Annotated in this window: 54 protein-coding genes and 1 tRNA gene (2 of these 55 cut by a window edge); 26 read left to right on the top strand and 29 right to left on the bottom strand. The window is 63.8% G+C overall.

Annotated features, from left to right (window positions below; all coding sequences use genetic code 11):
* A protein-coding gene (locus ACR65W_RS15380; RefSeq protein WP_434500401.1) for a peptidoglycan-binding domain-containing protein crosses the window boundary here: on the top strand, positions 1 to 424 show its 3' portion. Its footprint begins 200 nt before the window's first position; the window shows 424 of its 624 coding nt (coding positions 201-624); its start codon lies beyond the left edge, outside the window; its stop codon occupies positions 422 to 424.
* Between the two features lie 47 nt (positions 425 to 471).
* Positions 472 to 813 carry a DUF1491 family protein gene (locus ACR65W_RS15375; protein ID WP_175092558.1) on the top strand — a complete coding sequence of 114 codons (342 nt, stop codon included), beginning with the start codon at positions 472 to 474 and terminating at the stop codon, positions 811 to 813.
* Positions 814 to 853: 40 nt separating this feature from the next.
* On the opposite strand, the gene ACR65W_RS15370 is transcribed toward ACR65W_RS15375, so the two are convergent.
* Positions 854 to 1930, bottom strand: coding sequence for a DUF2336 domain-containing protein (locus ACR65W_RS15370; RefSeq protein ID WP_434500400.1), 1077 nt, complete (start codon positions 1928 to 1930; stop codon positions 854 to 856).
* A gap of 137 nt (positions 1931 to 2067) precedes the next feature.
* On the opposite strand from ACR65W_RS15370, the gene ACR65W_RS15365 reads away from it, so the two are divergent.
* Positions 2068 to 2277 carry a hypothetical protein gene (locus ACR65W_RS15365; RefSeq protein WP_434500399.1) on the top strand — a complete coding sequence of 70 codons (210 nt, stop codon included), beginning with the start codon at positions 2068 to 2070 and terminating at the stop codon, positions 2275 to 2277.
* 2 nt (positions 2278 to 2279) lie between these two features.
* Here ACR65W_RS15365 and ACR65W_RS15360 read toward each other — a convergent pair whose 3' ends face one another.
* The 4 genes from ACR65W_RS15360 to ACR65W_RS15345 form a co-directional block, all read right to left on the bottom strand.
* Positions 2280 to 2804, bottom strand: a complete 525-nt coding sequence (locus tag ACR65W_RS15360) for a CAP domain-containing protein (RefSeq protein WP_434500398.1) — start codon at positions 2802 to 2804, stop codon at positions 2280 to 2282.
* Positions 2805 to 2843: 39 nt separating this feature from the next.
* Positions 2844 to 5522, bottom strand: a complete 2679-nt coding sequence (locus ACR65W_RS15355; RefSeq protein ID WP_434500397.1) for a DUF3772 domain-containing protein — start codon at positions 5520 to 5522, stop codon at positions 2844 to 2846.
* A gap of 52 nt (positions 5523 to 5574) precedes the next feature.
* Positions 5575 to 6639 (bottom strand): lysine-2,3-aminomutase-like protein, encoded by a 1065-nt coding sequence (locus ACR65W_RS15350; RefSeq protein ID WP_434500409.1) that lies wholly within the window; start codon positions 6637 to 6639, stop codon positions 5575 to 5577.
* Between the two features lie 200 nt (positions 6640 to 6839).
* A complete protein-coding gene (locus ACR65W_RS15345; RefSeq protein WP_434500396.1) occupies positions 6840 to 8078 on the bottom strand; it encodes an argininosuccinate synthase in 1239 nt (412 codons plus the stop codon).
* Positions 8079 to 8182: 104 nt separating this feature from the next.
* Here ACR65W_RS15345 and ACR65W_RS15340 point away from each other — a divergent pair, with 104 nt between their 5' ends.
* Genes ACR65W_RS15340 through ACR65W_RS15325 form a run of 4 tightly spaced genes read left to right on the top strand, consistent with a single transcriptional unit; the run spans position 8183 to position 10538 of the window.
* Positions 8183 to 8668 carry a hypothetical protein gene (locus tag ACR65W_RS15340; protein WP_434500395.1) on the top strand — a complete coding sequence of 162 codons (486 nt, stop codon included), beginning with the start codon at positions 8183 to 8185 and terminating at the stop codon, positions 8666 to 8668.
* Between the two features lie 39 nt (positions 8669 to 8707).
* The gene (locus tag ACR65W_RS15335; protein WP_434500394.1) at positions 8708 to 9139 is read left to right on the top strand and encodes a transcriptional repressor; all 432 of its coding nucleotides are present in this window, start codon (positions 8708 to 8710) and stop codon (positions 9137 to 9139) included.
* Between the two features lie 2 nt (positions 9140 to 9141).
* A complete protein-coding gene (locus ACR65W_RS15330; protein ID WP_434500393.1) occupies positions 9142 to 9930 on the top strand; it encodes a TPM domain-containing protein in 789 nt (262 codons plus the stop codon).
* Complete coding sequence (locus ACR65W_RS15325; protein WP_434500392.1) at positions 9930 to 10538, top strand: TPM domain-containing protein; 609 nt, start codon at positions 9930 to 9932, stop codon at positions 10536 to 10538. Before ACR65W_RS15330 ends, ACR65W_RS15325 begins: the two co-directional genes overlap by 1 nt.
* Positions 10539 to 10581: 43 nt before the next feature.
* On the opposite strand, the gene purD is transcribed toward ACR65W_RS15325, so the two are convergent.
* Positions 10582 to 11865 carry a phosphoribosylamine--glycine ligase gene (gene purD / locus ACR65W_RS15320; protein WP_434500391.1) on the bottom strand — a complete coding sequence of 428 codons (1284 nt, stop codon included), beginning with the start codon at positions 11863 to 11865 and terminating at the stop codon, positions 10582 to 10584.
* A gap of 140 nt (positions 11866 to 12005) precedes the next feature.
* Between purD and ACR65W_RS15315 the strand changes: the two genes are divergently transcribed.
* Positions 12006 to 12689 carry a hypothetical protein gene (locus ACR65W_RS15315; protein WP_434500390.1) on the top strand — a complete coding sequence of 228 codons (684 nt, stop codon included), beginning with the start codon at positions 12006 to 12008 and terminating at the stop codon, positions 12687 to 12689.
* A 131-nt stretch (positions 12690 to 12820) separates the two neighbouring features.
* A complete protein-coding gene (gene ettA, locus ACR65W_RS15310; protein WP_434500389.1) occupies positions 12821 to 14473 on the top strand; it encodes an energy-dependent translational throttle protein EttA in 1653 nt (550 codons plus the stop codon).
* Positions 14474 to 14505: 32 nt separating this feature from the next.
* Here ettA and ACR65W_RS15305 read toward each other — a convergent pair whose 3' ends face one another.
* From ACR65W_RS15305 to ACR65W_RS15290, 4 genes are all read right to left on the bottom strand, one after another.
* Positions 14506 to 14763 (bottom strand): hypothetical protein, encoded by a 258-nt coding sequence (locus ACR65W_RS15305; protein ID WP_434500388.1) that lies wholly within the window; start codon positions 14761 to 14763, stop codon positions 14506 to 14508.
* 395 nt (positions 14764 to 15158) lie between these two features.
* Positions 15159 to 15584 (bottom strand): type II toxin-antitoxin system VapC family toxin, encoded by a 426-nt coding sequence (locus tag ACR65W_RS15300; protein ID WP_434500387.1) that lies wholly within the window; start codon positions 15582 to 15584, stop codon positions 15159 to 15161.
* On the bottom strand, positions 15581 to 15835 hold the full coding sequence (locus tag ACR65W_RS15295; protein WP_434500386.1) for a type II toxin-antitoxin system Phd/YefM family antitoxin: 255 nt from the start codon (positions 15833 to 15835) through the stop codon (positions 15581 to 15583). The genes ACR65W_RS15300 and ACR65W_RS15295 overlap by 4 nt, the downstream gene beginning before the upstream one ends.
* A 136-nt stretch (positions 15836 to 15971) precedes the next feature.
* Complete coding sequence (locus tag ACR65W_RS15290) at positions 15972 to 16301, bottom strand: DUF3175 domain-containing protein (protein WP_434500385.1); 330 nt, start codon at positions 16299 to 16301, stop codon at positions 15972 to 15974.
* Positions 16302 to 16458: 157 nt separating this feature from the next.
* On the opposite strand from ACR65W_RS15290, the gene ACR65W_RS15285 reads away from it, so the two are divergent.
* Positions 16459 to 16956 carry a transglycosylase SLT domain-containing protein gene (locus tag ACR65W_RS15285; protein ID WP_434500384.1) on the top strand — a complete coding sequence of 166 codons (498 nt, stop codon included), beginning with the start codon at positions 16459 to 16461 and terminating at the stop codon, positions 16954 to 16956.
* Positions 16957 to 16968: 12 nt separating this feature from the next.
* Here ACR65W_RS15285 and lptA read toward each other — a convergent pair whose 3' ends face one another.
* The 3 genes from lptA to ACR65W_RS15270 all read right to left on the bottom strand — a co-directional run bounded on the left by lptA (position 16969) and on the right by ACR65W_RS15270 (position 18881).
* Complete coding sequence (gene lptA / locus ACR65W_RS15280) at positions 16969 to 17499, bottom strand: lipopolysaccharide transport periplasmic protein LptA (protein ID WP_196401840.1); 531 nt, start codon at positions 17497 to 17499, stop codon at positions 16969 to 16971.
* Complete coding sequence (gene lptC, locus ACR65W_RS15275) at positions 17500 to 18204, bottom strand: LPS export ABC transporter periplasmic protein LptC (protein WP_434500383.1); 705 nt, start codon at positions 18202 to 18204, stop codon at positions 17500 to 17502.
* A 62-nt stretch (positions 18205 to 18266) separates the two neighbouring features.
* A complete protein-coding gene (locus ACR65W_RS15270; protein ID WP_434500382.1) occupies positions 18267 to 18881 on the bottom strand; it encodes a ribonuclease D in 615 nt (204 codons plus the stop codon).
* A 163-nt stretch (positions 18882 to 19044) separates the two neighbouring features.
* Here ACR65W_RS15270 and ACR65W_RS15265 point away from each other — a divergent pair, with 163 nt between their 5' ends.
* Positions 19045 to 19245: a hypothetical protein gene (locus ACR65W_RS15265; RefSeq protein ID WP_434500381.1), complete on the top strand. Its 201-nt coding sequence runs from the start codon at positions 19045 to 19047 to the stop codon at positions 19243 to 19245.
* A gap of 155 nt (positions 19246 to 19400) precedes the next feature.
* Entirely contained in the window at positions 19401 to 20564 is a 1164-nt protein-coding gene (locus ACR65W_RS15260; protein WP_434500380.1) for an AI-2E family transporter, read from the top strand.
* Here ACR65W_RS15260 and ACR65W_RS15255 read toward each other — a convergent pair.
* The 3 genes from ACR65W_RS15255 to ACR65W_RS15245 all read right to left on the bottom strand — a co-directional run bounded on the left by ACR65W_RS15255 (position 20532) and on the right by ACR65W_RS15245 (position 25819).
* A complete protein-coding gene (locus tag ACR65W_RS15255; RefSeq protein WP_434500379.1) occupies positions 20532 to 21707 on the bottom strand; it encodes a lytic murein transglycosylase in 1176 nt (391 codons plus the stop codon). The two genes, ACR65W_RS15260 and ACR65W_RS15255, sit on opposite strands and share 33 nt — an antisense overlap.
* A gap of 64 nt (positions 21708 to 21771) precedes the next feature.
* Positions 21772 to 22068: a hypothetical protein gene (locus tag ACR65W_RS15250; RefSeq protein WP_434502785.1), complete on the bottom strand. Its 297-nt coding sequence runs from the start codon at positions 22066 to 22068 to the stop codon at positions 21772 to 21774.
* Positions 22069 to 22183: 115 nt separating this feature from the next.
* A complete protein-coding gene (locus tag ACR65W_RS15245) occupies positions 22184 to 25819 on the bottom strand; it encodes a peptidoglycan-binding protein (RefSeq protein ID WP_434500377.1) in 3636 nt (1211 codons plus the stop codon).
* Between the two features lie 289 nt (positions 25820 to 26108).
* Here ACR65W_RS15245 and ACR65W_RS15240 point away from each other — a divergent pair, with 289 nt between their 5' ends.
* The 8 genes from ACR65W_RS15240 to ACR65W_RS15205 all read left to right on the top strand — a co-directional run bounded on the left by ACR65W_RS15240 (position 26109) and on the right by ACR65W_RS15205 (position 35350).
* Complete coding sequence (locus ACR65W_RS15240; protein WP_434500376.1) at positions 26109 to 27902, top strand: acyl-CoA dehydrogenase C-terminal domain-containing protein; 1794 nt, start codon at positions 26109 to 26111, stop codon at positions 27900 to 27902.
* An 81-nt stretch (positions 27903 to 27983) separates the two neighbouring features.
* Positions 27984 to 29192, top strand: coding sequence for an acetyl-CoA C-acetyltransferase (locus ACR65W_RS15235; protein WP_434500375.1), 1209 nt, complete (start codon positions 27984 to 27986; stop codon positions 29190 to 29192).
* A 23-nt stretch (positions 29193 to 29215) separates the two neighbouring features.
* On the top strand, positions 29216 to 29641 hold the full coding sequence (locus ACR65W_RS15230) for a VOC family protein (protein WP_434500374.1): 426 nt from the start codon (positions 29216 to 29218) through the stop codon (positions 29639 to 29641).
* A gap of 54 nt (positions 29642 to 29695) precedes the next feature.
* Positions 29696 to 31903 (top strand): 3-hydroxyacyl-CoA dehydrogenase NAD-binding domain-containing protein, encoded by a 2208-nt coding sequence (locus ACR65W_RS15225; RefSeq protein ID WP_434500373.1) that lies wholly within the window; start codon positions 29696 to 29698, stop codon positions 31901 to 31903.
* Positions 31904 to 32023: 120 nt separating this feature from the next.
* Entirely contained in the window at positions 32024 to 32848 is an 825-nt protein-coding gene (gene lgt / locus ACR65W_RS15220; RefSeq protein WP_434500372.1) for a prolipoprotein diacylglyceryl transferase, read from the top strand.
* On the top strand, positions 32845 to 33927 hold the full coding sequence (locus ACR65W_RS15215) for a class I SAM-dependent methyltransferase (protein ID WP_434500371.1): 1083 nt from the start codon (positions 32845 to 32847) through the stop codon (positions 33925 to 33927). The genes lgt and ACR65W_RS15215 overlap by 4 nt, the downstream gene beginning before the upstream one ends.
* A 10-nt stretch (positions 33928 to 33937) precedes the next feature.
* The gene (locus ACR65W_RS15210; RefSeq protein WP_434500370.1) at positions 33938 to 34717 is read left to right on the top strand and encodes a polyphenol oxidase family protein; all 780 of its coding nucleotides are present in this window, start codon (positions 33938 to 33940) and stop codon (positions 34715 to 34717) included.
* A gap of 42 nt (positions 34718 to 34759) precedes the next feature.
* Positions 34760 to 35350 carry a hypothetical protein gene (locus ACR65W_RS15205; RefSeq protein ID WP_434500369.1) on the top strand — a complete coding sequence of 197 codons (591 nt, stop codon included), beginning with the start codon at positions 34760 to 34762 and terminating at the stop codon, positions 35348 to 35350.
* Positions 35351 to 35398: 48 nt separating this feature from the next.
* Here ACR65W_RS15205 and ACR65W_RS15200 read toward each other — a convergent pair whose 3' ends face one another.
* Entirely contained in the window at positions 35399 to 36397 is a 999-nt protein-coding gene (locus ACR65W_RS15200; RefSeq protein WP_434500368.1) for a TonB family protein, read from the bottom strand.
* Positions 36398 to 36612: 215 nt separating this feature from the next.
* On the opposite strand from ACR65W_RS15200, the gene ACR65W_RS15195 reads away from it, so the two are divergent.
* Positions 36613 to 38292, top strand: coding sequence for a multicopper oxidase family protein (locus ACR65W_RS15195; protein WP_434502783.1), 1680 nt, complete (start codon positions 36613 to 36615; stop codon positions 38290 to 38292).
* Between the two features lie 133 nt (positions 38293 to 38425).
* Here ACR65W_RS15195 and ACR65W_RS15190 read toward each other — a convergent pair whose 3' ends face one another.
* The 4 genes from ACR65W_RS15190 to ACR65W_RS15175 all read right to left on the bottom strand — a co-directional run bounded on the left by ACR65W_RS15190 (position 38426) and on the right by ACR65W_RS15175 (position 43809).
* Positions 38426 to 39277 (bottom strand): Spy/CpxP family protein refolding chaperone, encoded by an 852-nt coding sequence (locus tag ACR65W_RS15190; protein WP_434500366.1) that lies wholly within the window; start codon positions 39275 to 39277, stop codon positions 38426 to 38428.
* A gap of 305 nt (positions 39278 to 39582) precedes the next feature.
* Positions 39583 to 39813, bottom strand: a complete 231-nt coding sequence (locus ACR65W_RS15185; RefSeq protein WP_434500365.1) for a hypothetical protein — start codon at positions 39811 to 39813, stop codon at positions 39583 to 39585.
* A 193-nt stretch (positions 39814 to 40006) separates the two neighbouring features.
* A complete protein-coding gene (gene mfd, locus ACR65W_RS15180) occupies positions 40007 to 43543 on the bottom strand; it encodes a transcription-repair coupling factor (protein WP_434500363.1) in 3537 nt (1178 codons plus the stop codon).
* Positions 43540 to 43809 carry a succinate dehydrogenase assembly factor 2 gene (locus ACR65W_RS15175; protein WP_434497183.1) on the bottom strand — a complete coding sequence of 90 codons (270 nt, stop codon included), beginning with the start codon at positions 43807 to 43809 and terminating at the stop codon, positions 43540 to 43542. Before ACR65W_RS15175 ends, mfd begins: the two co-directional genes overlap by 4 nt.
* Before the next feature lie 202 nt (positions 43810 to 44011).
* Here ACR65W_RS15175 and ACR65W_RS15170 point away from each other — a divergent pair.
* From ACR65W_RS15170 to ACR65W_RS15160, 3 genes are all read left to right on the top strand, one after another.
* Positions 44012 to 44088, top strand: a tRNA-Asp gene (locus ACR65W_RS15170).
* A 347-nt stretch (positions 44089 to 44435) separates the two neighbouring features.
* Positions 44436 to 44777: a hypothetical protein gene (locus ACR65W_RS15165; RefSeq protein ID WP_434500362.1), complete on the top strand. Its 342-nt coding sequence runs from the start codon at positions 44436 to 44438 to the stop codon at positions 44775 to 44777.
* A gap of 328 nt (positions 44778 to 45105) precedes the next feature.
* Positions 45106 to 46392: a DUF2254 domain-containing protein gene (locus tag ACR65W_RS15160; protein ID WP_434500360.1), complete on the top strand. Its 1287-nt coding sequence runs from the start codon at positions 45106 to 45108 to the stop codon at positions 46390 to 46392.
* Positions 46393 to 46397: 5 nt separating this feature from the next.
* Here ACR65W_RS15160 and ACR65W_RS15155 read toward each other — a convergent pair whose 3' ends face one another.
* Both ACR65W_RS15155 and scpA read right to left on the bottom strand, forming a co-directional pair.
* On the bottom strand, positions 46398 to 46589 hold the full coding sequence (locus ACR65W_RS15155; protein ID WP_175092519.1) for a DUF6494 family protein: 192 nt from the start codon (positions 46587 to 46589) through the stop codon (positions 46398 to 46400).
* Between the two features lie 202 nt (positions 46590 to 46791).
* Positions 46792 to 48954 (bottom strand): methylmalonyl-CoA mutase, encoded by a 2163-nt coding sequence (scpA, locus tag ACR65W_RS15150; RefSeq protein WP_434500359.1) that lies wholly within the window; start codon positions 48952 to 48954, stop codon positions 46792 to 46794.
* Positions 48955 to 49180: 226 nt separating this feature from the next.
* Here scpA and ACR65W_RS15145 point away from each other — a divergent pair, with 226 nt between their 5' ends.
* On the top strand, positions 49181 to 49414 hold the full coding sequence (locus ACR65W_RS15145) for a hypothetical protein (protein WP_434500358.1): 234 nt from the start codon (positions 49181 to 49183) through the stop codon (positions 49412 to 49414).
* Positions 49415 to 49470: 56 nt separating this feature from the next.
* Here the strand turns inward: ACR65W_RS15145 and ACR65W_RS15140 are convergent, their stop codons facing one another.
* The 5 genes from ACR65W_RS15140 to ACR65W_RS15120 all read right to left on the bottom strand — a co-directional run bounded on the left by ACR65W_RS15140 (position 49471) and on the right by ACR65W_RS15120 (position 52179).
* A complete protein-coding gene (locus tag ACR65W_RS15140; protein ID WP_196401818.1) occupies positions 49471 to 49926 on the bottom strand; it encodes a phosphate-starvation-inducible protein PsiE in 456 nt (151 codons plus the stop codon).
* A 121-nt stretch (positions 49927 to 50047) separates the two neighbouring features.
* Positions 50048 to 50728 (bottom strand): MOSC domain-containing protein, encoded by a 681-nt coding sequence (locus ACR65W_RS15135; RefSeq protein ID WP_434500357.1) that lies wholly within the window; start codon positions 50726 to 50728, stop codon positions 50048 to 50050.
* A gap of 34 nt (positions 50729 to 50762) precedes the next feature.
* A complete protein-coding gene (locus ACR65W_RS15130; protein ID WP_434502781.1) occupies positions 50763 to 51101 on the bottom strand; it encodes a c-type cytochrome in 339 nt (112 codons plus the stop codon).
* 41 nt (positions 51102 to 51142) lie between these two features.
* Positions 51143 to 51571: a universal stress protein gene (locus ACR65W_RS15125; protein ID WP_434500355.1), complete on the bottom strand. Its 429-nt coding sequence runs from the start codon at positions 51569 to 51571 to the stop codon at positions 51143 to 51145.
* A gap of 92 nt (positions 51572 to 51663) precedes the next feature.
* Complete coding sequence (locus tag ACR65W_RS15120; protein ID WP_434500354.1) at positions 51664 to 52179, bottom strand: phage tail protein; 516 nt, start codon at positions 52177 to 52179, stop codon at positions 51664 to 51666.
* Positions 52180 to 52952: 773 nt separating this feature from the next.
* On the opposite strand from ACR65W_RS15120, the gene ACR65W_RS15115 reads away from it, so the two are divergent.
* Positions 52953 to 54758: a carbamoyltransferase family protein gene (locus ACR65W_RS15115; protein ID WP_434500353.1), complete on the top strand. Its 1806-nt coding sequence runs from the start codon at positions 52953 to 52955 to the stop codon at positions 54756 to 54758.
* Between the two features lie 133 nt (positions 54759 to 54891).
* Here the strand turns inward: ACR65W_RS15115 and ACR65W_RS15110 are convergent, their stop codons facing one another.
* Positions 54892 to 54927: the 3' end of a hypothetical protein gene (locus ACR65W_RS15110; protein WP_434500351.1), read on the bottom strand. The gene runs 156 nt beyond the window's last position; only the last 36 of its 192 coding nucleotides appear in the window; its start codon lies off the right edge, out of view — the gene reads right to left on this strand; it ends in the stop codon at positions 54892 to 54894.

Raw genomic sequence — 54927 nt, 5'->3', positions numbered from 1 at the left:
CGCCACTCCGAAAGACCCCATCGCCAACAAGATCGAAAAGCTTGACGTCGCCAAAAGCCCCGATGGGGGCAAGAGCGCGCCGGCGAAAGCGGATCCGCCGCACGCCGCGGACAAGAAGCGGGACGCGATCGGCCTGCTGATCGTCGGCGATCCGCCACCGATTAAGGCAAGCGCCAACAAGGTCGACAAAGCCGACAAGGCGGCCAGCGCCGACAAGACTGCGCCTGTCGACAAAAACGTTCTTTATGCGCAGCGCGCGCTCCTGAAGCTCGGCTATGTGGTGCGCTCCGACGGCGTTCTCAACGGCGCGACGCGCCACGCTTTGGAGAAGTTCGAGGGCGACGCCGGCCTTCCGGTCAAAGGCCGGATCACGCCGAAATTGCTGCAACAGCTCGCGGCGCGCTCCCGCCTCCCGCTCCCTTGAGTCGCGCGCGTTCGACAATCACGCCGCTCAAGCGCTAGTTTGCGCCCATGCGACTGAGGTCCGACATATTCGTCTCCGCGCTGATCCGCCGGGCTGAGGTGCAGGGCGCGGTCGCCATGCTGCGCCGACGCGGCGCCGCCGAGGCCGGCGCTATCTTTGTAAAGCTCGATCGGCTTGACGGACGCGCCGCGGTCTATGGCCCTGCCCCGCAGAGCGAAGAGCCGCCGGAGGGAGTCGATCGACTATTCGCGCGCGTCCATGCGGGCGACTGGCTCGATCCAGCGGAGGCCGAGCAGAGGCTCAAGCGCGAGATCATGTTCGACCCGGACCTTTGGATCGTCGAAATCGAGGATCCTGACGGCCGCGTGTTCGTCGACCTCGCCGCTTAACGCAGGTTCCGATCACATGATTCCATGCCGTCGGGAAGCTCTAAGCGGATTGATCGAATTTGCGCGATGGCCGCGCCAATGACTGCTGCGGCGCGGCGCGGCGGCGCGTCAGCGCGCCCGGATCTTCTCGCGCCGCACGGCGAGAATTCTCACGCTCCGATCGCGCCGCGCCGGTCATTGCGCCTACGATGCGCGCCGCCGCCCGCTGCGGCGTCGAGCGCATCACGCCGAGCAACGCCCGCACGACCTCGACGTCATGGGCGACGCCAGACTCGGCGCAAAGAAAGATGCTCGTCGCAGATTCGAGCGGGACGCCGATCGCGTTGAGCGCCAGAGCGAGCGCCTCCCCGAGATGATCGACGACGAGCGCGCGCGCCCGATCCTTTCGGCACTCGAGCGCCTCGGAGAGGAGAGCGGCCATCGCATTGCGATCATGGCGTTGCGCCGCGGCTTCCAGTTTCTCGACGAAAGCGCCGTCGGCGCGAAGCGGCGCTTCGGTCGCGCCGCTCGCCAATATTTGGCGACAGGCGTTGAGCACGATGGCCGTGCGCTCGAGCCGGTTCGCCGCAAGGAAAAGCGGTTCTGGATCGAGATCCAGGTCGTCGCGATCGAGCAACATGCGCGCGAGCGTCAGATCATCGCGCGCCGCCATGACCAGTGCGCGCCTGGACGCCGAATCAAAATGCGCGGCGAGATTTCCGGCGAGCGCGCGAAGCACCTCGCCCTCGCGACGCGAGGCAAGCGCCAGCATCGTCTCTCGATCGAGGTCGCGGCGGCGGGCGACGGCCGCCGCGAATTGCGCCGGCCCCTGCTCGGCGGTGGCGATCATGTCCCGCTGCGCGAGCTTAGGCGTGAATTGAAAAGCAAGCGCGGCCGCAGCGCCGCCCCTGTCAAAAAGACGCGCGAAAATCGAGGCGGGCGTTTCGGGATGGAAGCAGAGCGGCAGCGCCGCGCGGGCCACTGTTTCAGCATCGACAATGTCGATGAGCCCGAGCGCGAGCTGTTCGAACTGCCGGAGGTCGGCCGTCGGATGCATCGATCGCTCGACAAACTGATCGACGACCGCTCGAAGCAGCGACGCGTCGACCGTCCGACGCTGTTCCCTATCGGCGCCCATCACTTCACCGCTCAAACTCTTACGCTACTCGCAGAAAATTTAGCATCCGGTCGTTGACGGAGCATTAACCCTCGCCAATTCCTAATCGTCAGGGACGGCTGATTCATCGTCGGCGGAACGAGCTTGGAGAAATCGCCATGGGGAAGGTCATCGCCTTCCAGCCGCGCACGAGGGGGGCGTCGATACGCAACGTCGTGCAGCAGCGCGACGCGCAGATCCTATTCTTTCTCGGCGTGCGCTATGTGCGGGTGGACGACGCTCTCGTCAATGAAGCGGCGAAGCCCGCTCCAGAATCATGCCGCGCGCCGCCGGGTGGCGGCAAGCGCGGGCGCCGGGTCCGCGCCTGACCTCAGTCGGCAAGAACGAGCGCCCAATAGACTTTATATTTCGCGCTGGCCGCATACGCCGTCGCGATGCCCATCCGTTTCACCCGCTTATCCAGCATGCGCGCATTATGCGGCGCGGAATCGCGCCAGCCGGAAAAAGCTTCCGCCAGCGTGCGATAGCCCGCCGATACGTTCTCCACGGCGGCCGGCGTTTGAACGCCCGCGCCGGCGAGGCGGTCGCCAAGTTCGCCGCGCGCCGCAAGATCCCCACTTTGCGCCATGTCCCGCGCCTGCGTCTCCGCGACACGCTGCAGCCCGTCATCCAGCGTCAGAGCGCCGAGCCCGCTGTTGCGTCGATAAAGCGAGATCATATCGCGCGCCGTCACGGGATCGACGCGCGCGCCGGCCGCCGCCAGAGAGCGATACATCGGCGGCTCCGGCTCGGTCGCCCGAGTCGCAGGCTCTTGTCCGGCGTTGCAGCCGGCAAGCGCGCCGAACGCCAGGAGAATGGCGATGCGAGGAAGAGGCGACGGAAACATTAAACGCATCTCGCTCCTCATTGTTTGAGAAACAATGAATGGCAGGAGTTACTTCGCTTGCGCATCGTCCGGCGTCGCGGCCTCCTCTTTCGAGGCCTCGGACCGTTCGGTTTGCTCATCTTCGCTCTTGCCGCGCGCCCGATTGGCCTCGACTGCAAGGGCGCCCGCGGCGGCAGCGGCAGCGAGTTCCGTGAACTGTGGCATGTGAACGATCGTCTGCGCCGCCGCTGCAGCCAGGCCGATCGAAATCTCGGCCTCATTGAGCCGCTGATAAAGATCGAAGTGCAGATCGCTGCGCACGCGCGCGGACTGCTCGACGTCCTCGACGTAGCACCAAAGTTCGAATTTGAAGGCGTTCGCCTCCATGCCGAGAAACATCACCTGCGGCGCGGGAATCCGCAAAACGCCTTCCTGCGCGCGCGCCGCCGCAAGAAGAATGTCGCGCATTCTTTCCGGGTCGACGCCGGCATGGGGCGAAATGGCGATCTTGATGCGGCCGACTTTGTCGCCGCGCAGCCAATTCTTCACCACGCCCGCGACGAGATTCGAATTCGGCACGATCATCGTCGCGCGATCGAAGGTCTCGATCTCGGTGGAGCGGACATTAATGCGTTTGACATAGCCCTGCTCGTCGCCGACCACGACCCAATCGCCGACGCGAATGGCGCGCTCCCAGAGCAGGATGAGGCCGGAGACGAAATTGTTGACGATCGATTGCAGGCCAAAGCCGATGCCGACCGAGAGGGCGCCGGCGACGATCGCGAGTTTTTCGAACCCGAGCCCCACATAGGACAGTGCGAGCGCCGCCGCGAAAATGAAGCCGGCGTAGCCGAGCGTCGCGCTGATGGAGTTGCGCAAACCGAGATCGAGCCGGGTGAGCGGCAGAAAACGCCTGTCAAGCCAGCGCCGCAGCCCCTGAGTCGCGGCAAGCGCCGCGGCGAAGAGCAGCATCGCCACAAGCGCGCTCGAAGGAGAGATCGTGACGTCGCCGATCTTGAAGGAAACGAACGCCGAGCGAACATTGCCCAGGAAATCGCCCGACTCGTAGCCGAGCGGCGCGAGCGCCACCAACGCCGCGGCGAGGAAACAGAGCAGCGTGACGACGCCGGACAGGAGCACGGCGAGCGGCGCGAGCTGGTCACGGCGCACGCCAAGACCGCTGATCATTTTACGACCGAGGATACTCGTCGGCGCAAGCGCCGCCTCGATGCCGCCGCGCGAAAGGGTGACGACGACATACAGGATGGCCAGCACGGCCGCCGTCCAGCCGATCTGCAGAATGACGAAATTGGCGAATGTGACATAGCCGGCCGCGCACGCCCCGACGAGCACGAGCACGATAAGCGCGCCGAAGAAACGCGCGGCGCTCATCCAGTCGCGACCCTCGGGGGTGGCGACAGCGGCGCCCTCCTCGATTTCGACTCGGCTTGGCAGACTGAAGAGGGCGACGGCGATGAGCGCCGCGACGATCATAACGCCGAGGCCGCGCGTCACGATCACGAGCGAAAGGCCCCCCTGCACGGACTCTTCCAATTGCTCGAGGAAGCGCGCCACGGAAAGTGTCACCGCAGCCAGGGTGACGAGCTGCGTGAGACGTTTCGCAAGCCGGTCGCCGGGATCAATCAGCCGCCAGTTCGGATGCGCGGGAGCAAGAACCGCGCGCGCGATGGCGTAGGCGAAGGCGATTCGCGCCACGCCCTCGACAAAGCGTCGCCAGATCGGTTCGAGCGCGGCGTCAATAAGGTCGTAGGCGTCGAAGGCGAGGCTTAACGCTCCGACCGCCGCGACCGGCGCGGCCGAGATGACGAGCGCCGTCCATCCGGCGGCGGCGGCCTTGCGCAAAGGCGTCGGAGCGGACTCGTCTTCCGAACGCCGGGCGACGCGTCGCGCCATGAAGAGCGCCAAGGCGACGCTCGCTGCGATCAGAAAAATTACGGCGAAAAACTGCGCGCGTCGGCCGCTGTTGACGCGATCGACGACATTCGCCGTTCGGTCGGAAAGAAAGCTCGCAGAATCGCTGATCGCGGCGGGCGCGCCGTCGAGCGCGGCGCGCCACAGCGAAGGAGAGAAAAGACCATTCGTGCGCAGAAATAGATTCTTCGCAAAGAGTCCGCGCTGGCGAGCGACAATCGTGACGGCGACCTGCCGCGTCTCGAGCAACATGGCGCGCGCCCGTTTCAGAGTCGCGTCGACCGCGTCGTACAGACGACGCTGCTCTTCGAGTTCGGCGTCAGCGCTGACGCGCGCGCCCGCGTCGGAAGATTCGGGTCCATTCGGCGTCGCTTCGGGCGCGGCGACCGGCGGCCCTCTCGCCGGCGGCGGCTTCGCGACGCCGTTCTTTACAGCGGGTTTGCCCTGGGGCTTGGACTCCGCCGGCTTCTCGGGCGCTTTCGGAGCCTCTTTTGGCGGCTCCTGGGGTTTTGCGGCGGCGGGCGCAAGCTCCTTCAACCGCGCATCAATCGCGGCAAGGCGCGGCGTCAGCTTTTCGATCGTTTCCTCGAGTTCGTGGGGCAAGGGTTCGATACGCGCGCGCAGACTGCGCAGCGCGGCGTCGGAAAGCTCGGGCAACTCAAGCGCCTTCTGCACCTCGTCCAGCGTGGCGCGCGCGCGATCGAGACGCGCGTTGAACTGTTCGATCGAAGCCGGCGCTTCGTCGGCGCGCGATCCTGTAAGGGCGAACGTCGCAATCAGGATGGCGATCAGGAGCGTCAGTATGCGCACATGCATTCCTTGAGTGGAGCGAGCCGATCAAATCGGTTTCGAGCACGCGGGCGAAAGGTCAATCTTGCGGCGGTTCGAGTTCATCGCGGTAGGACCGCTTGTCGCCGTTCCGGTCGACCACGGTCCATCCCCCCTGCCCGTCCGGCGCGGCGGCGCCCTCGGCGACCCGCGCCTTGCCGAACCCGCCGGGGATGTCGAGCACATAGGCTGGCAGCGCAACGCTGGTCACGCGGCGCGAGAGCTCTGCGTAGATTCGCCTGCCCGCCGCCAGGCTGAGCCGAAAATGCGCGGTCCCCGGCGCGAGATCTGGATGGTGCAGATAATAGGGCCGAACGCCCAAACCTGCCAAATCGCGCATCAGCCGCTCCAAGACGTCGACGTTGTCATTGACACCCTTGAGCAGCACGGTCTGGGAGAGAAGAGCTGCGCCTGCCTCGCGCAGCCGAGCGATCGCCGCGCGCGCCGGCTCGGTCAATTCGCGCGCATGATTGACATGCAAGGCGATGAAAAGCGTCTTGCCGCTTTCGCGAAGCGCGGCAAGCCGCTCGCGCGTCACGAGATCGGGCGCGACCGTCGGCGCGCGCGTGTGGACGCGTAACAGCCGCACATGCGGGATCTCGGCGAGGCGGCGCGACACGGCGCCGAGGCGACGGGCCGACAGCATCAAGGGATCGCCGCCAGTGAGGATCACTTCAAAAATCTGTGGTCGCCGCGCGATGTAGTCGAGCGCCGCCGCGACGTGACGCTCGGGCAGCAGATCGCCCTTGCCGCGCCCCACGGTCTCGCGCCGGAAACAAAAACGGCAGTAGACGGGACAGACGGACAGCAGCTTCAAGAGCACGCGATCGGGATAGCGATGCACGAGCCCCGGCAGCGGCGAATGGACATCGTCGCCGATCGGATCGGCGCGTTCCTGCGGCGTCATCGCGGCCTCGCGAAGATCGGGGATAAACTGTCGCGCAATCGGATCATTCGGATCGGCGCGGTCGATCAGCGTCACGACTTCCGGCGTGACGGCGATGCTGTAGCGCTGCGCCACCTGATCGAGACCGTTGACCTCGCTCATGAGGCGCGCGTCGACCAGATCGGCGATCGAGGTAAGCGTGCGCGACGGCGCGCGCATGAGCGCAGCTGCGTCTCGATCCAGCGGCACGCGTTTCTCCGCCGCGCAATCGCTCTCTCTCCCGCGCAGCGGGGGAGAGTTGGAGAGGGCGCGATGCGGTGTGCGCTCGGCTCGAATATATTCCCCCTCGCTTACCCTCCCCCGCTGCGCGGGAGAGGGAAGCGTCAAGCGTTCCGCGAAAAAATCATCCGCGCGGTTCGTTATTGCTTCGCCCCCCGCGCGGCGCGCTTGGCCAAGGTGCGCAGCCGCAGCGCGTTAAGCTTGATGAAGCCTTCCGCGTCGCGCTGATCGTAGGTTCCGCCTTCTTCGAAAGTGACGAGGTCCTGATCGTAAAGCGACCAGGGGCTTTCGCGACCGACAAGCGTCGCCGACCCCTTGTAGAGCTTGATGCGCACGCGGCCCGTGACATGCTCCTGGCTCTTGTCGATCGCGGCCTGCAGCATCTCGCGCTCCGGCGCGAACCAGAAGCCGTTATAGATCAGTTCGGCGTAGCGCGGCATCAGCTCATCTTTGAGATGCGCGGCGCCGCGGTCGAGCGTCAGGCTCTCGATTCCGCGATGCGCGACGAGCAAAATCGCGCCGCCCGGCGTCTCGTACATGCCGCGCGACTTCATGCCAACGAAGCGATTTTCGACAAGATCGAGTCGCCCGATCCCGTGGAGCCGCCCCAGCTCATTGAGCTTGGCGAGCAGCGCCGCAGGCGAAAGCTTGACGCCGTCCACCGCGACGGCGTCGCCCTTCTCGAAGTCGATCGTGACATATTGCGGCTCGTTCGGCGCATCCTCGGGATTGCTGGTGCGCGAATAGACGTAATCAGGCGTCTCGTTGGTCGGATCTTCGAGCACCTTCCCTTCCGAAGACGTGTGCAGAAGATTGGCGTCGGTCGAGAACGGCGCTTCGCCGCGCTTGTCTTTGGCGATCGGGATCTGGTTCTTTTCGGCGAAGGCGATGAGATCGGCGCGCGAGACGAAGTCCCATTCGCGCCACGGCGCGATCACATGGATGTCGGGCTCGAGCGCATAATAAGCGAGTTCGTAACGGACCTGGTCGTTGCCCTTGCCGGTCGAGCCATGGCACACGGCGTCGGCGCCGAGCTTTCGAGCGATCTCGATCTGCTTCTTGGCGATGAGCGGACGCGCGATCGAGGTGCCAAGCAGATAAAGCCCCTCGTATTGGGCGTTGGCGCGGAACATCGGGAAGACGTAATCGCGCACGAATTCTTCGCGCAGATCTTCGATGAAGATGTTTTCAGGCTTGACGCCCAGAAGCAGCGCCTTCTCGCGTGCGGGCTCGAGCTCCTCGCCCTGACCGAGATCGGCGGTGAAGGTGATGACTTCCGCGCCATAGGTCGTCTGCAGCCATTTCAGAATGATCGAGGTGTCGAGCCCTCCGGAATAGGCGAGGACGACGCGTTTGATTTCTTTTTTCTGGCGGGTCATTTTGGCTCTGGCTCGGCGGGGGGCGATTGCGCGCGGACTATAGGCGCCGCGGGCCCGAGCGCAAGGCGGCGCGACGCGGCCCACGTCCGCGCAGGAGAAACGGCGTGAAGCGAACATTCGCCCTGGCGGGCGTCCTTTCTTTTTTGGGGCTATCGGGTCTCTGCGCGCAAACCGACCAGCGCGTATGGACGCTTGGCGGACTGGAGGAGAAAAACGCCGACAGCATCTATCTTGGCTATGGGGTGCCGGAGAGCGACGACAGCCTTGGGAGCTTCACCTGCGCGCCGGGGAGCGGCTTGGTCAAAATCTGGATCGCCGAAACCAGCGACAAGCTTAAAGCGGGAGACAGGGCGACGGCGATCCTTTCGGTCGGCGAAAAGACGGCGAAGGTCTCCGGCAAGCTCGTTCCCAATGAAGAAGCCGGCGTGCCGAGCTTCGAAGGGCGGCTGCCGGCGAAAGACCCGATCTTCGCGGCGATGGCCGGCGGGGAAACGCTCGACATCGCCATTGGCGGGGCGAAGCGCTCGGCGCCCCTCGCCGACGCGACGGAGAAATTCAAGAAATTCGCCGCGGCCTGCGCCAAGCGCTAAAGCCTCGTTTTTTACGTCGGAGCCCCCTAAATTGACGCAATGAGCAGCCGTACGACGAAAAACCCCACACGGCCCAAGATCGCCGGCCTGACTCCCGCGCGCCGCCGAGCGCTCGACATTCTCACGCAAGCGAACCGGCCGGTCGGCGCTTATGAGATGATCGACCTCATGGCCGACGAAGAGGGCAAGCGGCCCGCGCCCGTCTCCGTCTATCGCGCGCTCGGCTATCTCATGGACAACGGCCTCGCGCATCGGCTCGCGTCAAAAAACGCCTATATCGTCTGCGGTCACGCGCATGAGGCCGAAGAGCCGGTGGTTTTCATCATTTGCGAGCAATGCGGCGAGGTGAAAGAGGCGACGTCGCCAGGATTTGCCCGCGAACTCGCGGCGCTCGTCGGGGCGGCGCATTTCAGCGCCCGCACGCGCGTCGTTGAAATCGCCGGGCGCTGCGCCCGATGCGAAGGCAAATAGCGATGGCCGGCGCCATGCGCTGGCTCGCGCCGCTCGTCTTTCTTGTCGCCTCGCTGGCCTTTGCGGCGGCGAACTATCCGCCGCTCACCGGTCGAATCGTCGATCAGGCCAATATCATTCCTCCGTCGACACGAAGCTCGATCGAGACGAAGCTGGAGAATCTCGAGGATAAATCCGGCATTCAGCTCGTCGTCGCCTCGGTCAATTCGCTGGACGGCCTGGACGTCGAAACCTATGCCAATGGCCTGTTTCGCGCTTGGAAGCTCGGCGAAGCAAAAAAGAACAATGGCGTTCTGTTTCTGGTCGCGCCGAATGAGCGCAAAATGCGCATCGAAGTCGGCTACGGCCTGGAAGGAACGCTCACCGACGCGCTGTCGAAGATCATTTTGACGAGCGCGGTGGCGCCGCGGTTCAAAACGCGGGACTACGGCGCGGGGATCGAACGCGGCGTCGAGGGGATCATCGAGGTGCTCTCCGGCGATTCCGCCGAATGGACGAAACGCGCGCGGGGACCACAGTCCACGACCTTCGATGAGCTTTCCCCGCTCATTTTTTTCGCCCTGTTTCTATTCGTCGTGGTCTGGATGGCGCGCAGCGCGCGCGGCCGGCCGACGAATTACCGGGGATACAGGCGCGGCGGACCGCCGATCATCGTGCTGCCCCCGAGCGGCGGCTTCTGGGGGGATGATTCCAGCGGCGGGTGGAGAGGGGGAGGCGGTTTCGGAGACGGCGGCGGCTTTTCCGGCGGCGGCGGCTCATCCGGCGGCGGCGGCGCTTCGGGGGATTGGTGATGCAGCTCACGGCGGACGACTTCGAGCGCATCGCGGAGGCTATTCGTCGGGCCGAAGAAAAAACCTCCGGCGAGATCGTTTGCGTGCTGGCGCGCCGCTCATCGGATTACGCCTTCGTGCCGCCGCTCTGGGGCGCATTTATCGCGCTGGCGTCGCCTTGGCCCTTGCTGCTTTTCACCGATCTTTCGCCTCGTGAGATTTTTGCAGCGCAGATCGCCATCTTTATCGTCGCGACGCTTGTCGTTTCATGGGGACCGGCGCGCTATTTGTTGACGCCGCGCGCTGTCAAACGCGCCCGCGCCGCGCGCGAGGCGATCGAGCAATTTTTCTCGCGCGGCGTTTCGGCGACCAAGGCGCGCATGGGCGTGCTCATATTCGTCTCTTTCGCCGAGCGTTATGCGCGCATTGTCGCCGACGAAGCCATCGCCGCAAAGATCAGTAATGACGAATGGCAGGGCGCGCTGGATCTGCTGCTGGAAGACATAAGGCGCGAGAGAGCAGCGGACGGCTTTGTCGCGGCGATCGAGGAATGCGCGCGACTCTTGGCGAAACATGCGCCGCCCGGCGCGAGCGGCGACGAACTGCCGGACAAAATCTATGTGATGTAGCGGGCCGCGCCTCTTAGCCGGGCGGCCTATCCGTCGCCCGCGCTCAGCAGGCCTTTCGTTCGCGCGCGACTTCCCGCCAGCCGATGTCGCGGCGGCAAAAGCCGCCGGGCCAATCTATGAGATCCACCGCCGCATAGGCGCGCGCTTGGGCCTCGGCGACGCTTTCGGCCATCGCGGTGACATTCAGCACGCGCCCGCCGGCGGCAAGCAGGCGTCCGCCTTCCTCGCGCGTGCCGGCGTGGGTGATGGTGACGCCCTCGACGGCTTCGGCGCTTTCCAAATTGCGGATTTCCGATCCGGTCATCGGCGTTCCCGGATAGTTTTTCGCCGCCAGCACCACCGTCAGCGCCGCGAGCGGCGAAAACCGCGGTCGCTGCTGAGGCAATTCGCCCCGCGCGGCGTCAAGCATCAGCTCGAGAAGATCGCCCTCGAGACGGGGCAGAATGACTTGCGCCTCGGGGTCGCCGAAACGGCAATTGTATTCGATGAGCTTTGGCCCCTCCTGTGTCAGCATGAGTCCGGCGTAGAGCACGCCCTTGAAGGGCGCGCCTTTGTCGCGCATGGCGCGCATCGTCGGCTCGATAATCTCGGACATCACGCGCGCTTCTATTTCTGGCGTCACCACTGAAGCCGGCGAATAGGCGCCCATGCCGCCTGTGTTCGGCCCGGCGTCGCCCTCGCCGACCCGCTTATGATCCTGCGCCGTCGCGAAAGGCAGCGCGCGAACGCCATCGCAGATTGCAAAGAACGACGCCTCTTCGCCTTCGAGACATTCCTCGATGACCACCTCCGCGCCCGAGAGGCCGAAAGCGCCCGCGAACATCGCCTGCGCGGCGCGTTCCGCTTCCGTCAGCGTCCGAGCCACGACGACGCCTTTGCCGGCGGCGAGGCCGTCCGCCTTGACGACGATCGGCGCGCCGTGTTCCCGCAGATAGCTTAGCGCTGGCACAAGCGCGGCAAACCGCGCATAGCTCGCGGTCGGAATCCCGTAGTCGCGACACAAATCCTTTGTAAAACCTTTGGAGCCTTCCAGCTGAGCCGCCGCCTGCGTCGGCCCAAAGGCGAGGATCCCGTGCTTCTCCAGTTCGTCGACAAGACCGCCGATCAGCGGCTGCTCGGGCCCGACAACGACCAGCGCAATTCCCGCCTCCCGACAAAAATCTATCACGGCGGGGTGGTTGGCGACGTCGAGTTCGACGTTATCTCCCACACGAGCCGTCCCCGGATTGCCTGGCGCGATAAAGAGCCGCGTCAGCAGCGGGCTTTTTTTCAGCGTGTTGGCGATCGCGTGCTCACGGCCGCCCGATCCGATCAGAAGAACATTCATCAACGCTCGCCCGGTTGCTTCGTTTCCGCTTCTAGAGCGCGCGGACGCCAAAAGGCAATCCGCTGCCGAAATGCTAGGCTTGCCCGTTGCATAAGCGCCACTAGCTATCGGACCGGGGGCTAGCGGCTGGAGTGTCCCACATGTCCATTACCCGAGATATCGCATCGCATGACAATGCGGTCGCCTATGGCGGCCTCATTGACGCCATAGGCGGCGTCGCCACCATCGTCCTTGTAATTTGCGGTTTAGTTGGAATTGCGCCCCCCATGATGGTCGCGATCGCGACGATCGTGTTTGGCGTCGCACTGTTAATTCAAGGCGGAGCCATGCTGTCGGAATATACGCAAGTCGTGTTTCCCGGCGGCGTTCGAACCTCTTCCATCGAGCAGATGGGCGGCAATAGCCTCGCGCTCGTCTTTCTCGTTGGCGCGGGCGGCATTGTGCTCGGCGTCCTGTCGCTTCTCGGCATCAGCGCCGCCATTCTGTCGCCGGTGGCCGTGATCGGCTTTGGCACTGCTCTGCTTCTGAGCAGCAACGCCGTTTGGCGCCTCTATGTGCTGCGGCGCGCCTCCGCCCAGATGGAGACGACGGTCGGACAATCGCAACATGTCGGCGCCGAGATGCTCGCGAGCGAAATGGCGTCGGGTTCAGCGGGCATTCAGGCGCTCGCAGGACTGACGGCAATCGTCCTCGGCATTCTTGCGCTTGCCGGCAGTCCCGCCGATTTGACCCTGAACCTCGTCGCGCTGCTCGCGCTCGGCTCCACGATCGTGCTCACGGGCAGCACCCTTAGCGCCACGGTTCTGAGCTTTATGCGAACCTGAGCGCAACGCCAGCGCAATAAATGCCCCCGGCTCCCACCGGGGGTATTTTTATGCCTCGCGGAAGGCCAAACAGCTTCCCTCCCAGAGGGAAAATGCTCTAAAGACAGCGCAATCTCTCTTTGCGAGGCGATATGGCGCGCCAGTTCATCTATCACATGCAGGGCCTCAGCAAGACCTATCCGGGCGGCAAGAAGGTCTTGGAGAACATCAATCTCTCCTTTTATCCCGATGCGAAGATCGGCGTTCTCGGCGTCAACGGCTCCGGCAAATCGACGCTGCTGCGCATCATGGCGGGCGTCGACAAAGAGTATTCCGGCGAGGGCTTCGTCGCCGAGGGCGCACGGGTCGGCTATCTGCCGCAGGAGCCGCAGCTCGACCCGACGCTCGACGTGCGCGGCAATGTCATGCTCGGCGTCGCCGACAAGAAGGCCATTCTCGATCGCTACAACGATCTCGCCATGAATTATTCGGACGAGACCGCCGATGAGATGACGAAGCTCCAAGACGAAATCGAGGCCAAAGGTCTTTGGGACTTGGACAGCCAGGTCGACCAGGCGATGGACGCGCTCGGCTGCCCGCCGGACGACGCTGACGTCACCAAGCTTTCGGGCGGCGAGCGGCGTCGCGTCGCGCTGTGCAAATTGCTGCTCGAACAGCCGGAAATGCTGCTCCTCGACGAACCGACGAACCATCTCGACGCTGAAACCGTCAACTGGCTCGAAGGACATCTGCGCCAGTATCCCGGCGCAATCCTGATCGTCACCCACGACCGCTATTTCTTGGACAATGTCACCGGATGGATATTGGAGCTCGATCGCGGCCGCGGCATCCCCTACGAGGGCAATTACACCAGCTGGCTGAAGCAGAAACAGAAGCGACTGGCTCAGGAATCTTCCGAGGACAAGGCGCGCCAGCGCGCGCTCGAAGCCGAGAGCGAGTGGATCGCCGCTTCGCCGAAGGCGCGGCAGGCGAAAAGCAAGGCCCGCATTCAGCGCTATGAGGAACTCGTCGCCAAGCAGAACGACAAGGCGCCGACGACCGCGCAGATCGTCATTCCGGTGGCCGAACGTCTGGGCGACAATGTCATCGAGTTCGACCATCTGTCGAAAGGCTATGGCGATACGCTGTTGATCGACGATCTCTCCTTCAAATTGCCGCCCGGCGGCATCGTCGGCGTGATCGGGCCGAACGGCGCCGGCAAGACGACGCTGTTTCGCATGATCACCGGCCAGGAGAAGCCCGACAACGGGACGATCGAGATCGGCGACAGCGTGCAGCTCGGCTATGTCGACCAGTCGCGCGACGCGCTGCACGCCAACAAGTCCGTCTGGGAGGAAATCTCGGACGGCAATGAGGTGATTTATCTCGGCAAGCGCGAAATCAATTCCCGCGCCTATTGCTCGGCCTTCAATTTCAAGGGCGCCGATCAGCAAAAGAAGGTCGGGCAGCTCTCAGGCGGCGAGCGCAACCGCGTGCACCTCGCCAAGATGCTCAAGAGCGGCGCCAATGTGCTGCTGCTCGACGAGCCGACCAACGATCTCGACGTGGACACGCTGCGCGCGCTCGAAGAGGCGCTCGTCGATTTCGCCGGCTGCGCCGTCATCATCTCGCATGACCGCTTTTTCCTCGACCGCATCGCGACGCATATTCTCGCCTATGAGGGCGATAGCCATGTCGAATGGTTCGAAGGCAATTTCGCCGATTACGAGGAAGACAAGAAGCGGCGCCTCGGGATCGACAGCGTCATTCCCCACCGGCTGAAATATAAGAAGTTCGCGCGGTGAGCGGCTGAAATGACGTCTATCTCGGCCCGCCGTCAGTCTGCAAAAAATTGTAGCGCCTCCGGACATGTGCGCGAAATGGCGGCGCGGCTGTCCAGCGACGACTGAATGACGAACTTCTCTGCTCGTCCCAAGCCGTAAACGCCGATCAATGTTTGGACCATGAAGAAGCCAAGCCCTTCAATATCGGCGCGGCTCGCCATGGAAAATTCGCGCACATAGTTTTTGCTGCCGGCCTTTCTGACGAAGCCCAGTTTCGACAAGACGCGACGCTGTTTGGCGGTCAGGACCATTCGGTTGACGCCAGTCGGACCATATGCGCCACTCGACGCTTCGCACAATGCGCCCGCGTCGCGTTCGACAAACCGGCATTGCACATATCGCTGGCCCTGCCCCAGCGACACAACGATAAATCGGTTCAACCCGTCCTTCCGCGCAGGCGCATCGTGCAACGCATGGATCACCGCTGCGGTCGCACATTGAAGTTGATGCGCATTCGCGCCTTCAGCGATCGCATCGACAACGCTCGCTGCGATTAATAGAATCGCGAGAACCGGCGCAGCTCCTAGCTTCTGATTAGCGCGCATAATATCTCACCGCTCCTCGTCACGGCCCCAGCGTCGCTCGCCCTGTCGACGGCGACTGTCGATATCGCGTCCAGCGGCGCCTCGCGCAACGGCGCGCCACCTCACCCCGGCGCAACCGCCCGCACGCCTCTTATCGTCGCCGCTTCTGCGAGGCGCGTATCGAAAGTCGCCAGTCGATAGCCTCGGTTCGAGGCCAGCGCGAGATGCAGCGCATCGGGCGCTGAGAGCTTCGTCGCAAAATCGCGAACAAGGCTCTCCGCCAAAATCATGTCCCGCACGTCAGCCTCGATGGGCTGTGTCATCTCTCGCGCCCAGTCGTCGAAATCAGCGAGCGCTTCGCGCGCCGCCGTATCGCTCATCGCCTTGACGCGAACCTGTCGCGAAACGACAGCGGCAAATTCGACGCGCGCGAAGTTGCTGACAAAAAGCGCGCCGGGGTCGGAGTCGATCCATGCGTCAACCTTGTTCGAATGGGCGTCAACAGCGAAAAGGGAAACGAGGACATTGGCGTCCAGGTAAAAGCTCATTCCTCTTCGTCCCGCATCCTGCGGATGAGAGTCACCGCGTCCTCGCCGAGCGGCGGACGCGCGTCACGTCGCTTGCGCAGCCATTCGAGGTCGGCTTTCGTCATTCGTTTGGGCGCTTCGTCGGGTGTGCTCGGACGCAGTTCGACGACGGGTTTGCCATGACGGGTGATCGTCACCGTCTCCCCCGCCAGCGCCTCATCGATCAGCCGCGATAACTGTTCTTTCGCCTTGGCGATGGGGTAGGAGGACATGGCCGCCTCAAAAATGGTCATTTTTCGAAAAATAGGACATAATTTCCGGCGACACAACGCGTTACGGCGCCCCCAGTTCGACCTCCGGAATTATACCGTCCCAAATCCCGCGCCAAAATCGGCGCGCCATGCGCGCTCAATGGGGCGTCCGCCCAAACGCCTTCCGCAGCTCGTCCTTCGCCTGCTCCAGCACCTTTTGGCGCGCGTCCGGCAAATCCTTGCCGGCCCTATTGATGTAGAAGGTCAGCATCGACATGGCGGAACGGAACGGGTCCGCTTTGCGCCGCTCGCTCGCCTCCGCCGACCGCTTGAGGGAGCGGGCGATCTTCGCGGGGTCGTCCCATGTGAACACCCCCGCGTCGAGATCGAGCGCGTTGCTATGGCGCGTGACCTCGCCCGACCAGTAGTTCGTCGCCGTCTTTGAACTTTTTGCCGGCGCGCGGCTTTTCGGCTGCCTTTGCGCCATCATCCGCCTCATTTCAGGAGCGCTTGTCAGGAGCGCTTGGCCAGGTAGTCGGCTGCCCACAGAAATCAACGGTCCTGAAGCGTGACCGCCATGAATTCGCCATTTGCGCGTGGCGGATTTCCCTGCTGGGCCTGGGCGGCCGACGAGGGAATTTTAGATGAGACTATTCCGCCGGGCCGCTGTCTTTGTCGCCATCGGCGCTCTGCCGCTCGCGGGCTGCGCCCCGCAGGAGTCGCCCGTCGCTTCGGCTCCCGCCGCCTATGACGAGGCCGCTAAGGCGACCGAACTCACCGGCCAGGACGCGCTGCATGCGCGAATCTCCCATTACGCCCGCATCTACGACATTCCGGAATCGCTCATTCATCGCTCGATCCGCCGCGAGAGCAATTACAATCCCCACGCCCGGCATGGACCCTATTGGGGGCTGATGCAGATCCGCCACGACACGGCGCGACACATGGGCTACGCCGGCCCGGCGAGCGGTCTTCTCGACGCCGACACCAATCTGGCCTTCGCGGTGCCTTATCTCGCCAACGCCTATAAGGTCAGCGGCGGCGACGAAGGCCGGGCGATCAAGCTTTACGCCGGCGGCTACTACTATGAGGCGAAGCGCAAGCGGATGCTCAAAGAGCTGGTGACGTCAGCCTCGCAGTGAATGCCCGAAGCCTTATTGGTTTTTCGGCGTGAAGGTGCTGCGCACCCGCCCCCCCTGCGCCGCGCCGCCTTGCACGGTCGCCATGCCGGTCGCCACGTCATAGACGAGCTTGTCGCCTTTCACGATGTTCTCGGCCTGGGTGAGCGTGACGTTGCCGACGAGATAAACCTTGTTTTCGGCCTTGTCGTAGCTGCCCCGATCGCCCGTCCCGATCTGGTCCTTTGAAACCAGCGTCACCGGCCCTTCGGCGTCGATATGTTTGACGCGGTCGTTGGTCGTCGCGGCGGCTTGTCCGCTGCCCTTTCCTTCGAGAAAAATGATGAGGCGCGAAGCCTTGAGCGTCGAGGGCCCGTTCGTGACGATGACGCTGCCGGAGTAGATGAGCTTCTGCTCCTTCTCGAAATAATCGAGCTTGCCCGCGTCGATGTTGAGCGGATCCTTGGCGGAGGCGCCAGGCAGAATGCCGCCAGAGCGGCCTGCGGCGCCCGCCGGCGTCGCGGCGACGAGCGCAGCAAGGAGAAGAACGAAAGGGTGGCGGCGCATTTAGTCCTTGGTCGCGGCGCCCGAAGTTTGCGGGGGCGTATCGCCCTCCCCGTATAGCACCGAATGGACCCCGCCCGCGAAGGACGCGTGACGGTCCTTTTGGGAAAATTCGACAGACTGCGCGGTGACCTCGCCGCCGTCGATCTTCAACAGCACGGGCTTGTCCGACGTCATCACGCTATCCTTGAAATCCATGACGGCCGACTCGAGCCGCATGTCGAAGTTGTTGTCTTCGTGGATGTCGACGCCGCCGCTCATATCGGCCCGATCGGCTTTCCTGTTATAGACGCCCTTCGCCGCCGACAGGATTATGGAATTGTCCTTGGAGTTCTCGACCCGGACCTCGAGCTGATCGAGTTCGAAGACATCAGGCTTCGCCAGATCCTGCGTGCCGACAAGCGCGCGCACTTCATAGGGACGTCCGTCCTTGCGATAACCGACGAGCTTGGGGCTTTCGATAACGATGCGGGAGCCCTTGAGCGCGACGCGCGCCAGGCTCAGATCGGCGGGCAGAAAGCGCAGCGAACTGATCAGCAGACCGAGGCCGACGATTCCAACGACGCCGCCCGCCCCCCAAAGGATCCAGCGGCGCAGGCGCGCAACTCGCGTCGTGTGGCGCAGCGCCTCCGGAAAGGCGCTCTGGCGCGGCGCAACAAGGCCGCCCAGGCGATCGCGGGCGCTGGGCGCCGTCAAGACGTCAGTCATGTCCTGATCATGAGGCATGCAGGTGGCGAATTCGAGGCGACGCCAAAGCCTTATTCGCCGCCTTACTCATGGGCGAAAATGTCCGTTTCCGGCCAGCCGGCGAGGTCGAGCCGGGCGCGGGCTGGCAGAAAATCGAAACAGGCCTGCGCCAGTTCGGCGCGGCCCTCGCGGGCAAGCATGGCGTCGAGCTTGTCCTTAAGCTGATGCAGATAGAGAACGTCCGACGCCGCATAGGCCTGCTGCGCGTCGGAAAGAACTGGCGCGCCCCAGTCCGACGACTGCTGCTGCTTCGAAATCTCGACGCCAAGAAGCTCGCGCACGAGATCCTTGAGGCCATGCCGGTCCGTATAGGTGCGGGCGAGCTTGGAGGCGATCTTGGTGCAATAGACCGGCGCCGGAACGAAGCCAAAGGTCTTGGCCAATATGCCGATGTCGAAACGGGCGAAGTGGAAGAGCTTCAGAACGGCCGGATCGGCGAGCAGGCGCTCAAGATTGGGCGCGCACGTCTGACCGCGCGCGAACTGGACAAGCTCGGCGTTCCCGTCGCCGAAGGAGAGCTGCGCCAGGCACAGACGGTCACGATGCGGATTGAGGCCCAGAGTCTCGGTGTCGATCGCGACAATGGCGCCAGCGCCGATCCCCTCGGGGAGATCGCCCTGGTGGAGGCGGATGGTCATGCGGCTCGAATCTTTCGATGTGGAACGGACAGTCTATCGCAGAATGCGCAAGGCTTGTCGAAGCGTTGCGGGTTCGCGCCCGACTCGCTCGCCCGCGCGGCGAATTGTGCTACCTAATGGCTGGGCCCTGGTCGATGGACCTCCTGGCCCAGGGAGTAACCCCATGCGTTACATTCTTGCTTTGATTCTCGCATGCGCAATTGCTGCGCCGCCCGCCTCCGCGGCATCCTCGAAATCCACCGCCAAATCCGTTTCGGCCTCGAAATCGGATCAAGCGACAAAAGCCGGCAAGCGCAATCGGCAGAACGCCAATCACGGCGGCGCCGGCGGTATCCATCCTTTGGTCGGAAGCGGCGACTATTAGGGGTGACGCCGCAGGGCTTCGGCTGGCGTTCGGCGAGCTGCGGTTCGCCCGGAACCGACTCGCCCGACAACCCGCAAACTGCTCCTCTTGTCAGACGCCCGCCAAGTCTTCACTCTATTGCGATGCAAAAGTCGCGGGATGACAAGAGAACGCCGGTGAATGATCCGACCAATGGCCTTAACGGCTCTGACCGCCGCTTCAACGCGCGGGTCATCGAACTGGCGATCCGCCTGTTCGCGATCGGCGCGCTGATCTACTGGACCTTCATCATCGTCCTGCCTTTCGCGGCGATCATTCTATGGAGCGTCGTGCTCGCCGTGGCGCTCTATCCGATTTTTCGCGTGGTGGCGGAAATATTGGGCGGCCGGCCGATAACAGCCGCCGTTTTGATGACGATCGCCGGCCTGGTGCTGATCATCGGGCCCGTCACCTGGATGGCGGTCGGCGCCATTGACCCCATCAAAACGTTGATGGCGGGGATCGAGACGGGCAATATCGCCGTCCCGCCGCCGCCCGCGTCGATCAAGGATTGGCCGTTCGTCGGCGAGCAGCTCTATTCCTTCTGGCTGCTGGCCTCGACCAATCTGCGCAGCGCCTTCACCCAAGTTTTGCCGCAGCTGAAGCCCGCCGGGGAATTCTTGCTCGACATGGCGAAGAGCGCCGGCGCGGGCACGCTCAAATTTCTCGTCTCCGTCCTGCTCATGGGCTTCATTCTCGCCGCCGCGCCGCAAATGCTCGCGGGGGCGCGCGCGCTGTCGCGGCGCATCGATCCTTCGAGCGGCGAGAAATTCGTCGATCTCGCCGGCGCGACGATCAACGCGGTTTCGCGCGGCGTCATGGGCCTGTCGCTATTGCAGGCCGTCGTCGGCGGCGCCGGCATGTATCTCGCCGACGTGCCGGGCGCGAGCCTGCTGACGATCGCCATTCTCGTCCTCGGCATTATTCAGATCGGGCCGTTGCTCGTCGTGGCGCCTGTCATCTTCTGGGCGTGGACGACTTTGGCGACCGGGCCGGCGCTGGCGCTGACGATCTGCATGCTCAGCGTCAATTACGTGGACAACGTGCTGAAGCCCTTCATTTTCGCGCATGGGCTGTCGACGCCGATACCGGTGATTTTCGTGGGCGTGATCGGCGGCGTTCTCGCGCATGGCATCGCCGGCCTGTTTGCAGGACCGGTCGTGCTCGCCGTCGTTTGGGAGCTGACGAAAGCCTGGATCGCCGACGACCTCAAATTGGTCAATGAAACGGACGCCGAGCCCGACTTCAACGTGGAGACGTCGCCGGTGCTATCGTCCGCGCAAGGCGTTAAGAACCTTTAGGCCGGCGCGGCCGTTGCGCTGCAGGCCGGCGCGCGACTGGAAATCGGCGATCGCCTCTTTGGTCTTCGTGCCGATCACCCCGTCGGGCTCGCCGACCTCATAGCCGCTGCGGGTCAGAAGCGCTTGCAGTTCGCGGCGCTCGGCGCGCGAGAGGCCCGGATCGTCGGTCGGCCATGGCGTCTGAATGCCCGGCCGGCCGCGCAGCCTGTCGGACAGGACGCAGATCGCCAGCGCGTAAGATTCGGAGGCGTTATAGGCGTAGACCGCGTCGAAATTTTTCGTCACCAGGAACGCGGGTCCGTTCCGCCCCGCCGGCAGGAGCAGCGCCGCAGTTCCCCCGCCAAGGCCGCCGCCGTCGAGGCGCGTCACGCCGCGCGCCTGCCAGAAGCCCATCGATTGGCGGCCCTTGCGTCCGGAAGGTCCGGAATAGCCGTTCGGCAAGCGCACCTCGAAGCCCCAGGGCATGCCGGCGCGCCAGCCGCTCCTGCGCAGATAATTCGCCGTCGAGCCGAGCGAGTCGGCCGCCGAGCTGGCGATATTGCGCCTGCCGTCGCCGTCGAGATCGACCGCCATGCCGAGAAAGGTCGACGGCATGAATTGCGTGTGGCCGAAGGCGCCCGCCCAGGAGCCGTAGAACTCCTCCGGCGCGATATCGCCGTGGTCGAGGATTTTGAGCGCGGCGATGAATTCCTTGCGCCAATAGTCGTTGCGGCGCGGCGCTTCGCAGGCGAGCGTCGCGAGGCTCTGCACCACCGGGCGCTTGCCGAAACTCTTGCCGAAGTCGGATTCGACGCCCCACACGGCGACGATGGTCGGGGCGTCGACGCCGTAGCGGCTTTCAGCGGCGTGCAGCGCGCGGGAATGCTGACGCAGCATCACGCGCCCTTCGTCCACGCGCTCCTCGTCGACGAGCCCGGCGACATAGTCCCAGACGGGCGTCGTAAACTCCGGCTGCTTGTCCATGAAGCTGACGGCGTCGTTGGGGGCGAGCCCATTCGTCGCCGACGCGATCGTCTGCTGGCTGACGCCGGCGCCGGCCGCCGCCGAGCGCAGGCCGGAGAGGCAGCTCGACCATTCGGCGCGGGCGGGCGCGGCTGCAAACAACAGGGCGGCAAGCGCCGCCAGAAGATGATTTGCCTTCATGCTGCGAATTCTAGCGCAAGGACGCGGCTTTTTCATGAGCCGCATCGGTCGTGAAAAGACCGCGTCACTCGCAGATGCGGCGCGGGCGGGAGCCGATCACCTCGCCATATTCGTCGAAGACGGGACGGCGCTCGACCCAGCACACCGGCGGCGGCGCGACATAGACGGGCGCAGGCGCATAGACGACGGGCGGCGCGGACCCGGCGAGCGCCCCGCCGGTGATGGCGCCAAGCGCAAAGCCGCCAATGCCCGCCGCAATGGCCGGGCCGGCTGAATCGGCGCGCGCTGGCGCAACCGGCGTCAGGGCTGCGGCGCCGAGAGCCAAAGCCGCCGAAAGCGTCGCGATAGTTTTGCGCATCATACTCTCCCAAGACGGGCGAGCCACATCTCCGCACGCGCTGCGCCGGCAAGCTCGCTCGAAGGGACAATAGGAGCGATCCCGTAGATGAATCGTTAATGGCCCGCCTGGCGAAGCTTCAGAGCTGCGAGACCCGCGGCTTGCCGGAAGTCGACTTCGGCGCCGGCTTGACCGGGGTCTGCTCCCTCGCGCCCTCGCCGCCGCCCGTCCTGATCGCCGGCGCGTCATTCGCCTCCGACGTCGGGGTTTTGGCGCGGAATGCGGCGGCCAGCGCCTTGGCCGCGGCAAGCTCCTTGGAATCCAGCCGGGCGCCGATTTCGTCGCGCTTCTTGGCTGCGTCCTCATCGCCCTGGTCGGCTGCGGCGGAAAACCACACGTAGGATTGCTGCAGATCGCGGCTGATGCCGAGGCCGCGGGCGTAGAGGATGCCGAGATTGAACTGGCTGTCACGGATGCCGTATTCGGCCGCCCGACGGAACCACTCTGCAGCCGCGGCGTAATCCGGCTTGCCGTCGCCGCCCTCGGCGAGCAGCACGGCGACATTATGCATGGCGCGGGCGTTGCCGGAATCGGCCGCGCGCTCGTACCACTGCCTGGCGCGGGCGTAGTCGCGCCCCACCCCGACGCCCCTCTCATACATCGAACCCAGCCGGTATTGGGCGAGCGCCAGGCCCATTTCAGCTGCTTTTTCGAACCAATGCGCGGCCGCCTTGGCGTCGCGCGCGGCGCCGCGTCCCTCGACAAGACGCGCGCCCATTTCATACTGGGCGGCCGGATTGCCCTCGACGGCGAGGCGCTCGATCGTCGCCAAGGCGTCGCCAGACGAGAGCGGCGGCGCCTCGATCGTTCCGGTGGGGGTCGGATCGATGTTCCGCTGTGCGGCGACGGGTCGTTCGACGGGCGCCGACGCCGTCGTCTCGGCGGGCGGCTTTTTGAGGACCGGCCCAGACGTCGCCGGGCGCGCGGCCACCGCCGGCGACGACGCGCGGTTAGAGGCCAGCCGCTTTTCCGGCGACAACGCCGGCCGAACCGCCTTGGCTGGCGCCTTCGCCTCCTGCTGTCTGAGCGACGGCCCGACAGTCAGGCCGCCCTGCCCCTCCATGCGCGCGATCTGATAGGCGCCGATCAGCAGCATGACCGCGGCAAGGCCTAGCAGCAACGGACGCTTGCGGTCCTGAATGAGGGCGCTGAAATTGACCACGGCGCCCTGCGGCTTTTCCTGAGCCTGTCCCGCGCGGCGCGCCGCTTCGGCCGACTGAGCGTCGGCCTCAGCCGCAGGCGTTTGCGCGGCGCGACGCGCGGCGGCGATGAAGTCCGACTGAATCGAGCTGCGATGCGCGGCCTGATCGGCCTCGGATCCCGGCGGCGCAATGAAAGGCTCGCGCCGTTCGGCGACCCCATCGCCGACCGGCAGCAGGAACTCCATCGGATCGACCGGCGCCAAGGCTTCGCTTACAGCGTCTTGGGCGTCAGCGACGGCCGGCGCGCCGACCCGCTCGCGCGTATCATCGCCGCAAAGTTCGACACCGAGTTCCGCATCGGTCGAACGCCGCGCGACGCCGCGGTTCTCGGTCAATTCGTCATCAAACACGCCGAGACGATTGACGACGCGCTCGAGCATTTGATGGACCGCCGTCAGCGTCTCATTCGTGCGCTGGCCGCTCGCGTCTTGCGTCTTGAGGATGTCGTTCAATTCGCGCTGCACGGCGACGCGCACGGCCGCCGGCTGAACGCCCGCATCGCGGAGAACCTCCGTGGCGGCTCGGCGAACCGCCGCCTCCGCGGCTTGCGTCGTTGCGGACCGCGTGTCCTCCAGGCGCACGAAAAGATCGTTGATCTTCGACTCAAAGCCGATGAGCGCGCCGCTCCCTGCGTCGAGTCGTTCGAGCCGCTGCGCCAACGCGCCGATCTGAGTTTCGAGCGATTTGAGCGCGCCGCCATCGGCCGTGGAATCAGCCGTCTGCTTTATGCGGTCGGCGAGCGACCCGACGAGAGCCGCCAGCTCGCCTTCTCGTTTCTCGACGCGCGCGCCGTCTTCGACCCGCTGCGCGAATGCGGCCTGCATACGGTCGAGGCGCTCGACGATGTCATCGAACCGAGCGTTCTGTTCGCCAAATCTCGGCGCTGAGAACGGATCGTCGAGCCGGTCGATCTTGAACGAGAGCTGCGCGAGCTGACGCTCGACAGCCTGCAGATCGAGATCCCGCGCGTCGGCGGAAAACGCGGCATCCACTTTTCTGTCGAGGCCGCGCACCAAATTCTCGAGAGCGGCGAAATTTTTGGAATCGCCGGCGCCCGAGGGGGTTTCCAACCGCGCGGCGATCGTCTGTCGAAGCGCATCGATGCGCTGCGCGAGATCGGCGAACTGACGTTCGGCGTTCTGTTCGGCGAGCATGGCCTCGATGCGCGCGAGCGATTCCGTCGGCGCGCTGTCCACGACGCGGGACTCGAACCGATCGAACCTGCGGCCGATCTCCTCGAACGCCGAGGCGTGACCGTCGCCCTCCAGCGCCGTATCGATTTTTTTGGCGAGCGTTGTGATGAGCGCTTCGAGGGGGGCCATATTCGCGGCGCCGCGATCGATGCGCTGCGTCAGCGTCTTGCCGAGTTCGTCGATGCGCTCGCCGATCTCGTCGAACCGCGCCGCCGACGTTTGTTCGACGACGACGTCAAGCTTGCGCGCGAGCCGCTCCAGCCGCTTGTTGAAGGTCTCCAGCCCCTTCCCGGTTTCCGCCGCGACGATGGAGCGGATCGCCTTAACCACTTCGCCGAGATCCGCGCCGGACGCGCCACGTGACAGCGCCAGCGCGTCGACTCGCTGCGTAACGTCGATGATGCGCGTTTCGATCCTCTCAAGCGGCAGCGGCCGCGCCATGAGCGCCGTCAGCTGTTCCTTGATCTCATGAGTTTCACGCGCGAGGTCGCGGACAGCCGAAGCGTTCGCAACGTCTCCGTTCTGCAGCTTCTCCAGCCTGAAGCCGATCGTTTCGACGTCGGCGCGCAGGTTGCGCACGATGGGAGTCGGATCGAGATCTTCGATCACGGCGCGCAATTCGCCGATAATTCTCTCGGCAGGCGCGAGCGTCTCGTCTGGCACCCCCCGCCCGCGTTGCGACTCGATGCCCTGGCGGAGATCGCCCATCGCCGTTTCGATGGCGGCGACCGATGCGCGCGGCGCGAGTTCGCCGATCGCTTGCGCCACATCCTGGAGTTCGCGACGGACGTTTTCGATTTGTCGCATCATCACGAGCTGCTGGTCGCCGCGCTCGGCGGCGTCCTCGCGAAAGCTGTCTAAACCCTGCGTGACGGAATCGATCGAGCGCTGCAGCGCCTCAAAGCGCGATCCGCCGGAGGCGCCCGACGTCATGGCCGGCTTCGCTACGCCCCCGCGCGCCGCATTTTCGTCCAGGCGCCCTGCAATTTCGGCGAGATGCTGATCAAGGCCGCGCAGCGTCTTCTCGACGTCGGCGCCGCGATGTTCGCCCGACAGCCGCGCGAGCCGCGATTCGAGCTCCGCCAGCGCATTTCGAATCGGCCGCGCATTCGCGGAAGGCTGCTCGCCGAGCTGGCTCTCGATACGGCTTTTGGAGAGCGCGGCGATCGACCGCCAGATGGAGTCTTGGTCGACGCCACGGTTCTCCACGCGTGGCTTTTCCGCGTTGGGAAGATTTTCCTCCCGATGTCCAGCCTCGCGCTCATCTTCGGGCGACTCGGAATTCGGACGACCCTGATCAGGAAATTGCGCCTTGGTCATGTGGCTGTCCGGCGGGATCGACCCGTGGAAATTGGGACAAAAACGCGGTGGAACCGACGCGAACGCCCGAATCGCGCGCTACTGTCGGCGCGGGCCGCCGACCGCCGTGACTTTCCGTCGATCGAAGTAAAGAAGCCGTTAAGAAACGGCTCCAAAGAGCTGTCGCGCTCACGATTGTCGCACCGCGTCTCGCTTGCGCCCGCGCCGGCGCCTCTCTACCTATGACGCAGCCCGAGAGAATCGCGGCGCGACGGCTCGGCCCCAAGCGCCGGCATGCAAGGAGGCGTTGATGCCGAGCTACAAGGCGCCTGTAGACGACACCCTCTTCCTGCTAAATGATGTCTTGAATTTTCAGCGTTTCGGCAATTTGCCAGGCTTCGCGGACGTCACGCCGGACGTCATGTCGCAAATCCTCCTGGAGGCGGGAAAGATCTGCGAGGAGGCGCTCGCGCCGCTCAACCAGATTGGCGACGAAAAAGGCTGCAAGCGCCACGACGACGCCTCCGTCTCCACCCCGCCCGGCTTCAAGGAGGCGCATGACGCTTTCGCTCAAGGCGGCTGGATCAGCCTCGCGGTGCCCGAGGAATATGGCGGACAGGGCCTGCCCTATACGCTGTCGATGGCGATGAACGAGTTCGCCTCCTCGGCGAATATGTCCTTCGCCATGTATCCGGGTCTGACGCAAGGCGCGCTCGCCGCTCTGCTGCGCCATGGCGACGACGCGCAGAAGAAGCTTTATGTGCCGAAGATGGCCGAAGGCCGCTGGTCGGGCACGATGAATCTGACCGAGCCGCAATGCGGCACCGATCTCGGACTGCTGACGACCAAGGCGACGCCGCGCGGCGACGGCTCCTATTCGATCACCGGGCAAAAGATCTTCATCTCCGCCGGCGAGCACGATCTGACCGAAAACATCGTGCATCTCGTGCTCGCGCGCATCGAGGGCGCGCCCGCCGGCGTGAAAGGAATTTCGCTCTTCGTCGTGCCGAAGTTCCTGGTTGACGGCGACGGCGCGCTTGGACCGCGCAACGGCGTCAGCTGCGGCTCCATCGAAGAAAAGATGGGCATCCACGGCAACGCCACTTGCGTCATGAATTACGACGGCGCGCAAGGCTTTCTCATCGGCGAAGCCAATCGCGGACTGAACGCCATGTTCGTGATGATGAACGAGGCGCGGCTCGGCGTGGCCATGCAGGGCCTCGCCCAGTCCGAGGTCGCCTACCAGAACGCGGCGCAATACGCCAAGGAGCGTCTGCAAGGCCGCGCGCTCTCGGGTCCGAAAGACCCCGGAAAGCCGGCCGACCCGATCATCGTGCATCCGGACGTGCGGCGGATGTTGCTCGAGATGAAGGCCTTCAACGAAGCGGCGCGCGGCTTCGCGCTGTCGGCCGCGCTCGACAGCGATATCGCGCATCGTTCCGACGACGCCGCCTCGCGCCAGGCGGCGGAAGACCGGCTCGGCCTGCTCACGCCCGTGCTCAAGGGCGTGCTCACCGACCTGGGGTTCGAAAACACCGTCAAGGCCCAGCAGGTGCTCGGCGGACACGGCTATATTCGCGAATGGGGCATGGAGCAGTTCGTTCGCGATGCGCGCATCAGCATGATCTACGAGGGCGCCAATGGCATTCAGGCGCTCGACCTCGTCGGCCGCAAGCTGCCGCGCGATGGCGGCCGCGCGATCATGGCCTATTTCAAGGACACGGCGGAGTACTTGAACCCGCTCGCCGCCGACGACGCGATCAAGCCTTTCGCGACGCCGGTGAAGGCGGCGCTCGACGATCTGCAAAAGGCGACGATGTGGCTGATGCAGAACGCCATGGCGAAGCCCGACAACGCCGGCGCCGCTTCTTACGACTATATGCATCTCTTCGGCCGCGTCGCGCTCGGCGTGATGTGGGTGAAGATCGCGCAGGCGGCGATGGCGATAAAGGCGCAGGAGCCTGAGCGGGCCGAGCTGATGGATGCGAAGCTGTTGACCGCGCGCTTCTACATGGAGCGCATGCTGCCGGAAACGCGCCTGCGCCTGACCCGCATTTCAACCGGCGCCGACACGATGATGTCGCTCCCCGAGGAGATGTTTTAGGGGCGGTCGGATTTCGGCAGTCGGCAGTTGTTACCTCCTACTGCCGAAGCCCGACCGCCGACTGCCGCTACAGGAGACGATATGGCCGACGCTTTTATTTATGACGCCGTTCGCACGCCGCGAGGCCGCGGCAAGCCGGACGGCTCGCTGCATGAGGTCTCTTCGCTCGGCCTCGCCGTCACGGCGCTGCAGGCGGTCAGGAAACGCAACAAGCTCGAAGGTCCCGAAATCGACGACGTGATCCTCGGCTGCGTCGATCCGGTTGGGGAGGCCGGCGGCGACATCGCCCGCGCCGCGGCGATTTCATCGGGCTACTCCTACAAAGTGCCCGGCGTGCAGATCAACCGCTTCTGCGCGTCCGGATTGGACTCGGTGAATTTCGCCGCCGGCGAAATCATGTCCGGCCAGCATGATCTTGCGATCGGCGGCGGCGTCGAGAGCATGAGCCGGGTCGGCATCGGCGCGTCGGGGGGCGCCTGGCCCGTCGATCCGACGATCGCCATTCCCTCCTATTTCATGCCCCAGGGCGTGTCCGCCGATCTCATCGCCACCAAATACGGCTTCTCGCGCGACGACGTCGACGCCTACGCCGTCGAATCGCAAAAGCGCGCGGCCAAGGCGTGGGAAGAAGGCCGCTTCAAACATTCGATCGTCCCGGTGAAGGACGTCAACGGCATCACCCTGCTCGACCGTGACGAACATATGCGTCCGGGAACCGACATGCAGTCGCTCGCCGCATTGAAGCCCTCCTTCGCCTTTTATGCGGAGCAAGGCGGCTTCGACGCCGTGGCGATTCAGGCGCATCCCGAAGTCGAGAAATTGAATTACGTCCATCATGCCGGCAATTCTTCAGGCATCGTCGACGGCGCCGCGGCGGTGCTCGTCGGCTCGAAAGAGGCGGGCGAGAGACACGGACTTAAACCTCGCGTGAAGATTCGCGCCTACGCCAATATCGGCTCGGACCCGGCGCTGATGCTGACCGGCCCTGTCGACGTGACGAAGAAAGTGCTGCATCGCGCCGGCATGAGCATCGGCGACATTGATCTGTTCGAAGTGAACGAAGCCTTCGCCGCCGTCGTGCTGCGCTATCTCGAAGCCTTCGAACTCGATCCCGCCAAGGTCAACGTCAATGGCGGCGCGATCGCCATGGGTCATCCGCTCGGCGCGACGGGCGCCATGCTGATGGGAATTGCGATCGACGAATTGGAACGCACGGGGAAATCCACCGCGCTCGTGACGCTCTGCATCGGCGCCGGCATGGGCACGGCGACGATCGTGGAGCGGGTGTGATCCTGGCGCGGAGCCGCACGATAATGGAACAAAGAATCTCCCTTATTACGCTCGGCGTGAACGATCTTGCAAAGAGCACGGCCTTTTTTGAACGGCTGGGCTGGCGCCGATCGGTCAAACAGGCGCAGGGCGTCTCGTTTTTCCAGTGCGGCTGCGTCGCCATATCGCTTTATCCGCGATTGAAATTGGCGGCGGACGCCGGAGCGCCGCCCGATGGGCGCGGGTTTAGCGGCGTCACGCTCGCCTACAACACGCGCTCGAAACAGGATGTCGACGCCGTTCTTGCGGAGGCGACATCCGCCGGGGCGACGATTGTAAAGCCGGCGCAAGAAGCATTCTGGGGCGGATATTCGGGTTATTTCCGAGACCTCGACGGACACTTCTGGGAAGTCGCGTGGAACCCGGGCTTCCCTCTCGACGACGCCGGCGCAGTTACGCTGCCGGAATAACGGTCCATACGTTCGGTCTCGGCGCCGCAAATCGCTCGTTCAAGGGAGTCTTCGATGAACCTCCAGAATTTCAAATTCGTAATCGATCCCGACGGCGTCGCGCTTGCGACCTGGGACATGCCCGAGCGCTCGATGAACGTCATCACCCCCGAAGTGATGGACGAGTTGGAGACGATCATCGACACGGTGGTCGCCGCGCCCGACGTCAAAGGCTGCGTGATCGCCTCGGGCAAGAGCGCCTTTTCCGGCGGGGCCGATCTTTCCATGCTGCAGCATGGCGCCGCGCAATACGCCAAGGCGCTCAAGGAGCAAGGCGAAGACGCGGCGAACAAGCAGTTCTTCGACTTCTCGCGCCGATTGTCGCTGCTCTACCGCAAGCTGGAAACCTGCGGCAAACCTTTCGCCGTCGCCATTCACGGCGTCTGCCTTGGCGGCGCCTTCGAACTTGCGCTCGCCTGCCATTATCGCGTGATGGCCGATGACGAGAAGACCAAGGTCGGCCTGCCGGAAATCAAAGTCGGGCTCTTTCCGGGCGCCGGCGGCACGCAGCGCGTCTCGCGCATCATGCAGACCGGCGACGCGCTGCAATTCCTGTTCAGGGGCGATCAGATCAAGCCCAGAGCCGCGCTCGGCGCCAAGCTCGTGAACGAAATCGCGCCGAAAGCGGAGATCGTCGAGCGCGCCCGCGCCTTCATCGTCAACGGCGGCAAGGCGCAGGCGCCATGGGACGTCAAGGAGTTCAAGACTCCGTCCGGCAGAGTGTTCTCGCCCACGGGCATGATGATCTGGCCCGCCGCCAACGCCATCTACCGTCGCGAGACCTACGACAATTATCCCGCCGCCAAGGCCATTCTGCACGCCGTCTATGAAGGGCTGCAATTGCCGATGGACCAGGCGCTGACCGTCGAGTCGCGCTGGTTCGCGCATATTCTGCGCTCGAAGGAGGCGGCGGCGATGATCCGCTCGCTGTTTCTCTCGAAGAATGAATTGGACAAGGGCGCACATCGGCCAAAGGACGTCGGCCCCACCAATCTCAAGAAGATCGGCATTATCGGCGCAGGCTTCATGGGCGCGGGCGTCGGCTATATCAGCGCGCTGAACGGCCTCGACGTCGTTCTTGTCGATCGCGATCAGGAGAGCGCCGACAAGGGCGTGGCGACGATCGACAAGCTCATCTCAAGTTCCGTCAGCAAAGGCCGCGCCACCGCCGCCGACAAGGATGCGCTGATGGCGCGCGTCGTCGCGACCGCTGATTACGCCGCGCTCAAGGGGTGCGATCTCGTGCTCGAAGCCGTATTCGAGGATCGCGCGGTCAAGGCGGACGTCACCAAGCGCGCGCAGGAAGTTGTGGGCGCCGACGTGATCTTCGCCTCGAACACGTCGACGCTGCCGATCACATCGCTCGCGGACACCACGCAGAAGCCCGAGAACTTCATCGGCATCCATTTCTTCTCGCCCGTCGAGAAGATGCTGCTCGTCGAAGTGATCCTCGGCAAGAAAACCGGCGACCGCGCGCTGGCCACGGCGCTCGACTTCGTCCGCATCATCAAGAAGACGCCGATCGTCGTCAACGATTCGCGCGGCTTCTTCGCCAATCGCTGCGTGCTCAATTATGTTCGCGAAGGGCAGATCATGCTTGTCGACGGCGTGCCGCCGGCGATGATCGAGAATGTCGCCCGCATGGCCGGAATGCCGGTCGGGCCATTGTCGCTCAATGACGAAGTCGCGCTCGATCTCGGGTGGAAAATCCTGCAGGCGACCAAGAAGGATCTCGGCGAAGGCTCCGTCGATCCCGCGCAAGAACGCGTGCTGCGATTCATGGTCGAGGAAAACAGCCGCTTTGGGCGCAAGAACGGCAAGGGCTTTTACGACTATCACACCAATGGAGCGAAAAGCCTTTGGCCCGGTCTCTCCGCGCTGGCGCAAAAGGAGCTCGATCCCGATACGCTCGACGTCGCCGAAATGAAGCTGCGCTTTCTCGTCACGCAGGCGGTCGAGGCGGCGCGCGCCATGGCGGAGGGCGTCGTCACCGATCCGCGCGAGGCCGACGTCGGCTCCATTCTCGGCTTCGGCTTCGCGCCCTTCACCGGCGGCGTCATCTCCTATATCGACGGCATGGGCGCGAAGGCCTTCGTTGCGCTCTGCGACACGCTCGCCGCGACATACGGCAAGCGTTTCGAGCCGCCGCAACTGCTGCGCGACATGGCGGCGAAGGGCGAAAGCTTCTATGGACGCTTCATGTCACAGAAAATGGCGGCGTGATCTGCGTCTCGCGCGCGTTTTGAAGCGCTTCAGACCGGACATGACATCCGTCATGCCGGCGGGTAAAAGACAGGCTGGGCGTGTAGGTTTGAAACGCGCGCCCGCGCCCGGACCTGGTTAATGCCGATTTTCGTGCTTCCCTTTCCAGTGATCGATCCTGTCGCCGTCAACATCGGGCCCGTGCCGTTGCGGTGGTATGCGCTCGCTTATATCGGCGGCTTCATCTTCGGCTGGCTCGGCTTGCGCGCGCTCGCCGCAAACGACGCGCTCTGGAGGCGCGGCCAACCGCGACCAAGCCGAGAGTCTCTCGATGATCTTCTCGTCTTCGTCGCCTTCGGCGTCGTCATCGGCGGACGACTCGGGCATGTGCTGATCTATGATCCGGCGTTCTATTTCGCGCACCCACTGGAAATTTTCCAGACCTGGAAGGGCGGCATGGCCTTTCATGGCGGCCTCATCGGTGCGATCATCGGCATGGGACTCTACGCGCGTCGCAGCGGCGTGCCGCTGCTCACCGTGAGCGACATTTGCGCCACGGTCGCGCCGATCGGACTTTTCTTCGGCCGCCTCGCCAATTTCATCAAGCCGGAGATGTGGGGGCGCGAAACCGACGTTCCCTGGGCGATGGTCTTTCCCGGCGCGGGCGACGTCCCGCGCCACCCCAGCCAGCTTTATGAGGCGGGGCTTGAAGGCGTGGCGCTGGGCCTGCTGTTGTGGCTCGCCGCGCGCCACGGCGCGCTCAAACACCCGGGTCTCGCCACCGGCCTTTTTGGCGTCGGCTACGGACTGGCGCGCATTTTCTGCGAGTTTTTTCGTGAACCCGATCCGGTTCAGGAAGCGCTGCCCAATGGATTGACCATGGGCATGGTCCTTTCTGCGCCGCTTGTCTTAATTGGCGCGGCGGCGATCATGTTCGCGCTGCGCCCGAGGAGCGCGACGGCATGAGCGCCTTGCAAAGAGAGATCGTCGAGACGATCGCTCATGACGGTCCGATGACGCTCGAGCGATTCATGTCGCTCTGCCTGACGCATCCGCGCTACGGCTATTACATGACGCGCGATCCATTCGGCGCGGGCGGAGACTTCGTCACCGCGCCGGAGATCAGCCAGATGTTTGGCGAATTGCTCGGCGTTTGGGTCACCGAAGCCTGGCGCGCCGCGGGAGCGCCGAATGAGGCTAGGCTCGTCGAGCTCGGACCCGGGCGCGGCACGCTGATGTCGGACGTGCTGCGGGTGACGCCGATCGCGCCCAACTTCTTTTCCGCCGTCAGCGTGCATCTCGTCGAAACCAGTCCGGTTCTGCGCGAGACGCAACGCCAGACGCTGGCCAGGGCCGCAAAGCCGGCGCAATGGCATTTGGATTTTGCCGAGACGCCGCCCGGTCCAGCCTTCATCCTCGCCAATGAGTTTTTCGACGCCCTGCCCGTCAGGCACTTCGTCAAGACCGCCAGCGGCTGGCGCGAACAACTTGTCGGGCTCGACGCTCAAGGCGAACTCGCCTTTGGACTGTCCGATCAGATCGAGCCGACGCTCAACGTTCCGGCGCGCGAAGGATCGATCATAGAAGTCAGCGCCGTGAGCCAAAAGCTTATCGGCGACATCGCCACGCGGCTCGTCGCCCAAGGCGGCGCGCTGCTGCTCATTGACTACGGCTATGAGCAGACATCGCTTGGCGAAAGTCTGCAGGCGGTGTCGCGCCACGCCTATGTCGATCCGCTGGCGGCGCCGGGCGAAGCGGACCTGACCGCTCACGTCGATTTCGCGGCTCTGGCGCGCGCCGCCCGCGCGCGCGGCGCCAAGGTGATGGGCCCGGTGACGCAAGCGCAATTTCTGCTGCAGCTTGGCATCGAACGCCGCGCCGAGACCTTGTCGAAAAAGGCGACGCCGGAACAGGCGCAGTCGATCATCGACGCTTTCGAACGTCTCACCGGCGTCGACGATGCGCGCCATCAGATGGGCGGACTGTTCAAAGTGATGGCGGTGACACATCCCGACATGCCCGACCTGCCCGGATTTTTCGTGTAACATCGTCGAGATGACGTTCGAAACGCCTGCGCTCACCGCGCGGAATCTCAGCCTGCCCGGCCTTCGCCACGCCTTTTTCACCCGCGGCGGCGGCGTGTCCCAAGGCGTCTACGCCTCGCTCAATGGCGGCGTCGGCTCGCGCGACGCGCCGCCGCACGTCGAGGAGAATCGCGCCCGCATGGCGGCGCGTCTCGGAGTGGCGGCCGAGCGCCTGCTGGTGCCGTTCCAGATCCATTCCGCGGAGGCGCGCGCCGTGCGCGAACCGTGGAGCGCTGACGCGCGGCCGCGATGCGACGGCGTCGTCACGGCGGAAGTCTCGCTCGCGCTCGGCGTCACCGGCGCCGACTGCGGGATGTTGCTTTTCGCCGACGCGAAGGCGGCCGTCATCGGCGCCTGTCACGCCGGCTGGAAGGGCGCGATCGGCGGCGTTATCGAAGCGACCGTCAGAGAGATGGAGGCGCATGGCGCGCGCCGCGCCGACGTCCATGTCGCGCTCGGCCCGGCGATCGGCGCGACGAGCTATGAAGTCGGGCCGGAATTCATCGATCAGTTTCGCGAAGCCGACGCGTCCTTTTCGCGCTTTTTTACGCCGACGGCGCGCGAAGGCCATGCGACCTTCGATCTGCCGGGCTTCATCGCCTCCCGCGTCGAAGCGCTGGACGTCGCCTCCTTCGAAGACCTCGGCGTCGACACTTATGCGGATGAAGCGCGCTGTTTCAGCTACCGCCGCAGCGTTCATCGCCGCGAGCCGGACTATGGGCGGCTCGTCTCGGCGATTGCGCTCGTCTGATTTGCCTATCCATAACGACTGCAAGAAACGCGGGCAGACTCGATGATGGAAGGAACGGAAAAATCAAACGCAGAAGAAAAAAGAAACGAGGAGGAACGAGACGGCGCGACTGAACTGGAAAGCCCCATTGAGGAAAAAGTGTTCCAGGGCTTCATGCTCGTCGCAGTGGTCTGGATGTTTCTGGCGCCAAGGTTAGCCTCCGACACCGATTTTTGTCGGAAGCCTATACTCCATATGGCTGAACTACCGTTTTTCGAAAGGGCGATTTATCACGGTTTCATAAAGAGCGCTGAAATCTGCTCCTTCGAGTGGATGCTCATCGAATATACATTCTTCGTGGTCACGGGATTTATTTATTTTGGAGCGCCAATCCCGCCTGTATGGTTCGCGCGAGCACGTGCGAAGGGATTCCCTGATCCTAAATTTGGAGACTTCTGCTTTTATCTTATTGGATGCAGCCTCATATGTTACGGACTTATCTATTTGATAGCTCTACTACCCGTAGATGGCGATTTAAGTTTCGTACGAAAACTACTTTTCCTGTCGGAACGGACACTTTGTGCGGGAAGCCTGATCTTAGGTTTCGGGCTCTTCCCAACCTACTGGCTCTTATTTAAGAGGCGCCGCGAGTAAAGAAGCGCGGCGAATGAAGCGCCAGAAGCGCCACCACCAAGAAAACACTCATTTTGTCGCGTAGCTGAAGATCATTGAGTGCGGCAGGCCACGCGGCGGCGCCGGGAACGGCGCGGCGCGGCGCACGGCTGCGAGAGCGGCGGCGTCGAGATCGGGCGCGCCACTCGGCTGGTGCACAGCCTGATGAGTGAGATTGCCCAACTCGTCGATGTAGAAGACAACCGCGCCCCTGCCTATCGCGCCGCTCCCGCGCACGCGTGGCGGAATACGCATATGCGGCATGATCAGGCCGTAGAGGATCGTCAGATAGGTGGTCTTCGCGCGGCCGCCGCCGACCGGCGAGAACTTGCGCGGCGCGGCAAGCTTATAGTCGGGTATCGGCGCGAGCGCCGCGAGCTGATCGGCGATGGAGTTCGCCTCGCCCTTCTTCACCGACCCCTTTTCGTTGGGGTCGGGCTTTTCCTGCGGCTTCTTTTCGGGCGCGGCCTGCTCGATGATCTCGGCGTCGCTCTTGTCCTCGAGCGGCGTATCTTTAGTCTCTTCCGGAGCCTTCGCCTTTCCGTCTTCGTCCTCGGCGTCCTTCATTCCCTGAGGCTTGTCGTCCTTGGGCGCGTCCTTCTCCTCCGCGTTCTTCGGCGACTTGAGGTCCTTCTCCTCCGGCGCGTTGACGTCGGACTTGGTCTTGCTCTCGGCCTCCGGGGCGTCGAAAGCCGGCTTTTCCTCTTCCAGCGGCGGCGGAGGCGGCGGCGGCTTTTGCTGTTTTTGCTGCTCCGGCGGCTTCTCTGGCTCGGGCGGCGGAGGCTCTTCCTGCTTCGGCGCGGGCGGTTCGGTGATCACCTCGATGGGAGTTTCCTCGACGATGCGCGGCGCTTCGCGGGCGGAGCGCCAGTCCTCCAAGAGCAGGAACGCGAGGACGCACAGATGCGCCAGCAGGCACAGCAGGAGAAACATGAGGAAGCGCGGGCGCACGACGAGCGCGCGGCGCCGCCGAAGGGCGTCCACGGCCAAGGTCGCGCTAAAGGCGCGTTGTTGGCTGCTGTCGTTCATTGCGATGGAAAGCCGCGCTCCAGCGCCGCCGCTGCTTGCATAATCGATCTGGGTCGGTGACCGGGGGGCGCCACTCTCCAATTATAGCCGCCTTTGGGCAAAAACGCGCCCCCGCAAAAACATGACGCCTTTTGCCGCAGTTATCAACGACCTGAGACCACATATATAAGCACTATCTAATTTAAGTGGCGCTCGAACGCTGCTCGGGAGGATGCATGAAACGCTTTAGGCCTTTGTCGCGCCGGGGATTTCTCGTCGGCGCGGGCGCAGCGGCGACGATCGGCGCCCCGGCCTTGGGCCAGGGTCATGCGATGCGCCGGATCGCGCCGAACCGGGCGTCCGACGCCTTCACGCCGGACGTCGAACTCGAATTGATCTGCAAGCGCGACGAAACGTCCATCTTGACGGGCAAGCCGACGCGAGTGTGGCGCTATGTCGGCCATCTGATCAAAGGTCCGCCGAATGCGCTGACGGCGCTGCCCGACGCTTACCTTGGCCCTCTGCTGCGTTTCACCAAGGGACAAAAGGTTCGCATTCGGCTTCGCAACGAATTGCCGGAGGAAACCATCACGCATTGGCACGGCCTGCATGTGCCGATGCTGATGGATGGCCATCCGACGGCGGCGATCGATCCGGGCGAAACTTACGTCTACGAATTCGAGATCCGCAATCGCGCCGGGATGTATTTCTATCATCCGCATACGCATGAGAAGACAGCGACGCAGGTCTATCGCGGCCTGGCGGGCGCCATCATCGTTGAGGACGAGCAAGAGCGCGCGCTCGGACTGCCCTCCGGTGAATTTGAAATTCCGCTCGTCATTCAGGATCGCGCGTTCGACGGCGAAAATCAGCTCGCCTATGGCGGGGACATGCATACCAGCATGTTCGGCTTTTATGGCGACCGCGTGCTCGTCAATGGACGACGCAATTTGACGCTCGACGTCGCGAGCCGCGCTTATCGTCTGCGGATCCTCAACGGCTCCAACGCGCGCATCTACAAACTGTGCTGGGACGACCGGACTCCGCTGACCGTGATCGGCGTCGACGGCGGTCTATTGGAGAAGGCGGAGACGCGGCCCTATGTGATGCTCGCGCCCGCCGAGCGCGTCGATCTCATCGTCGATTTCAGCGGCCGCCCGCAAGGCGCGAAGCTTACGATGTTGAGCGGAGAATTCTACGGTCTGATTCCGCCGATGGCGCAGCGCATGATGGGAAGCGATCTCGCGATGGGCGAGGAATTCCCGTTGTTTGCGGCCAGGGTGACTAAAACCTCAATTGACTCATGGAAGCTTCCGGAGAAGCTCTCGACGATACGGCGTTTTCGCAAGGACGAGATCGCCAATCTCGACGATCCGATCCCGATCGCGATCACCATGGCGCATATGGCGATGTTCCTGAACGGACGACCTTACGGTCACGACGACATCCTGCCACGCGAGCGCATCCCCGTCGACACGACGCAGCTCATCGAAATTTTCCATGAGCACGGCGGCATGGGCGGGATGGGCATGGGCGGGATGCAAGGTCGCGGCATGATGGGCGGCGGCATGATGCGCGGCCGAATGGGCGGCATGGGCATGGGCGGCATGGGCATGGGCATGGGCATGATGGGCGGCATGGGCATGATGGGAATGATGTCGATGGCGCATCCTATCCATCTGCACGGCCAGCCCTTCGAGATTATCGAGCGCAGCTTCGAGGGCGACGAGGACGCCTACGCCTCGATCCGCGACGGCTTCATCGACAGCGGCCTAAAGGACACTGTGCTCGTCACGCCGGGCGAGCGCCTGCGAATCATCAAGCCGTTCGGCGATTTCAAGGGGCGATTCATGTATCACTGCCACAACCTCGAACATGAGGACGCAGGCATGATGCGCGAGTTCTCGGTGGAGTAGAGCGGCTCAAGACGCGCGGCCGCGAAGCGCATTCGCAAATCCAGAAGCCGTCGATCTAACTCAATCTTAAAAGCTGTCTATTCAAGCGCACTCCCGGTCGGGCCTTCGGCCCGCCGGGAGCGAGTTACGCTGACTAATGCTGCATACCGCCCATGCCGCCCATCATGCCGCCCATCATGTCGCCCATCATGTCGCCCATGGACATGCCGACCTTCATGATGCCGCTCAGCGTCTCATTTGCGGTCTTCTTCTGCTCATCGCTCAAACTGGTGAAGAGCGACTCAATCGCGGCCTTCTGCGCGCGCACCACCTCGAGATGGTCGACCATATGGTTCTCCATCATCGTGAGCTTATTCAACACTTCCGGCTTGGAATGGTCCGCGCGCATATCGGCGGCGTCGCATTTTTGCTTCGCCTTGTGCCCCGCGGCGCGCCACGCCTCGACGAAGGCGTTCCAGGCGCCGGTTTGCCCGTCGGTCAGTTTCAACTCGGCCTTGAGATAGGCGAGGCGTCCCTCAAGATGATCGGCGAAGCCGCAGACCATTTTGTTCATCATCCCGCCGCCGGCATGCGACATGCCGCTCATGCCGTCGCCGCCCTTGCCGCCGCCATGGCCCATGCCCGACATTCCCCCCATCATGCCGCCTTTGCCGCCGCTCTGGCCCATGCCCGACATGCCGCCGTGATGGCCTGCATGACCTTCGTCGGCCTTGCCCGCTTCGCTCTTCTGCTCTTCGGCCTTGCCGGATTCAGCGCCGCCTGATTGCGCCTTGCCGGGGTCCGCCCATTGCGCCGGGGCGTTGGCGCCGCCGTGCTCCATGGCGCCATGATCCATCTTGCCATGATCCATCTTGCTATGATCCATGCCGCCGTGTTCGGCGCCGCCCTGCTGCGCCTGCGCCGCCGAGAGTCCAGCTGCGAGGAGCAAAGCGGCGGCGCTCGCCGCAAGCAATTTACCGCGCGATGTTTGTGTTCGCGTCGTCATGGCGCCCTCCCTTGTGATGTTTGTCGCGATCGCTCCTGTCGTCGCTGGCGCGACGAATCATTGGCGGAGTTTCGCGCATGTGGAGCGCCTAACCGAGCATCAGGCGCCGTTGAACGTCTGCAACTTTGTCACAGATCAAGCCGTGAGGCGATGGGCGAATCGTCACGCGATCGCCACAAAAAATCATGCAATGCAAAAAGCGGCGGACGCGCGTCCGCCGCTCATAAATTTATCCTGCGAGGCTATATAATCGATGCGGTCTCATTTGGCGCTGCGGCGCGCCGCGATGACCGCTCGATCTGTCCTCACCGGTTCTCCGACGACATGCTCGTATTGCGCGCGCCATAGGGATCCTGCCCAATCGGACGCGGCGCCGCCGCCTCTTTTGGCTTGACGATTTCTTCCTTGTAGCCGGGCTGCCCGACGACTTGTGGCGACTTCCAATCGACGGTCGATGCTTGCTCGCCGGCGAAGGCATGACTAGTCAGGGCCGCGGCCGAAGCGAGGGCGACGACGGCAAAAAGCTTATAAGCCATGTTTCCTCTCCCTGATGATGCAGTTCTCCCGTCGCCCCTTCCTCCAATAGGCGACGCAAGGCGCGAGTTCACGCGCGTATAAAATGCTACTTTTTCATGTCGCAATTTCTACAGTGTCGTTTGCGCCGTTTTGCCGCAGTTTTGTTTTCGCAGCTGCGAAAGAATGCGCCGCAGCGAAGGAAATTCGGCAGGGCTAAGCCGCCTTCTTCTCCGCGATCTCGACGAGCGCGCGCAAAATCCGGCGCGTGCCGGCGAGGCGCTGTTTCGTGTTCTCGAATTCGCGGATAAACACCACGCGCATGTCGGGACGCACCTTGGCGCTTGTCCGCTGCTCCGCGACATAACGCACGAGCCCGGCGGGATTGGCGAATTTATCTTCGCGGAACGCAACGATGACGCCCTTCGGGCCGGCGTCGATCTTTTCGACGTGGGCGCGCCGGCAGAGCGCCTTGATCGCGACGATCTCCAAGAGCTGCTCCACTTCCGGCGGGATCGGACCGAAACGGTCGATCATCTCGGCGGCGAACGCTTCGATGTCTTGATCCGTTTCGAGCGTCGACAGACGGCGATAGAGCTGCAGGCGCAGCGTGAGGTCGGCGACATAGTCTTCCGGTATCGTCACCGGCGCGCCGATCGCGATCGTCGGCGACCAGACTTCCTCCTGCGGCTCCTCGACTCCAGCCTTCAGCAGCGTGATCGCATCGGCGAGCATCTGTTGATAAAGCTCATAGCCCACCTCCCTGATATGTCCCGACTGCTCCTCGCCAAGCAGATTGCCGGCGCCGCGAATGTCGAGATCGTGACTGGCGAGTTGGAAGCCCGCGCCAAGCGTATCCAGCGACTGCAGCACGTCCAGCCGCTTTTGCGCCTGAGGCGTGATCGTGCGGTTGGCGGGCGTCGTGAACAGCGCATAAGCGCGCAATTTGGCGCGCCCGACGCGGCCCCGCAGCTGATAGAGCTGCGCCAGGCCGAACATATCGGCGCGCCAGACGATCAGCGTATTGGCGCGTGGGATGTCGAGGCCCGACTCGACGATCGTCGTCGACAGCAGAATGTCGAATTTGCCGTCGCAGAAGGCCGACATCTTGTCCTCGAGTTCGCTCGCGCTCATCTGCCCATGCGCCGTGACGAATTTCGACTCAGGCGCGTTTTCGCGCAGAAACGCCGCGGCCTCCTCGAGGTCCTCGATGCGCGGACAGACGAAGAAGGCCTGGCCGCCGCGATAGCGCTCACGCAGCAGCGCTTCACGCACAATGAGCGAATCGAAAGGCGAGACGAAACTGCGCACCGCCAGCCGGTCGATCGGCGGCGTGGCGATGATCGAAAGCTCGCGCACGCCCGTCATCGCGAGCTGCAGCGTGCGCGGTATGGGCGTCGCCGAGAGCGTCAGAACATGCACCTCGGCGCGCAACTCTTTCAGCCGCTCCTTGTGGCCGACGCCGAAATGCTGCTCTTCGTCGATGATGACGAGTCCAAGATCCTTGAAGCTCACCGTCTTGCCGAGCACGGCATGCGTGCCGATTAAAATCTCGATGCGGCCGTCGGCGAGGTCCTTCTTCGTCTCGCGCGTTTCCGCGGCGCCGACCATCCGCGACAAGCGTCCGATGCGCACCGGCAGGCCCGCAAAGCGCTCGCTGAACGTCTTGTAGTGCTGGCGCGCAAGCAAGGTGGTGGGCGCAACGACGGCCACCTGCTTGCCGTTGATGGCGGCGCAGAAGGCGGCGCGCAGCGCGACCTCGGTTTTGCCAAAACCAACGTCGCCGCAAACCAGTCGATCCATCGGCCGGCCGGCGGCGAGATCATCGAGCGTCGCATCGATGGCGGCGAGCTGATCCTCGGTTTCATCATAAGGAAAGCGCGCGCAGAATTCGTCGTAGAGTCCTTCCGGCGCAACGAGCTTGGGCGCCTCGCGCAGCTGCCGCTGCGCCGCAATTTCGATGAGCCCTTTGGCCATTTCGCGGATGCGTTTTTTCATCCGCGACTTGCGCGACTGCCAGCCGGCGCCGCCGAGGCGATCGAGCTGCGCTTCGGCGTCCTCGCCGCCATAGCGCGTCAAGAGCTCGATGTTTTCGACCGGCAGATAGAGCTTGTCGCCGCCAGCGTAGTGGAGTTCGAGGCAATCATGCGGCGCGCCGGCGGCGGAGATCGTCTCGAGGCCGATGAACCGGCCGATGCCGTGATCGACATGCACGACGAGATCGCCGGCGGCGAGCGCGGCGACTTCGCCGAGGAGATTTTCGTTGGGCTTGCGTTTGCGGCGGCGACGAACGAAGCGATCGCCAAGAATGTCCTGCTCGCCCAGAACCGCGTAAGCATCCGTCTCGAAGCCGTGTTCGATCCCGAGAACAGCTACGGAGACGGCCTTCGACAACGCCTGCGGAAGGGACGCGACGCGCGCCAAATCGGGCAAGCCGTGTTCCGCGAGCACATGGCCGAGCCGCTCGCAGGAACCCTCGGACCAGCCGGTGACGATGACCGTTCTGCCCGCGTCGCGCAGCGCCGCGACATGATCCGCGGCCGCCTGGAAGACATTGACGTCGGGCGTGTTGCGCTCCGGCGCAAAGTCGCGCCCTGGCCGCGCGCCGCAGTCGATGGCTTTCTGGCCTTCATGCGCGGCGAAAGGCGTGAATTGCGCCGCAGCGCGTCCCTCGATGGCGGCGCGCCATTCGTCAAGCGACAGGTAGAGCGCGCGCGGTTCCAGCGGTTTATAGTTTGAGGCGGCGGGATCGAGTTCATGCGCATATTTGCGCGCGTCGTAATAATCCTCGATCTGCTTGACGCGCTCCGCCGCGGCGTCCTCGACAAGCGGATCGAGCACGACAGGCGCCTCGCCCAGATAATCGAAGAGCGTATCCATCCGCTCGTAGAAGAGCGGCAGCCAATGCTCCATGCCGTGGAAGCGCCGGCCTTCGCTGACAGCCTCATAAAGCGCGTCGCCGCGCGTCTGCCCGCCAAAGCGCGCGGCGTAGGACTGCCGGAAGCGGCGCATCGTCTCGCTCGTCAGCCGCAATTCGCTCATGGGCGTGAGGTCGAGCGAACGGAGCTGCCCCGTGGCGCGTTGCGTATCGGGATCGAACGAGCGGATCGATTCGAGCGTTTCGCCAAAGAAGTCGAGACGGATCGGAGCCGGCAGCCCCGGCGGATAAAGATCGACAATGCCGCCGCGTTGCGCATATTCGCCGGTTTCGCGCACCGTGCTGGCGCGCAAATAGCCGTTCGACTCGAGCCAAAGCGCCAATTCGTCGAGCTTCACGACATTGCCGGGCGCGGCGGCGAAGCTTTCGGCGGCGACCATCTTTTGTGGCGGAACGCGCTGCAACAGGCAGTCGACGGTCGTCGTGACGACGCGCGGACGTTCGAATGAGGATTTTGCCCGCGTGAGACGCGAAAGCGCCGTCATGCGCCGCGCCACGACGCCGGCGTGCGGCGACACGCGATCGTAGGGCTGGCAGTCCCATCCTGGTATGTCGAGAATTTCGACGTCGGGATTGGCGAAACGCAGGGCGTTGCGAAAGGCCGCCGACCGCGCGCCGTCGCGCGCGACATGCACGAAGACCGCCGCGTGTCCTTCCGACTCCCGCGCGAGCGCGCGCGCAAGATCGGCGCTGACGAAAGCGTCAAAGCCGTCCGGCGCATGGGCGAATATCAGCCTTTCGCCTTTGACGAGACCGCTACGCGCCGCTTGAAGTCCTGCCGCCGCTTTCTTGAGCTTTGTCGCAGCCGCGCTCAATGGATCGGCCCGTCGTGTTGGTGAAAGGCGATGATCTGCCGCAGAACCGGCGTGTCATGCTCGGCCGGCGGCTGTTCCGCCCCCGACAGCCATCGGAACACCGCGGCGTCGGGCAGGTCGAGCAGAGCCTCGAGTTCGTCCAGCGCCTGCGCGGGAAGCGTCTCGACGCGCGCGTCGACGAAGCCACCCAACAGGATGTCCATCTCGCGCATGCCTCGCCGCCAGGCGCGCACCCGGATGCGCCGCCTGCGCATGTCGTCGTCCAACGTCTGTCTCCTTATATGGCGCGAGGCTTAATGCAGGCGCAAAGGAAAGGCAAAGGAAGGCCAGGGAAAGACGCCGAGCAGCGGGGCGCGCGCACGGCTTGCCCGGCCCCGCGGCGCTTCGTCTGAGACTCCGCGTTGGCGAAGTTCCTTGACCTCAAGATGCGGCTGCGCTATCTGGCGCCTCTCGCGTGCGCGCGCTCGCGGGGGAGTAGCTCAGTTGGTTAGAGCGCCGGCCTGTCACGCCGGAGGTCGCGGGTTCAAGTCCCGTCTCTCTCGCCATCCCGTAAATCGAGAAATCTCTGCAAATCGCGGCTCGGGCGCTTTTTTAATTTGTCGCCGAGTTAGCGCATTTTGTTCTTGGCTGTTTTGTCCGAATTGAATTTCTGGTTGAGTTTAAAAAACCTTTGTCGTTTCGGCGTCTGTGCGAATTCACTCGGCTTTTTGAGCCGACAAGCTGCCTTCGACTCCCGGCCATGCTGTGTCGCCGGCAGGCGGCCGGTCTCTCCCACCGCAAAGCAAACACCTGGAGCCCGCCTTTCGCCGCTTAACGGTCGACGGAACAAGGAAATCAGGCTCGCGTTAGACGGGGTGGCCGGGGGCCTTGTCAGCAACCTGGAGATTCCGAAATGAAAAGCTCACGCAAGCTGCTCACCACGGCGCTCGCCGCAACCATGCTTGTTGGCGCCTTGTCAGTCTCCACTCCCGCCTCCGCGTGGCACCGTTGGGGTTGGGGGCCCGGAGCGGGCTACTGGGGCTACGGCGGATGGCGGCGTCCAGCCTGGGGCTACGGCCGCTGGGGATATGGCAGATTGGGCGTAGGCGCAGGACTGGCGACCGGCCTCGCGCTCGGGGCGGCGGCGAGCGCCCCGTACGGCTATGGCTACCCTGGCTACTACGGCGCGGCCACCCCGGGCTACTACGGCGCAGCTGTCCCCGCCTATGGATACGGCGGCTGCACATGCTGGTAAGCGGTTTCCACTCCAGACCCGGTTAAGATGATGTCTTAATAGTAAGACAGTGCAGCCGCGCAATGCGCGGTTGCATTCCAGCGCCACCGGGGCTGACGAATTCTTCCGCCCGACGACGCGACTGCGAGGCGCCACGCGCACGTATTCGTCGCAGCCCTCTTCCAATTCGCTTAGCAACTTATAAGGACGCCGGCTTATCTTCGCCGGCCAAGCGCTACGCTCCCTCACCGCCCCGCCTTCGCCTGAATTGGTCCGCTGTGGCTTGGCTCCCGGCGCGCGCTATTTGCCCCTCTTGAGCTTCGACGCGGCGCTTAAGAGGGAATGGGACATGCAAAGTAAGTGGGCCTGGCGGCTGTCCCATTTCTTCCAGCAATTATGGGTGCGGGTCACGCTTTACGCGATCGTCGCCTGCGTCACGGCCTTCGCCGCCTTCCTGTTGCGCACCTATGTGCCGGAATGGATCGACCAGGAGCTCGGCGCCGACGCCATCGAAAGCGTGCTGACGATACTGGCCTCCTCGATGCTGGCGGTGTCGACCTTCTCGCTCGGCATCATGGCGGCCGCGATCGCGAGCGCCGCATCGAGCGCGACGCCGCGCGCAATACAGCTTCTGCTCGAAGATAAGACCTCTCAAAAGGTCATCGCGACGTTTCTCGGCGCATTCGTCTTCAGCCTCGTCGGAATCGTCACGCTCAAAATGGGGATGTACGGCGGCGCCGGACGGCTTCTGCTGTTCTTCGTCACGCTCGCGGTCATCGCGCTGATGTTCTGGAATTTCATTCGCTGGATTGATCTGCTGCGCGTATTCGGCCGCTTTTCGGACCTTCTGCCGCGGGTGGAGAAGGCGACCGCCGAAGCGCTCGAGGAGCGGCTCGAATCGCCATACCTCGGATGTAACCCCTCAACCGAGCCGCCGCCCGAGAACGCGACGCCGATCCATGCGGAGCGGCCGGGCTATGTCCTGCACATGGACCTCACGGCGGCGCAGGAAGCGGCGGAAGAGACAGGCGCGACCGTGTGGATAGAGGTGAATCCCGGCTCCTTCGCGCATCGCACCAAGCCCCTGTGTTACGTCGCATGTCCGAACATCGAGCACGAGCGGCTCAAGGAGCTGACGGAGACTCTGCGAGGCGTTTTTTCCATCGGCGACAATCGAACCTTCGAGCAGGATCCCCGATTTGGCCTGATCGTCCTTAGCGAAATCGCTTCGCGCGCGCTCTCGCCGGCGATCAACGATCCCGGCACGGCGATCGACGTGCTCACGCGGGGCGCGCGCCTGCTCGCTCTGTGGGAGACCCGCAGCGAAGCGGAAGTGAACTTTCCCAACATCTATTTGCCGCCGCTCGACGTCGGCGACATGTTCGAGGATTTCTTTCGCCCCATCGCGCGCGACGGCGCCGCCTTGGTCGAAGTGCAGATCTGGCTGCAGAAAATCCTGCTCGGTCTGGCGCGCGATGATGAAACGACCTTCGGCAAGGCCGCCCTCCGCCAGTCCGCGGACGCCCTGGCGCGCGCGGAAGCAAAACTAACCCTCGAGTCGGAAAAGCAGCAGATACGCGCGCTCGCTGCACAGATCGACGAGGCCGCGCGCTTCGTCGAGGCGCCGACGATCTGACCGGCTCAGCGAACGTCGATCTCGGTTTCGACGACGTGGTTGAGCGGCGTGCCTTCCGCCGTCAACGCCATGCGCAGCTTCAAGCGGCCATTATCGACCTTGTGCTCGCGCACGATGCGCTCGATCTCGCGCTGCGAGGTGACGCCCACCTCCTTGAGAAATTTGCGCACGGCCATGTTGAAAGCGTCTTCGTCCATCGTGCTTCTCCCGACTTCGCGCAATTTAGATAACGCTTTTTTGTAGCGCTGCTATTGCCCCCTCAGCCCTCCCCCGCTTCGCTACGCCCGCAGGAGAGGGAGCGGATTGCGCTCGTCAAGCAGGATGATGCGAAATCGTCGTGAGCGTCCTCTCTCCCGCGATAGCGGGGGAGGGACAGGGAGGGGGCGGTAAACCCGTCAGTCACCCCGCCTTCGCCACTTCGCGCTGCGCAAAGCCCAGACGGATATTCAACTCGTACAGCAACTTCTCCGCCGCCAGCGGAATATTGGTGCCGGGCGGGAAGATCGCCGCCGCGCCAGAATCATACAACGCCTGGAAATCGTCGGGCGGGATGACGCCGCCAACGACCATCATGATGTCGCCGCGCCCGGCGCGTCTCAGCGCGTCACGCAGTTCCGGCGTCAGAGTCAGATGGCCGGCGGTCATCGTCGAGACGCCGACGATATGCACGTCGGCTTCCGCCGCTTTCCTGGCGACTTCGTCGGGCGTCGCGAAGAGATCGCCGATGACGACGTCGAAGCCCATGTCGGCGAAGGCCGAGGCGATGACCTTCTGGCCGCGGTCATGGCCGTCCTGACCCATCTTGGCGACGAGAATGCGCGGTTTGCGCCCTGTGTTGTCTTCAAAGTCGCGCGTCATGCCGATGACGCGGCCAAGATGAACGCTCTCCTTGCCCGCCTCGCGCGCATAGACCCCCGAAATCACATTGGCCTTCGGCTGATGGCGGGAGAATATTTTTTCGAGCGCGAAAGAGATCTCGCCGACGCTGGCCTTCGCCCGCGCCGCCTTGACCGCGAGATCGAGAAGATTGGCGCCCGATGTGGCGCCGTCGGTCAGCGCGTCGAGCGCTGCTTGCGTTTTCGCTTCGTCGCGCTCATCACGCAGCCGCTTGAGCTTGTCGAGCTGCGCGGCGCGCACCGCGGCGTTGTCGACTTTGAGCACATTGGGCTTGGCGTCGTTCACGGGCTGATATTTGTTCACGCCGACGACGACCTGCGTTCCGCTGTCGATGCGCGCTTGCGTCTTCGCGGCCGCCTCCTCAATGCGCTGCTTGGGCACGCCCGCGGCGATCGCCTTCGCCATGCCACCCAGAGCTTCAATCTCCTCGATATGCTTCCAGGCCCCCTTGGCGAGCTCCGCGGTCAGGCGCTCCACATAATAAGAGCCGCCCCACGGATCGATGATGCGCGTCGTGCCGCTCTCCTCTTGCAGCACGATCTGCGTGTTGCGCGCGATGCGCGCCGAGAAGTCGGTCGGCAAAGCGAGCGCTTCGTCGAGCGCATTGGTGTGCAGCGATTGCGTATGCCCTTGAGTCGCCGCCATCGCCTCGACGCAGGTGCGAATGGCGTTGACGTAAACATCCTGCGCCGTCAGCGACCAGCCGGAGGTCTGGCAGTGCGTGCGCAGGGTCATGCTCTTCTCGGACTTGGCGCCGAGATCCTTCATCAGCCGCGCCCAGAGCAAGCGCGCGGCGCGCAGCTTCGCGACCTCCATGAAGAAATTCATGCCGATGGCGAAGAAGAAGGAAAGACGCGGCGCGAAGGCGTCGATGTCGAGGCCGGCCGCGACGCCGGCGCGCACATATTCGACGCCATCGGCGAGCGTATAGCCCAATTCGAGATCGGCCGAGGCGCCCGCCTCCTGCATGTGATAGCCGGAGATCGAGATCGAGTTGAACTTCGGCATATGCTTGGAGGTATAAGCGAAGATATCCGACACGATGCGCATCGAAGGGTCGGGCGGGTAGATGTAGGTGTTGCGCACCATGAATTCTTTGAGGATGTCGTTCTGGATCGTGCCGGTCAGCTTTTCGGCCGGCACGCCCTGCTCTTCCGCCGCGACGATGAAGAGCGCGAGAATCGGCAGCACCGCGCCGTTCATGGTCATCGACACCGACATCTGATCGAGCGGAATGCCGTCGAACAGCGTGCGCATGTCATAGATCGAGTCGATCGCGACGCCCGCCATGCCGACGTCGCCCATCACGCGCGGATGGTCGGAATCATAGCCGCGATGGGTCGCAAGATCGAAGGCGACGGAGAGGCCCTTCTGTCCGGCGGCGAGGTTGCGCCGGTAGAAGGCGTTCGAGTCCTCGGCCGTGGAGAAGCCGGCATATTGGCGGATCGTCCAGGGCTGGGCGACATACATCGTCGGATAGGGTCCGCGCACGTAAGGCGCGACGCCCGGATAGCCGTCGACGAAGGCGAGGCCCTCGATATCCTGCGGGCCATAGGCGTTCTTCACCTCGATTCCTTCCGGCGTCAGCCAGCGGCGGGGCTTTGCCTCCTGCTCGGGCGCAACGGGCGCAAAGGGGATCGATGCAAAGTTCGGTATCGCGGACATTCTTTCCTCGGCTATTTGCCGTTTTCTCTTAGACCAGAGCGGCCTGTCTCGCAAAGCCGTGGCAGCAAAGGGCAGAGCGCGGCGATTTGAAGCGCGGCGGGTCAGTCCCCGCTCGGCGCACCGCCCTCCCTCCTCGCCGCCCTCTTGCCCTGATCGCGGCAGGCGGGTCACAATCAGACTCCCGGCCGTTCGCCTTCGTCCAAAACCCCAACCCAGGAAAAATTACATGCGCCATTCCCTAAGCCTGTTGCTGATCGCCCTCTTCGCCAGCGTGGCGCCCGTGCAGGCCATGGCGGGAAACGATATTCCCGACGAGGTGAAGGTGAGATGCAAGGCCGATTATTCGAGGCTGTGCAGCGGCGTCATGCCTGGCGGCGGGCGCATCCTCGCCTGTTTTCAGGCGCATAAGGCCGAAGTCTCGCCGGACTGCGCCGATGCGCTCTCCAAGATGAAGAACTGACGCGCAGTCTCCCGCGCTTCCGCCGCTGACGGCGGGAGCGCGCCTCACCGGCGCGTTCAGCCGTCCACGCCGTCCGACGCATTGGAGGAAAATCGCGCCGAGGCGTAGCGAATCGTTAGGACGGCGAGCGAGAGAATGAGCGTCGCGCCCGCGAGGATCAGTATGCCGACGTCCGGGAGCGATTCCGTCTGCACATAGCCGATCATGTGGCGGGTGAGCGCCGTGATGCCGACATAGAGGAGAAAGCGCACCGGCATGTGGTTGGTGCGGAAATAGATGCCGACCATCGAGCCGATTTCGAGATAGATAAAGAGCAGCAACAGGTCTTCGATCGAAGCGTGACCCTTCGTCGCCATTTCGAGAAACGCTTTCGCCGCCGCCCAGACCGTTGCGCCGCCAATCGCGAACAGTCCCAGAAGGTGAAAGACTTCGGTGAGCAGGTAGCCGATCGGATCCATCAGATCCAGCAATCGACGCACCGCCGGGTGTTGCTTCCTGTCCAAGTCTTTCATCGCCCGCCTACAAGGTATGTGAGCGCCCAGCATGGTCGAAGGCCGCAGCGTCAACGTCGCGCATGGCGACGCCGGGCGCAAATGACTTTGTCACCAAAGCGCCTTACGTCTGTCGGCCAAGCTATCCCCCGAGCCGCCGCCTCCAGTCTTCGACCTTGCGGCTTTCGAGTCGCCTGCGCGCGAGCGCCCGCCAGCTTTCCGCCAGTTCCGGCAGCGCGGCCATCTCAGTGAGTTCGTCGAAGGCGCGCGGCCGCACGTAGAGCAAGGCGAAAAGCCGGGCGAGCGGCCATTCGGCACGCGGCCGCTCCATAAGCCGCAGATTGTCGCCCGGCTGCGCCGCGCCCGTTTCGAGAACGCGGTAATACCAGCCGCAGCGCATCGCCTCCTGGGTGCGCCGCGCCATGTCGCGCCGGCCGAAGCGGAAATTGAGGGTCAGACAGGGCTGTCGTCCCTGGCTCACCTGCAGGCGCGCGCCGCCGAGCGCGAAGACGTCGCCGACGCAGACCTCAGCTTCGGTGAGCCCGCTCGTCGAAATGTTCTCGCCAAAGGCCGGCGCAACGAATTCGCTCGCAAGTTCCGGCAAATCCGCGCGCCAAGCGTCGTAATGCTCGCGGGGATAGTGGTGCAGCGCTTTCTCGGCGCCGCCATGATGACGCCGATCCGCCTGCAGATCGCCGACGAGCCCTTCCGACTCGATGCGCCAGGGCGGCTCAAGCGGCGCCTTGCGGATCGCACTTATGCGGCCTGGGGCGATCTCGCGCGGGCGCCCCGCATAGAGCCTGTCGATAGGGAGTTCAACCATCGCGATTCATTCCCGCGCCAGCGGTCGCGCAGGTCTACCTCTGGATGGAGTTGAGATAGGCGAGCAGCGCTTCGATCTGCGCGGCGCTGAGCCGGAACTGCGGCATCTCGACGCCTTCATGGCCGACGACAATGCCCTCGGCGAGCGCCTCCTCGAGATTGTGCAGCGGATATTTTCGCGCGAGATCGCGAAACGGCGGCGACTTGGGATTGGCGCTGACGCCGCGCGGGCCGACCGCATGACAGCGGCCGCAATTTGCTTGCGCGATCGCCCGTCCGCGCTTCAGCAGCTGGGCGTCGACAGGCGCTTTCGCCGCGGCGCCGGCGGCGAACAAGAGGCAAGTCGTAATCGCTACAGGCGCGAATCGAAGCATCCTCGAAGTCTAGCCGCGCGCCCCGAGCCTGTCACCGCGTCCTATTTGCGCACGACAAGCACCGAACATTTGGCGTGACGCACGATGGTCTTGGCGTTGGAGCCGAGCAGATAGGTCGCCATCGTCGGGCGATGCGAACCGACCACGACAAGGTCGGCGCCCCATTCCTCGGCCTCGGCGAGCACTTCTGGGTAGACGGCGCCGAAACGCACGATCGAGGAAACGCGCTCCGCCGGATAGGCGATTTTTGCGCGCAACGCTGCGAGGTCCTTTTCGGTCGCCTCGCGCATCTCCTCGTCGAAATTGGGCGGAATGTAGTCGATGAAGGCCACCGGAACGAGCGGCTGGACATTGACGAGCCGAAGCTCAGCCTCATGCTCCACTTTTGCGAGCGCCACCGCCGCGTCGAGCGCGAGCTGCGTGACCTCCTCCTCGCCGATCTCCACCGCCACCAGAATTTTCTTATACATCCCCGCCTCCCGATGCGCGCGGCGTCTACGCCGACTCACTCCTTCATAGCGCGACTGTCGCCGCCGAGCCACAGCGCCGCATCCGGCGAAGGTCAATCGTAGGATGGCTCCGCTGGCTCGGTGACGGAAAGGTCTCGTTCCCAGCCTTCGTTTTCGAGCACGAGCCGCTGAATGGCGACGGCCGAGCCATTGGCGTCGAGCGTCGGCAGCGCCTCGAAGCAAGACGGCCAACAGCGGCGGATGACATAGGCGATCGCCACCTGGCCGGCTTCGTTGAGAAGTTCGAGGACGACGTCCTTGCGGAAATCCTTGAGCGAAGATTCAACGCCCGCCGCGCCGTCAAGACTCCAGACCTTGTTCACCCAGCGCTCAAATTCAAGATCATGCGAGACGCCGCGTTCGACGACGATCGGCGCGAAGGTCGTCACGCCCGGCAGCTTGCGCGCCAGCGACGGCCCGCCGCCTTCCCGATATTCAATAACTTCAGTCGTGCGCCGCAACGACCCGACGAGCGAGACGCCCGCGACATAGCGTCCGTCCCACTTCAATCGGAACTTGAAGTTTTTGTAGGGATCGATGCGGGCGGCGTTGACGGTGAATTGCGACATTGAACTCCCCTCGAGCAATTCGCGCGCATGCGTGGCGACGCGCGGCTAAGGCTATAGCCGCGCGCGTAAGCGCTCAACTCGCGAGACTTGGCCTTGTCAAAAGCCGCCATAAAGGTAAACTTACGTTTAGAGCGGCATTCATCTTGCAAATTCCGATGCCTCTAGGAAGGCTGCATGCACGGGGAGCACGCTGCGGAAAAGCGGCTCAAGATGATCCATGACCACGCGCACCCTGCAGTAACGGAAGTTTTCATCACATCGGCGTAAACCAGCGCCGCGACTCGCCCTTAGAAAAACAATTCACTCGAGGAAACTGAAATGTCCCAGAGCATGAGAAGAGTTCGCAGTTTCTTGATTAATTTTCTAACGGCGCTGTCGATCGTCATCATTCAATGCGGAGCGATCGCCGGCTTTTCCGTGATGGGCGCGACGGCCGCCGCTGCGGCCGGAGATCGCGGCGGTCGCGGAGATAGAGGCGACCGTGGAGGTGGAGATAGAGGCGACCGCGGAGATAGAGGTGACAGAGGCGGGCGCGGCGACCGTGGTGGCCGCGGAGATCGAGGAGGCCGTGGGCGCGGCGGCTGCGGTTGGCAATGGTGGCGCGGCGCCTGGGTGTGGCGCTGCTGACGAGGCGGGCTCCGCTTCAGTTTTCACAAATTCCATAACGGATTTCTTTCGCTCGGACGGGTCGTCCGGGCGAGGTAATTGCGTTCGCAGTGTGTGAGGGCCTTCGCTCGCGTCACGCGCCGCCGGGAAAGCAATGACCAAGAAAAATGACCAAGAAACACGCCTATGTTTTGGGGATCAACGCCTACGATCATGACGCGAGCGCGTGCTTGCTGCGTAACGGCGAACTCGGCTGGGCGATCGCCAAGGAGCGCATCACGCGCGAGAAAAACGACGGCGGCTTTTACAGGGAGCCGGTCGAATATTGCCTGAACGCAGAGGGCGTTTCCGTCGACGACATCGATCTCGTCGTGCGCAATTGCTATATTTTGCCGCCTGCCGAAATGGAGCGGCGCATGCTCCATCAACCGCTGCGATATTTCGCGCCGGACGAAAGCGGCAAGCCTGCCGACTATCCAAAATTCTTCAAAGATGTGCCGGTCGAATATGTCTCGCATCATCTTGCGCACGCCTATAGCGCTTTTGCGCCTTCGCCTTTCGAAGAGGGCGTCGTGATGGTGGTCGACGGCGTCGGAAGCTATCGCGCCGACGTGACGGAGCCCGTTCCCGAGACCGATATCGCCACGCCCCTGGCGCGCGAATCCGAAAGTTATTACCGCTTTTCGGGCTCGAGCGTCGAAACCCTGAAAAAGGTCTGGATGGAGCCGGTCCGCGGTTTTCTCAGCGAAGAATTTTTTAACATGCCGGGACTCGGCGCTTATTACAGCCGCGCCTCCACTTATATTTTCGGCGACTGGAACAAATGCGGCGAGTTGATGGGGCTCGCGCCCTATGGCCGGCCCGGCAAAGTCGAGCCTTTACTGGAAATGGATGGGCAGAACTTGCGCGTTCTCGAGTGGCCGGCGTCGCTCGACAAGCCCTGGGGGCCGATGAGCGGCGGCAAGTGGGAAGGCAATACCGCCATCGAGCATTGGCAGGATCTCGCCTGGCGCGTCCAGGACGACGCCGAGCGGGTGCTGCTCGCGCGCGCCAGATGGCTGCGAGAAACGACGGACGCGAAAAACCTCGTCATCGCCGGCGGCGTGGCCCTGAATTGCGTCGCCAACGGCCGCATCGCCCGCGAGGCCGGTTTTGACAATGTGTGGATTCAGCCTGCCGCCGGCGACGACGGCATCGCCATCGGTTGCGCGCTCTATGGCCGGTTGGCGCTGCAGAAGCATCCGCGTAACTTTGTCATGAAGCACGCCTATCTCGGCCGCGATTATTCAGGCGACGAGATCTCTGCGGCGCGAAACGCCTTCCCCATCCGGTTCGAGACGGCCGCCGAAACCTTCGACGACATTTGCGCCGAGACCGCCAAGCGCCTGTCGGAGGGCAAGGTGATCGGCTGGTTTCAGGGGCGGTCGGAATTCGGTCCGCGCGCGCTGGGCAATCGCAGCCTACTCGCCGATCCGCGCACGTCGGAGATGAAGGATCGGCTGAACAAGCGCATCAAATTCCGTCAGGGTTTCCGGCCCTTCGCGCCGATCGTGCTCGCCGAGCGATCCAAGGAGATCTTTGAAGGCGATCATGATTCGCCCTTCATGCTGATGGCGCAGAACGTGCGGCCGGAATGGCGCGACAAGATTCCCGCCATCGTTCATGTCGACGGCACAGCGCGCGTGCAGACCGTGTGCGAAGAAACCAACCCTCGGCTTTACCGGCTGTTGAAAGAGTTCGAGAAGCTCACCGGCGTGCCGGTGCTTCTGAACACGTCATATAATGTTAAGGGCGAGCCGATCGTCGAAACTCCCGCGGACGCCGTTCACTGCTTCCTCAACACCAATATCGATTGTCTGGTGATGAAAGACATGATCGTCACCAAAGCGCCCCTCTATAATTGGATATCGCCGCTCTTCAAATTTTATCGCGATGTGGCGGCGAAGGTGCGGGCGGGCGTGGAGGCGGGGTGACGCGGCCGCTCGATCGCCGAGGACTTTTTCGCCGCTTTCAAGCTTGTGGACATAGCGCTGAAATCGCCTCGCGCTCGCGCAGCGCGAGGCCTCGTCGCGGGGACGACATTGTCCCCGACAGCCGCTCAGAAATCTATTCGACCGCTTCGGCTTTGACGAAATTCCAGGA

Source organism: Methylocystis sp. (assembly GCF_051062815.1).
In the GTDB taxonomy this organism is placed as follows: Bacteria; Pseudomonadota; Alphaproteobacteria; order Rhizobiales; family Beijerinckiaceae; genus Methylocystis.
The sequence above is the reverse complement of the archived record's forward strand: the minus strand, read 5'-3'. Positions and strand labels throughout refer to the sequence as shown.

Excerpts from the sequence above, each read along its gene's own strand:
- ACR65W_RS15375 (WP_175092558.1), top strand. The coding sequence starts at position 472 with ATGCGACTGAGGTCCGACATATTCGTCTCCGCGCTGATCCGCCGGGCT.
- ACR65W_RS15370 (WP_434500400.1), bottom strand. The coding sequence starts at position 1,930 with ATGGGCGCCGATAGGGAACAGCGTCGGACGGTCGACGCGTCGCTGCTT.
- ACR65W_RS15365 (WP_434500399.1), top strand. The coding sequence starts at position 2,068 with ATGGGGAAGGTCATCGCCTTCCAGCCGCGCACGAGGGGGGCGTCGATA.
- ACR65W_RS15360 (WP_434500398.1), bottom strand. The coding sequence starts at position 2,804 with ATGCGTTTAATGTTTCCGTCGCCTCTTCCTCGCATCGCCATTCTCCTG.
- ACR65W_RS15355 (WP_434500397.1), bottom strand. The coding sequence starts at position 5,522 with ATGCATGTGCGCATACTGACGCTCCTGATCGCCATCCTGATTGCGACG.
- ACR65W_RS15350 (WP_434500409.1), bottom strand. The coding sequence starts at position 6,639 with ATGCGCGCGCCGTCGCGCACGCTTACCTCGATCGCCGATCTGGTCGAC.
- ACR65W_RS15345 (WP_434500396.1), bottom strand. The coding sequence starts at position 8,078 with ATGACCCGCCAGAAAAAAGAAATCAAACGCGTCGTCCTCGCCTATTCC.
- ACR65W_RS15335 (WP_434500394.1), top strand. The coding sequence starts at position 8,708 with ATGAGCAGCCGTACGACGAAAAACCCCACACGGCCCAAGATCGCCGGC.
- ACR65W_RS15330 (WP_434500393.1), top strand. The coding sequence starts at position 9,142 with ATGGCCGGCGCCATGCGCTGGCTCGCGCCGCTCGTCTTTCTTGTCGCC.
- ACR65W_RS15325 (WP_434500392.1), top strand. The coding sequence starts at position 9,930 with ATGCAGCTCACGGCGGACGACTTCGAGCGCATCGCGGAGGCTATTCGT.
- purD (WP_434500391.1), bottom strand. The coding sequence starts at position 11,865 with ATGAATGTTCTTCTGATCGGATCGGGCGGCCGTGAGCACGCGATCGCC.
- ACR65W_RS15315 (WP_434500390.1), top strand. The coding sequence starts at position 12,006 with ATGTCCATTACCCGAGATATCGCATCGCATGACAATGCGGTCGCCTAT.
- ettA (WP_434500389.1), top strand. The coding sequence starts at position 12,821 with ATGGCGCGCCAGTTCATCTATCACATGCAGGGCCTCAGCAAGACCTAT.
- ACR65W_RS15305 (WP_434500388.1), bottom strand. The coding sequence starts at position 14,763 with ATGGTCCTGACCGCCAAACAGCGTCGCGTCTTGTCGAAACTGGGCTTC.
- ACR65W_RS15300 (WP_434500387.1), bottom strand. The coding sequence starts at position 15,584 with ATGAGCTTTTACCTGGACGCCAATGTCCTCGTTTCCCTTTTCGCTGTT.
- ACR65W_RS15295 (WP_434500386.1), bottom strand. The coding sequence starts at position 15,835 with ATGTCCTCCTACCCCATCGCCAAGGCGAAAGAACAGTTATCGCGGCTG.
- ACR65W_RS15290 (WP_434500385.1), bottom strand. The coding sequence starts at position 16,301 with ATGGCGCAAAGGCAGCCGAAAAGCCGCGCGCCGGCAAAAAGTTCAAAG.
- ACR65W_RS15285 (WP_434500384.1), top strand. The coding sequence starts at position 16,459 with ATGAGACTATTCCGCCGGGCCGCTGTCTTTGTCGCCATCGGCGCTCTG.
- lptA (WP_196401840.1), bottom strand. The coding sequence starts at position 17,499 with ATGCGCCGCCACCCTTTCGTTCTTCTCCTTGCTGCGCTCGTCGCCGCG.
- lptC (WP_434500383.1), bottom strand. The coding sequence starts at position 18,204 with ATGACTGACGTCTTGACGGCGCCCAGCGCCCGCGATCGCCTGGGCGGC.
- ACR65W_RS15270 (WP_434500382.1), bottom strand. The coding sequence starts at position 18,881 with ATGACCATCCGCCTCCACCAGGGCGATCTCCCCGAGGGGATCGGCGCT.
- ACR65W_RS15265 (WP_434500381.1), top strand. The coding sequence starts at position 19,045 with ATGCGTTACATTCTTGCTTTGATTCTCGCATGCGCAATTGCTGCGCCG.
- ACR65W_RS15255 (WP_434500379.1), bottom strand. The coding sequence starts at position 21,707 with ATGAAGGCAAATCATCTTCTGGCGGCGCTTGCCGCCCTGTTGTTTGCA.
- ACR65W_RS15250 (WP_434502785.1), bottom strand. The coding sequence starts at position 22,068 with ATGATGCGCAAAACTATCGCGACGCTTTCGGCGGCTTTGGCTCTCGGC.
- ACR65W_RS15245 (WP_434500377.1), bottom strand. The coding sequence starts at position 25,819 with ATGACCAAGGCGCAATTTCCTGATCAGGGTCGTCCGAATTCCGAGTCG.
- ACR65W_RS15240 (WP_434500376.1), top strand. The coding sequence starts at position 26,109 with ATGCCGAGCTACAAGGCGCCTGTAGACGACACCCTCTTCCTGCTAAAT.
- ACR65W_RS15235 (WP_434500375.1), top strand. The coding sequence starts at position 27,984 with ATGGCCGACGCTTTTATTTATGACGCCGTTCGCACGCCGCGAGGCCGC.
- ACR65W_RS15230 (WP_434500374.1), top strand. The coding sequence starts at position 29,216 with ATGGAACAAAGAATCTCCCTTATTACGCTCGGCGTGAACGATCTTGCA.
- ACR65W_RS15225 (WP_434500373.1), top strand. The coding sequence starts at position 29,696 with ATGAACCTCCAGAATTTCAAATTCGTAATCGATCCCGACGGCGTCGCG.
- lgt (WP_434500372.1), top strand. The coding sequence starts at position 32,024 with ATGCCGATTTTCGTGCTTCCCTTTCCAGTGATCGATCCTGTCGCCGTC.
- ACR65W_RS15215 (WP_434500371.1), top strand. The coding sequence starts at position 32,845 with ATGAGCGCCTTGCAAAGAGAGATCGTCGAGACGATCGCTCATGACGGT.
- ACR65W_RS15210 (WP_434500370.1), top strand. The coding sequence starts at position 33,938 with ATGACGTTCGAAACGCCTGCGCTCACCGCGCGGAATCTCAGCCTGCCC.
- ACR65W_RS15205 (WP_434500369.1), top strand. The coding sequence starts at position 34,760 with ATGATGGAAGGAACGGAAAAATCAAACGCAGAAGAAAAAAGAAACGAG.
- ACR65W_RS15200 (WP_434500368.1), bottom strand. The coding sequence starts at position 36,397 with ATGAACGACAGCAGCCAACAACGCGCCTTTAGCGCGACCTTGGCCGTG.
- ACR65W_RS15195 (WP_434502783.1), top strand. The coding sequence starts at position 36,613 with ATGAAACGCTTTAGGCCTTTGTCGCGCCGGGGATTTCTCGTCGGCGCG.
- ACR65W_RS15190 (WP_434500366.1), bottom strand. The coding sequence starts at position 39,277 with ATGACGACGCGAACACAAACATCGCGCGGTAAATTGCTTGCGGCGAGC.
- ACR65W_RS15185 (WP_434500365.1), bottom strand. The coding sequence starts at position 39,813 with ATGGCTTATAAGCTTTTTGCCGTCGTCGCCCTCGCTTCGGCCGCGGCC.
- ACR65W_RS15165 (WP_434500362.1), top strand. The coding sequence starts at position 44,436 with ATGAAAAGCTCACGCAAGCTGCTCACCACGGCGCTCGCCGCAACCATG.
- ACR65W_RS15160 (WP_434500360.1), top strand. The coding sequence starts at position 45,106 with ATGCAAAGTAAGTGGGCCTGGCGGCTGTCCCATTTCTTCCAGCAATTA.
- ACR65W_RS15155 (WP_175092519.1), bottom strand. The coding sequence starts at position 46,589 with ATGGACGAAGACGCTTTCAACATGGCCGTGCGCAAATTTCTCAAGGAG.
- scpA (WP_434500359.1), bottom strand. The coding sequence starts at position 48,954 with ATGTCCGCGATACCGAACTTTGCATCGATCCCCTTTGCGCCCGTTGCG.
- ACR65W_RS15145 (WP_434500358.1), top strand. The coding sequence starts at position 49,181 with ATGCGCCATTCCCTAAGCCTGTTGCTGATCGCCCTCTTCGCCAGCGTG.
- ACR65W_RS15140 (WP_196401818.1), bottom strand. The coding sequence starts at position 49,926 with ATGAAAGACTTGGACAGGAAGCAACACCCGGCGGTGCGTCGATTGCTG.
- ACR65W_RS15135 (WP_434500357.1), bottom strand. The coding sequence starts at position 50,728 with ATGGTTGAACTCCCTATCGACAGGCTCTATGCGGGGCGCCCGCGCGAG.
- ACR65W_RS15130 (WP_434502781.1), bottom strand. The coding sequence starts at position 51,101 with ATGCTTCGATTCGCGCCTGTAGCGATTACGACTTGCCTCTTGTTCGCC.
- ACR65W_RS15125 (WP_434500355.1), bottom strand. The coding sequence starts at position 51,571 with ATGTATAAGAAAATTCTGGTGGCGGTGGAGATCGGCGAGGAGGAGGTC.
- ACR65W_RS15120 (WP_434500354.1), bottom strand. The coding sequence starts at position 52,179 with ATGTCGCAATTCACCGTCAACGCCGCCCGCATCGATCCCTACAAAAAC.
- ACR65W_RS15115 (WP_434500353.1), top strand. The coding sequence starts at position 52,953 with ATGACCAAGAAACACGCCTATGTTTTGGGGATCAACGCCTACGATCAT.